Raw genomic sequence first — 56631 nt, forward strand, 5'->3', positions numbered from 1 at the left:
GGAGCCGCTATCAGGAGAGTTTTCGATGCGTTTTGCCCGTTTCGTTCTGCTTGCGCAGGCACTGGTCATGGCCTGTCTCAGTTTGGCGTACTGGCTGCGGCCACACGAGATGGCCAATCTCAACGGCATGCTGCTGATGGAAACCGCATCGGTCAGCCATATGCGCGTCTATTACGGGGGCCTGCAGCTGGGTCTGGCGCTGTTTCTGATCTGGGCTGCGCGTGCTCCGGAGCGAGCCCGTCCAGCCCTCATCATGCTGGTGGTGACCATGGCGGCGCTGGTGCTGGGAAGGCTCGTTTCGCTTTGGCTGGATGGCGGTGAGCTGGTCGGCTTCGACCTCGCGTCGATGCTCTATCGCGTGCTGGCTGTGGTGTTTGCTGGTCTCGCCTGGCGCACCATCCGCGAGCGTCAGGAGCCAGAGCCTGAGCGCCTCGAACCAGCCACCCATCGACTCGTCAGCGAATCCCCGATGCCCTTCAAGCTGGGAGACACGCCTCCGACCGCAGAGTCTGCGCCAGCTGAGGCCTCACCCCAGCCGTTTCGTCGAGGAGACCCAACCGCCTGACCGGCCAGCATGGCCCCTCTGTTCTGCAGCGCGTTGTTCAGCTTGTTCAACTAGGTTCGTTCAGCTTGGGCCATAGCCCACAAGATGCCGTGCAAGCCAGGCGCCCCGCTCAACCTTTTGCCTCGTTCTCCAGTACCCAGACTGCCGCTTCCACCCGCGAACGCAGGCCCAGCTTGTACAGCAAGTTCTTAACGTGGACCTTGACGGTGCCTTCGGTGATTCCGAGCTTGCGCGCGATCATTTTGTTGCTCTGGCCCTTGGCAATCTGGCGCAAAACCTCTTTTTCGCGCTTGGTCAGGCTGGAGAACGGTACCTGCCCGGTGGGTTTCGCGCGTACCCGGATCGCTTCGGCGAGCACCTGGGTCAGTTCGGGGCTCAAGGCCATACGGCCGGTCGCCGCAATGCGGATCTGCTCGATCAGTTGTTCGGCGTCCATGTCCTTGAGCAGATAGCCGTCAGCACCGTTGCGCAGGGCTTCGAGTACATGGCTTTGCTCATCGGAGACGGTAAACATGACGATGCGTGCGTCGATGTGCACGTCGCGCATGCGCCGGGTGGTTTCCAGTCCGTCGATGCCCGGCATGTTGAGGTCCATCAGGATAAGATCGGGCTCGGTCTGTTGCGCGAGCTTGATGGCGTCCTCGCCGTTGCTCGCCTCAGCGACTACCTCAAGGTCATCTTCCAGTTCCAGCAGGTCACGCACGCCCCGGCGCATCATGGGGTGGTCGTCGACCAGCAGGATTCGTGCAGTAGTCCATTCGTTCATGCGTGACACGTTCCTGTTTCGGGGGAAAGGCGGCGGTAGGCGGGCGGAAAGCTCAGATACACCAGCGTGCCTCCAGCAGGGCGCAGACCGATATTGATGGTGCCATTCAGGCTATTGGCGCGCTCGAGCAGGATGATCAGGCCGTAGTGGCCGGCACGCTGCTCCTCGGGGCGGATGCCGATGCCATCGTCCTCGATCTTGATATGGATGGTGCCGTTGTTGTCCTGCATCAGGCTCAGCCAGCAGTGCTCGGCCTCGGCATGCTTGACCACGTTGCTAAGCGCCTCGCGGACGATCTGCAGGCAGTGCACCTCTTCGTTGGGCGTGAGCGGGCAGTGATCGAGGTGGTAGTCACTCTCGACCTGCAGCCCCGAATTGGCGCTGAACTCCTTGATCGTCGCAAACAGCGCCGGTTTGAGCCCTGGCTCGTTGACCTTGATGCGAAAGGTGGTGAGCAATTCACGCAGCTGGCGATAAGCCGCGTTCAAGCCCTGGTCGATCTGCAGCACGCTGTCGTCCAGTTGTGCCTGGTCGCTTTGCTTCTGCATCAGCCGCTTGAGGCGTGCCAGTTGCAGCTTCTGCGCGGCGAGTGCCTGGGCCAGTGAGTCGTGCAGTTCACGGGCGATCACTGCCCGCTCTTCCATCAATGCCAGACGTGCCTGTTTCTGGCCAAGTTGAGCCAGGCTCAGCGATGCGGCGAACAGGTCGGCCAAGGTCGTCAACGGTAGCGTTTGCCAGGGCTGCAGTGGCTCGTCTGTGCGACTGGCCACCCGCAGCGAGCCCAGCTCGTCCGGCCCTGAGCGCAGCTCGAACGTCAGCAGTTTCTCGCCGGTCGGCAATCGGCCGGTTTGGTTAACCGGGCAGGCGCTGCATTGCGGCAGTTGGCAGTATTTCGGCGGCTGCAAGTCGTACGAGGTCATCGCCGTGTGGCTGCCCGCTTCGGCGGAACGGTTCAGGCACAGCGATATCGGGCCGGTGTCGAGGACCTGCTGCACCTTGTTGAGCTGCGCGCCCATCATCTGGCTGGGGTCATCAGGCGTGCTGTAGAGCATCCGGGCGCTATCGAACAGCAGCTGCAGAGTGGCGTTGCTGCGAGTCAGGGCAGCGGTCTTGTCGTCGACCTTGTTCTCCATGTCTGCGTACAGGCTGGCCAGTTCCTGGCTCATCTGGTTGAGCGTGCGTGCCAACAGGCTCAGCTCGGTATTGCCCGGCACCTGCACCTGGCCGCGAAAATCGCCACGCCCGATATCGCCGGCCATGCGAGTCAGGCTGCGCAGCGGCGTGGCCAGGTTGTTGTGCAGGCCATAAATCAGCACGAAGGCGACCAGCACGATGATGAACAGGGTCACCGCCTGCAAGGCTCGGATTACGCCGAGCTTGCTTTCCGAGGCCTCCTGCAGGGTACGCACTAACAGGTTCAGTTCGTTGACCAGGGCCGGGACTTTATCGCTGTATGCCTCCAGCCGCGGTGGTTGCGCATCGAGCAAGGGGCGCATGCTCGCTTGCCAATGCTCGCGCACGCTGGCGTGCAGGGCCGGCAGGCGCGTGCTGCCGTGGCGGAGCAAGGCCGAGCGCAGCGACGCCGAGTCGAGTGTCGCCTGCAGCGCTTCGAGACGCTCGCTGAGCAAAGCGGGCGTGCTCCGTGGGTCGGTTGAGGCCAGGCGATAGGCCTGCATGCGCAAGCTGCCGGCCTGGTTGATCGCCTCGGCGTCGCCAGCGAGGGCGTCGGCCAGGTAGAGGGTCGCGAGCATGCCGGCCAGTGAGAAGCCAATGATGATCACAAAGGCCACCAGCGTGTTGAACACGATGGAGTGGCGGGTGGAGAGCTGGTCGCTTTCAGCTGAAAACATGAGCGGCTCGTCGCGGTACGGGAGCCCGATTCTGCGCCCCGACGTCGCTGCTGACCATCGAAGAAAGTATACCCATCCTGCGCTTGTCGTGTCTGTCAAGCACCTTGTGTCGAAAATGTAAAAGTCATAACTAACTGATTTTCATAGTTTTTTATTGAAAATATCGGAGTACATCGAAAGAGGTACGGCGCGCGCCTGAGGCAAATCGCCGCCATGCACAGGTTGACCCTGGTCAACTTTGGATCGATCCCCCCCGCTTAGCGTGCCAGCCATTCCTGACCCCGCTGCGGTTGCAGTAAAGGGTCTTGGCGCCATGAGGATCGACCATGAGCAATATCGAAAAGTGGGACGTGGAAGACCAGATTTTCTGGGACACCACTGGCAAGCGGGTCGCCAATCGCAACCTGTGGATTTCAATCCCGAGTCTGCTGATGGGCTTTGCCATCTGGCTGATGTGGGGCATCGTCACGGTGCAAATGCTCAACCTCGGGTTTCCCTTCGCGCCCGCCGAGTTGTTCACCCTCACCGCCATTGCCGGCCTTACCGGCGCCACCTTGCGTATCCCCGCGTCGTTCATGATCCGTATCGCCGGCGGGCGCAACACCATTTTTGTGACCACCGCGCTGCTGATGATTCCCGCCGCTGGCGCGGGCATTGCGCTGCAGAGCCAGGACACGCCGCTGTGGGTCTTCCAGCTGCTGGCCTTCCTCTCCGGTATCGGCGGCGGCAACTTCGCCTGCTCAATGAGCAACATCAGCACCTTCTTCCCGAAGAACCAGCAGGGATTGGCCCTTGGCCTCAACGCCGGCCTCGGTAACTTTGGTGTCACCACTATGCAGATCCTGATCCCGCTGGTGATGACGGCCGGCGTGTTCGGGTTTATCGCCGGTGACCCGATGACCCTGGTCAAGGACAGCGGCACTTTGATTGGTGGCATCCCTGCCGGCACCGATACCTGGATCCAGAATGGTGGCTGGGTCTGGCTGCTGTTTCTGGTGCCCTTGGCCTTCGCCGGCTGGTTCGGCATGAACAACCTGCTGGTGATCTCGCCAACGCCGGGTTACCCGCTGAACGCCTTCGGCAAGATTCTCGGTCTCTACGCCGTGGCCTTTGTCGCCGCCGGTGTTGGCCTGTATCTCTACCTGCCTGCGCCGACCGGCCTCGGTGTACTGAACATGTGGGGCGTGATGCTGCTGACCATCGGCGCGACGCTCGGCATGCTGCGTCTGCTGCCGGGCAGCATCAGTCCGAACATCAAGCGCCAGTTCGCGATCTTCCGCGACAAGCACACGTGGTCGATGAGCGTTCTCTACATCCTGACCTTCGGCTCGTTCATCGGCTTCTCCATGGCGCTGCCGCTGTCGATTACGGTGATCTTCGGCTTCATGAACGAGGTCGGTGCCGACGGTGTGGTGACCCGCGTCGCCAACCCCAACGCACCGAGCGCGCTGACCTACGCCTGGATCGGCCCGTTCATCGGCGCCCTGATCCGTCCGCTGGGCGGCTGGATTTCCGACAAGGTCGGCGGTTCCATCGTCACCCAGGTGATCTCGGTGGTCATGGTTGGCGCCTCGGTCGCGGCCGGCTACGTGATGAAACAGGCCTACGGCTCGGCCCAGCCTGAAGAGTACTTCTTCCTGTTCCTGGTGCTGTTCCTGGTGCTGTTCGCCGCCAGCGGCATCGGCAACGGTTCCACCTTCCGCACCATCGGCGTCATCTACGACCGTGAAAAGGCCGGCCCGGTACTCGGCTGGACCTCCGCTGTCGCCGCCTACGGCTCCTTCGTCGCCCCGATCGTGATCGGCGAACAGGTCAAGGCCGGCACCCCGGAAGTGGCTATGTACGGCTTCGCGGTGTTCTACGCGCTGTGCCTGATCCTCAACTGGTGGTTCTACCTGCGCCCCAACGCCTACGTGAAGAACCCCTGAGTCCGGAGAGCCGCCATGCACATCATGCTTGCCTACGACAACTCGCGTAACGCTAGGAAAGCCCTGGACGCCACCCTCGAGATGTTCGGTCCGCTGAAGCCGCTGATCATGCTGATCGGCGTGGTGGAAGAGACCCGCGACACCAGCGATTCGGCGGTCGAGCTGTACGAGCGCGAGCGTCGCGAATTCCAGGCCTTCCTGCAGGAGGCGGCGGCCAAGGTCAGCGCCTTCGGCCTTGACGTCGACGTGATCCTCGCCGAAGGCGACGCCCGCAAGATGATTCTCAAGGCCGCCGAGCACAAGAAGCCCGACCTGCTGGTCATCGCGCGGCATTCCAACGAACCGGACGGCGGCTTCATCTCCCGCTCGCTGAATCTGCTGGTCGACGAGCTCGACTACATGACCTTCGGCAGCGTCAGCGCCTTCCTGGCCCGCCGGGCGCCTTGCCCGGTCCTGATCCAAGCCTGCCCCTGAGTGAGGAGCTCAACATGAGAGTTTCTACGCTGTTCGAATGGAAGCGCCCCGAGATCCGGGCCCTGCATCTGACCTGGATCGCCTTCTATATCTGCTTTTTCGTCTGGTTCGGCATGGCGCCGCTGGCCTCAAGCATGCTGAAAAGCGTGAACTGGCTGACGCCCGAAGACCTCAAGCTGTTCGCCATCGCCAACGTGGCGCTGACCATCCCGGCACGCATTCTCGTCGGCATGGCGCTCGACCACTGGGGGCCGCGCCGGGTGTTCTCGGTGCTGCTGGTGACGATGGCGGCGCCCGCGCTGTTCTTCGCCTTTGGTGATAGCCGCACCCAGCTATTGGTGTCGCGGCTAATCCTCGGCTCCATCGGCGCCAGCTTCGTGGTTGGCATCCATATGACGGCCATGTGGTTCAAGCCCAAGGACATCGGTTTCGCCGAAGGTTTCTACGCCGGCTGGGGCAACTTCGGTTCCGCAGCGGCGGCCATGAGCCTGCCGGCCATCGCCATCCACGCCTTCGGTGGCCCGGAAGGCTGGCGCTGGGCGATCGCCAGCTCGGCGATCGTCATGGCCGTCTACGGCGTGTACTACTGGTTCGCGCTCACCGACGGCCCGGCCGGCACCATCCACCGCAAGCCGCACAAGGCCAGCGCGCTGGAAGTCAGCACCTGGGCCGACATGATCAAACTGATCGTCTGGACCATCCCCATGGTCGGCGTGCTGGGCATCCTCGTCTGGCGCATCGAGGGGCTGGGTTACCTGGGTGCGACCGGCGCGGCGATCTGCTACGCGGTGATCGCGCTGGTGGTGATCTTCCAGGTGGTGCAGATCCTGCGGGTCAACATACCGATCCTGAAGAAAGGTGTGCCGGAAGACGACAAGTACCCCTTCAATACCGTGGCTGCGCTGAACTCCACCTACTTCGCCAACTTCGGTGCGGAGCTGGCCGTGGTGTCGATGCTGCCGATGTTCTTCGAGCTGACCTGGGGCCTGACTCCGACCACCGCGGGCATCATCGCTGCCTCGTTCGCCTTCGTGAACCTGGTGGCACGGCCCATGGGCGGGCTGGTCTCCGACCGCTTCGGCAACCGCCGCTTCGTCATGCTGACGTACATGCTCGGCATCGCCGTCGGATTCCTGCTAATGGGCCTGATGAACGCCGAGTGGCCCCTGATGGTGGCCGTCGCCATCACCGTGCTGTGCTCGATGTTCGTGCAGGGTGCCGAGGGCGCGACCTTCGGCATCATCCCCTCGATCAAGCGCCGGGTTACCGGGCAGATCTCCGGCATGGCCGGGGCCTACGGCAACGTCGGTGCCGTCTGCTACCTGACCCTCTACACCTTCGTGACCCCCTCGCAATTCTTCATGGTGATCGCCGCCGGTGCGTTCGTCAGCTACGGGCTCTGCCTGCTGTGGCTGAAGGAGCCCGAGGGGGCGTTCTCCGACGAGTACTACGTGTCCAGCGTCGACCGCGAACTGGAGGCCCGCCAGAAACTTGCGTCCTGACGTTGCACCGATAAATGCGCCAGCCACCTTGGCTGGCGCCAGCCGAGATTGATAAGCCGACCGGTCGGGCCAGTGGTTCGCAACCGGAGTGAGGAGAGAAACCAATGAGCCACTTGCTCGATCAACTGCGCTTCTTCAACAGGAAGCAAGGCGAGTTCGCCGACGGTCATGGCGAAACCCGCATCGAATCCCGCGACTGGGAGAACGTCTACCGCTCTCGTTGGCAATACGACAAGATCGTGCGCTCCACCCATGGGGTGAACTGCACCGGTTCGTGCTCCTGGAAAATCTACGTGAAGAATGGCCTGATCACCTGGGAAACCCAGCAGACCGACTACCCGCGCACCCGCAACGACCTGCCCAACCACGAGCCGCGCGGCTGCCCGCGTGGCGCCAGCTACAGCTGGTACATCTACAGCGCCAACCGCCTGAAGTACCCCAAGGTGCGCAAGCCGCTGCTGAAGCTGTGGCGTGAAGCCCGGCGCAGCATGAGCCCGGTGGAGGCCTGGGCCAGCATCGTCGAGGACAAGGCCAAGGCCGAGTCCTACAAGAGCAAGCGCGGCATGGGCGGCTTCATCCGCTCCAGCTGGGACGAAGTCAACGAGATCATCGCCGCCGCCAACGTCTATACCGTGAAGCAGTACGGCCCGGACCGTGTCATCGGTTTCTCGCCGATCCCGGCCATGTCCATGGTCAGCTACGCTGCCGGTAGCCGCTACCTGTCCCTGATCGGTGGCGTATGCCTGAGCTTCTACGACTGGTACTGCGACCTGCCGCCGGCCTCGCCACAGGTGTGGGGCGAGCAGACCGACGTGCCGGAATCGGCCGACTGGTACAACTCCAACTACATCATCGCCTGGGGCTCCAACGTCCCGCAGACCCGTACCCCGGACGCGCACTTCTTTACTGAAGTCCGCTACAAGGGCACCAAGACCGTTGCCATCACCCCGGACTACGCCGAGGTCGCCAAGCTCACCGACCTCTGGCTCAACCCCAAGCAGGGCACCGACGCCGCCCTGGCCCAGGCATTCGCCCACGTCATTTTCAAAGAGTTCCACCTCGAAACGCCGAGCGATTACTTCCGCGACTACGCCAAGCGCTACACCGACCTGCCGGTGCTGGTGCGCCTGAACGAAAAGGACGGCAGCTACATCGCCGACCGCTTCCTGCGCGCCTCGGATCTGGCCGACAACCTCGGCCAGGAGAACAACCCCGAGTGGAAGACCATCGCCGTCGACGGCACCACCGGCGAGCTGGTTTCGCCGCTGGGTTCGATCGGTTACCGCTGGGGCGAGAAGGGCAAGTGGAACATCGAAGCCCGCGAAGGCAAGGACGGCCGCGATGTCGACCTGAGCCTGACCCAGATCGATGGCGGCGAAACTGCCGAAGTTGCCTTTCCGTACTTCGGCGGCATCCTCCACGAGCACTTCCAGCACGCTGAAGGCGAAAGCATCCAGCTGCGCCGCGTGCCGGTCCGCAGCATCACCCTGGCCGACGGCAGCACCACCAAGGTTGCCACCGTGTTCGACCTGATGGCCGCCAACCTGGGTATCGACCGTGGTTTGGGTGGGGCCAACGTCGCTTCCAGCTACGACGACGCCAGCGTGCCGGGAACCCCGGCGTGGCAGGAAGTCATCACCGGCGTGGCGCGTGAGAAGGCGATCCAGATCGCCCGTGAATTCGCCGACAACGCCGACAAGACCCATGGCCGTTCCATGATCATCGTCGGTGCGGCGATGAACCACTGGTACCACATGGACATGAACTACCGCGGCCTGATCAACATGCTGATGTTGTGCGGTTGCGTGGGGCAGACCGGTGGTGGCTGGGCGCACTACGTCGGCCAGGAAAAGCTGCGTCCGCAGTGCGGCTGGCTGCCGCTGGCCTTCGGCCTCGACTGGAGCCGTCCGCCGCGCCAGATGAACGGCACCAGCTTCTTCTACAACCACAGTTCGCAATGGCGCCACGAGAAAATGAGCATTCACGAAGTGCTCTCGCCGCTGGCCGACAAGTCGCAGTTTCCCGAGCACATGCTCGACTACAACATCCGTGCCGAACGCGCCGGCTGGCTGCCGAGCGCGCCGCAGCTCAACCGTAACCCGCTGCAGATCTGCCGTGACGCCGAAGCGACCGGCATGTCGCCGGTCGACTACGTCACCCAGTCGCTCAAGGACGGCTCGCTGCGCTTCTCCTGCGAGCAGCCGGACAGCCCGGAAAACTTCCCGCGCAACATGTTCATCTGGCGCTCCAACCTGCTGGGCAGCTCGGGCAAGGGCCACGAGTACATGCTCAAGTACCTGTTGGGCACCAAGAACGGCGTGATGAACGAGGACCTCGGCAAGCGTGACGGCTTCAAGCCGCTCGAAGCCGAATGGCAGGACGACGGCGCCATCGGCAAGCTCGATCTGGTCACCACCCTCGACTTCCGCATGTCCTCGACCTGCGTGTACTCCGACATCGTCCTGCCGACCGCGACCTGGTACGAGAAGGACGACATGAACACCTCGGACATGCACCCCTTCATCCACCCGCTGTCCGCTGCCATCGACCCGGCCTGGGAAGCGCGTTCGGACTGGGAAATCTACAAGGGCATCGCCAAGTCTTTCTCGAAGATGGCCGAAGGTCATCTGGGCGTGGAGAAGGATCTGGTCACCGTGCCGCTGCTGCACGACAGCCCCGGCGAACTGGCCCAGCCGTTCGGCGGCACCGACTGGAAAACCGCTGGCGTCGATCCGCAGCCGGGCAAGAACTGCCCGAACATGACCGTGGTCGAGCGCGACTATCCGGCCACCTACAAGAAGTTCAGCTCCCTCGGTCCGCTACTCGACAAGCTCGGCAACGGCGGCAAGGGCATCAACTGGAACACCCAGGCTGAAGTCGATTTCCTCGGCGAGCTGAACTACAAGGTGCGCGAGGAGGGCGTCAGCCAAGGGCGTCCGCAGATCGAGTCGGCCATCGACGCGGCCGAGGTCATCCTCAGCCTGGCGCCGGAAACCAACGGTCACGTTGCGGTGAAGGCCTGGGCCGCGCTGTCGGAATTCACCGGCCGCGACCACAGCCACCTGGCGCTGCCCAAGGAGCACGAGGCGATCCGCTTCCGTGATATCCAGGCGCAACCGCGCAAGATCATCTCCAGCCCGACCTGGTCAGGCCTGGAAGACGAGCATGTGTCGTACAACGCCGGCTACACCAACGTCCACGAGTTCATCCCGTGGCGCACCATCACCGGCCGCCAGCAGTTCTTCCAGGATCACCCCTGGATGCAGGCCTTCGGTGAGCAGCTGATGAGCTACCGGCCGCCGATCAACACCCGCACCATCGATTACGTGAAGGGCAAGAAGAGCAACGGCAATACCGAGATCGTCCTGAACTGGATCACGCCGCACCAGAAGTGGGGTATCCACAGCACCTACTCGGACAACCTGATCATGCTCACCCTGAGCCGTGGCGGCCCGATCGTGTGGATGTCCGAAGTCGACGCCAAGAAGGGCGGCATCGAGGACAACGACTGGATCGAGTGCTTCAACGCCAACGGCGCCCTGACCGCCCGTGCGGTGGTCAGCCAGCGCGTGATGGAAGGCATGGTGATGATGTACCACGCCCAGGAACGCATCGTGAACGTGCCCGGCAGCGAGACCACCAAGACCCGCGGCGGCCACCACAACTCGGTGACCCGCGTGGTGCTCAAGCCCACCCACATGATCGGCGGCTACGCCCAGCAGGCGTACGGCTTCAACTACTACGGCACCGTGGGTTGCAACCGTGACGAGTTCGTCGTGGTACGCAAGATGGCCAAGGTCGACTGGCTCGACGGCACCAACGGTATCTCGGGCGGCAACGACCTGCCGCAACCCCTGCCGCAAGACATCTGAGGAATAGGCCATGAAGATTCGTTCACCCAAGGTGGCAGCGCATGGTCCCCGGACCATGCCCGCTCTGAAGATCAAGGCGGCGGTTGTGGAGGTTGCACAATGAAAATTCGTTCACAAGTGGGCATGGTCCTGAACCTGGACAAGTGCATCGGCTGCCACACCTGCTCGATCACCTGCAAGAACGTCTGGACCAGCCGCGAAGGCATGGAATACGCCTGGTTCAACAACGTCGAGACCAAGCCCGGCATCGGCTACCCGAAGGAATGGGAGAACCAGGACAAGTGGAAGGGCGGCTGGGTGCGCAATGGCGACGGCACCATCAACCCGCGCATCGGTGGCAAGTTCCGCGTGCTGGCGAACATCTTCGCCAACCCGGACCTGCCGACCATCGATGACTACTACGAGCCGTTCGACTTCGACTACCAGAACCTGCACACCGCGCCGATCTCCGATCACCAGCCGGTTGCTCGTCCGCGCTCGCTGATCTCCGGTCAGCGCATGGAGAAGATCGAGTGGGGCCCGAACTGGGAAGAGATTCTCGGTACCGAGTTCGCCAAGCGTCGCAAGGACAAGAACTTCGACAAGGTCCAGGCGGACATCTACGGGCAGTACGAAAACACCTTCATGATGTACCTGCCGCGCCTGTGCGAGCACTGCCTGAACCCGACCTGCGCCGCATCCTGCCCGAGCGGTGCGATCTACAAGCGCGAGGAGGACGGTATCGTCCTCATCGACCAGGAGAAGTGCCGCGGCTGGCGCATGTGCATCAGCGGCTGCCCGTACAAGAAGATCTACTTCAACTGGAAGAGCGGCAAATCCGAGAAGTGCATCTTCTGCTTCCCGCGCATCGAGGCCGGCATGCCGACCGTCTGCGCCGAGACCTGCGTGGGCCGCATCCGCTACCTCGGCGTGCTGCTGTACGACGCCGACCGCATCCATGAAGTGGCCAGCACCGTCAACGAGCAGGACCTGTACGCCAAGCAGCTGGAGATCTTCCTCGATCCGTTCGATCCGAAGGTCATCGAGCAGGCGCTCAACGACGGCGTACCGATGTCGGTGATCGAAGCCGCGCAGAAGTCGCCGGTCTACAAGATGGCGGTGGACTGGAAGCTGGCGCTGCCGCTGCACCCGGAATACCGCACGCTGCCGATGGTGTGGTACGTGCCGCCGCTGTCGCCGATCCAGAACGCCGCCAGCGCCGGTCACGTCAGCATGGACGGCGTACTGCCGGACGTCGACAGCCTGCGCATCCCGCTGCGTTACCTGGCCAACCTGCTCACTGCAGGCGACGAGGAGCCGGTCAAGCTGGCGCTCAAGCGCATGCTCGCCATGCGCGCCTACAAGCGCGCCGAGCAGGTCGATGGCGTGCAGGACCTCAAGGTGCTGGAGAGTGTCGGTCTGTCGGTGGCCCAGGTGGAGGACATGTACCGCTACTTGGCCATCGCCAACTACGAAGACCGCTACGTGATCCCGACCGCGCACCGTGAAGAGGCCATGAGCGACGCCTTCGCCGAGCGCTCCGGTTGCGGCTTCAGTTTCGGCAACGGCTGCTCGGGCGCCTCGGACACCAACATGTTCGGTGCCAAGAAGGCCAACCGCCGCGACATCATCAAGACCGTCCAGCTGTGGGAGGACTGAGCCATGCGCATCCTTAAAGTGATATCCCTGCTGCTGGACTACCCCGACCAGCATCTGCGCGACGGCCATGCCGAACTGGCTCAGGCCATCGGCGCGGCCCGCGAGATCAGCCCGGAGCAGCGCATCGCGCTGCGCCGCCTGCTCGACGAGCTGACCGAAGACGACCTGATGGACGTGCAGGAGCGCTACACGGACCTGTTCGACCGCGGTCGTTCACTGTCGCTGCTGTTGTTCGAACACGTGCATGGCGAGTCCCGCGACCGCGGCCAGGCCATGGTTGACCTGATGGCTCAGTACACCGAGGCCGGTTTCGACATCGGTGTACGCGAGCTGCCGGACTACATCCCGCTGTACCTCGAATATCTCGCCACCCGCGACGACCTCGAGGCCCGCGAGGGGCTGGCCGACGTGTCGCACCTGCTCGCCCTGCTGGCGGCGCGTCTGCAGGAGCGCGAAAGCCCGCATGCGGCGTGCTTCCGTGCACTGCTGCAGATCGCCGGCGAGCCGGTGCAGGAAGCCCTGGCCGGCCTGCAGGAGCAGGTCGCCGCCGAGGAACGCGACGACTCGCTGGAAGCGCTGGACAAGATCTGGGAGGAGGAACAGGTCAATTTCCTCCAGGCCGAGCAGCAGGATCGCTGCCCATCCATGCCGAGCGGTCCGGGCAAGGCTCGCGAGGAAAGCCCGGTGCCGCTGCACTGGACCGATTTCAAGCATGACGGGCAGGCCGCCGCGCTCGCTCAGGAGGTGCGCAATGTCTAACTTCAATTTCCTGCTGTTCGGGGTCTACCCCTACATCGCCCTGGCCATCTGCCTGATCGGCAGCTGGGCACGCTTCGATCTGTCGCAATACAGCTGGAAGGCTGGCTCCAGCCAGATGCTGTCGAACAACCGCATGCGCCTGGCGAGCAACCTGTTCCACATCGGCATCATCTTCATTCTGGCCGGACACTTCGTCGGCCTGCTGATGCCCGAGGCGCTGTATCACTCGTTCATCACCAGCGGTCAGAAGCAGATCGTGGCGATGGTGTCCGGCGGCTTCTTCGGCATCCTCTGCCTGATCGGCCTGGTGATGCTGATTCATCGTCGGATGACCGACGCGCGCGTGCGTGCCACCTCCAACACCAGCGACATCATGATCCTCTTCGTGCTGCTGGCGCAGCTGGTGCTCGGGCTGCTGACCATCGTCGCCTCCACCGGCCATCTGAACGGTTCGGTGATGGTGCTGCTGGGCACCTGGGCGCAGAGCCTGGTTACCCTGCAGCCGGTCAAGGCCGCAGGCGCCATCGAAACGGTCGGCATCATCTACAAGCTGCACGTGTTTCTCGGCGTGACCCTGTTCGTGCTGTTCCCCTTCACCCGTCTGGTGCACATCGTCAGCGCACCGGTGTGGTACCTGGGGCGGCGCTACCAGATTGTCCGTCAGAAGGGCGTCAAACCGACCATTCCGCGCCCGCAACGCCCGCGTACCTATGAAGCACCCGCCCGCGAAACATCCGCGCCGACGGCTGTGCCCGGTTACGCCACGGCTAAGAACAAGACGCCGGCGTGATGGCTCGGCGGCTGGCGCATTCTGCGTCAGCCGTCCTGGCTGAATCGACCAAACGTTCAAACGGCTTTATCGAGGTAATCATCATGGGTTGTGGATGTGGTGGAAGCACAGGCGGAGGCGGCTGCGGTGGCGGCGCGCGTCCGGAGATCGAAGTGCCGGTAGAGGCCCCGCTGTTCGAGGCGCTGGCAAATGAAGTTCATACCCATACTGCCGCTGAGCAGGCGTCCGGCGAACCCTCGCTGATCGCCAGCAGCGAACAGGAATGGCCGCGGGTGCGGGTCAATGGGGTGGCGATCGCCGCTCAGGCCATTGCTCAGGAACTGCAGTATCACCCGGCCGAAAGCCGCGATGAGGCCGTCTACCTGGCGACCCAGGCGCTGGTGCTGCGTGAGCTGTTGCAGCAGCGCATCGGCGAGCTGGGGCTGATGGTGCGAGCCGAGGCTGGCGAGAGCGAGGAGGAGGCGGCCACCCGCACCCTGATCGAGCAGGAAGTGCCGCTGCCGCTGGCGGACGAGGCGGCCTGCCGGCAGTACTACAGCGGCAATCAGCAGCGCTTCTTCAGCGCGCCGTTGCTGGCCGCGCGACACATTCTGCTGGCCTGCCCGGCGGATGATGCCGAGGCGCGCAGCCTGGCTCGCGAACAGGCGCTGCAGTTGATCGGCCAACTGCAGGCCGCCCCGCAACGCTTCGCCGAGCTGGCGCTGCAGCATTCGGCCTGCCCGTCGAAGGCGCAGGGCGGTGCGCTGGGCCAGATCAGCAAGGGTCAGACGGTGCCGGAGTTCGAGCGCCAGCTGTTCCGTCTGCCGGTAGGCCTGTGCCAGCAACCGCTGGAGAGCCGCTACGGCTACCACCTGGTGTTCGTCGACCAGCGCATCGAAGGCGAGCAGCTGCCCTACGAGGTGGTCGCCGGTTCGATTCGTGCCGAGCTCAACCAGCGCGTCTGGCAGATCGGCGTCAGCCAGTACCTGCAGAATCTGGTGGGTGCGGCGAACATCGAAGGCATCCTCATGCAGGGCGCGGAAACGCCACTGATGCAGTAACGGAGACGTAGGGTGGATGACGCTTCACCCATCCACCTTTGCGGGCTGGAGGTGGCTGGAAGCGGCGGCACTCGCACCACCCCACCGGGTCGCGCCACCGTGCGGGCCAATGGTGGATGAAAAAAGCGTCATCCACCCTACGAGGCTTCAGAGGTGTTACCGATGACTCAACTACGCGATGCCCACAACCGCCAGATCGACTACCTGCGCATGTCGGTGACCGACCGTTGCGACTTCCGCTGCGTCTACTGCATGGCCGAGGACATGACCTTCCTGCCGCGCCAGCAGGTGCTCGGTCTGGAGGAGTTGGAGCGCATCGCGCGCATTTTCGTCGGCCTGGGGGTGAAGAAGATTCGCCTCACCGGCGGCGAGCCGCTGGTACGCCAGGGCATCGTCGGTCTCTGCGAGCGCATCGCGGCCTTGCCCGGCCTGCGCGAACTGGTGATGACCACCAATGGCTCGCAGCTGGTCAAGCTTGCAGCACCCTTGGCGCGCGCCGGGGTCAAGCGGCTGAACATCAGCCTGGATAGCCTGGATGCCGCCAAATTCCACGCCATCACCCGCACCGGTCAGCTGCAGCAGGTGCTCGACGGCATCGAGGCGGCGCGCGATGCCGGCTTCGAGCGGATCAAGCTCAACGCCGTGGTGATGAAGGGCCGCAACGCCGAGGAAGTCGCCGACTTGGTGGACTTCGCCATCGCCAGCGGGCTGGACCTGAGCTTCATCGAGGAAATGCCGCTGGGCGACGTAGGTCGTTCGCGCGGCGAGAGCTTCTGCTCCAGCGACGAGGTGAAGGCGCTGATCGCCGAGCGGCACACGCTGATCGATTCGGCCGAGCAGAGCGGCGGCCCGGCGCGTTACGTGCGCCTGCCGGAGCATCCGCAGACGCGCATCGGCTTCATCTCGCCGCATTCGCACAACTTCTGCGCCACCTGCAACCGCGTGCGGCTGACGGTGGAAGGGCGCCTGCTGCTGTGCCTGGGCCACGAGAACTCCATCGACCTGCGTGCGTTGCTGCGCCGTCATCCGACCAGCGCCCAGCCGGTGATCGATGCGATTCACGCCGCGTTGCAGCGCAAGCCGTTGCGTCACGAATTCTCCAGTGGCGGTGAGGTCCAGGTATTGCGCTTCATGAACGCCAGCGGTGGTTGAGCCAATGCCCCATGGGCTACGAGTCGACCGCTTAATTCGCTACCATCGGCCGGTATTGCCGGCTTGACTCACATGCCAGGTGCCACAGTCGGGCCTTATCGCAGAAACCGCTCGTGACATCGCCTGCAACGCTCACGGCACCACTCAGCGCGCGCATACCTCCAAAGGGGAATGGGTTCGCATACGGCACGGTGCAGCCTGTGCACACATATTCAAAGGAGTTTCGAGCCATGGCTCATCTGTCCAACACCGATTTCCAGCCCCTGAGCATCGCGGTGCTTACGGTGAGCGACACCCGCAACATCGATTCCGATACCTCCGGCCAGGCGCTGATCGATGGGCTGCAGAGCGCCGGCCATACCTTGGCCGAGCGGGCCATCGTCAAGGACGATATCTGGCAGATCCGCGCCCGCGTCTGCAGCTGGATCGCCAGCGAGAACGTGCAGGTGGTGCTGATCACCGGCGGCACCGGTTTCACCGCCCGCGACAACACTCCGCAAGCGGTGCAGCCGCTGCTCGACAAAGATGTCGACGGCTTCGGCGAGCTGTTCCGCTACGTTTCACTGGGCGAGATCGGCACCTCCACCGTGCAGTCCCGCGCGCTGGCCGGCATGAGCAACGGCACGCTGGTCTGCTGTCTGCCCGGTTCGACCAATGCGTGCCGCACCGCCTGGAACAAGATCCTCGTCGAGCAGCTGGACAGCCGTACCAAGCCCTGCAATTTCGTGCCGCACCTCAAGGCTAGCGCGGTCGAATACTGCGGGCCACGCTCATGAGCGCCTGTGGCTGCGACACCAGTGGCCTGAAGCCGGTCGACGAGGCCATTGCCGAACTGCTGGCGCGGGTGCCCGCGCTGCCGCCGGTCGAACATGTGGCGCTGCCCGATGCCCTTGGTCGGGTGCTGGCCGAATCCCTCGATGCACCCTTCCCGGTGCCGGCCTGGGACAACAGCGCGATGGACGGCTACGCCCTGCGTGCCGCTGACCTACCCGCCGAAGGCGGCTGGCTGCCGCTGGCCGGGCGCATTGCCGCCGGTGATGCGGCCGACCAGCAACTGCCTGCCGGCCACGCCGTGCGCATCTTCACCGGCGCGCCGCTGCCGCCGGGCGCCGATACCGTGGTGGCGCAGGAGGATTGCCAGATCGAGGCCGATCGCGTGCATTTCCCCGGGGTGACCCCGGGCGCCCATGTGCGTCGGCAGGGCGAAGAAGTGAAGGCCGGTGAGGCCGTGCTGCAGGCCGGCAAGCGCTTGCGCCCGCAGGAAATCGGATTGCTGGCGAGCTTCGGCGTCGCCCGCGTGGCGGTCTATCGGCGGCTGCGCATCGGTCTGCTCTCCAGCGGTAACGAACTGCGTGAGCCCGGCGAGCCGTTGGCGCCGGGGCAGATCTACAACTCCAACCGTTACTGCCTGCTCAGCGTGCTGCGTAGCCTCGGGATGGAAGTGCACGATTACGAAATCCTGGTCGACGAACTGGCCGCCAGCCGTGACGCCCTGGCGCTGGCCGCTTCCGAATGGGACATGTTGCTCACCTCTGGTGGCGTCTCGGTCGGCGAGGAGGATCACCTCAAACAGGCCATTCGCGAACTCGGCGAGCTGCACATGTGGCGCCTGGCAATTCAGCCCGGCAAGCCGCTGGCCTTCGGCGAGGTCAATGGCAAGCCGTGGATCGGCCTACCGGGCAATCCAGCTGCGGCGCTGATCACCTCGCTGGTGGTGGCGCGGCCGTTCCTGCTCCGTGCCCAGGGCTGCACCGATGTGCTGCCCAAACCGCTGCGGCTGACCGCCGGCTTCGCCTGGCGCAAGCCGAACAACCGCCGCCAGTACCTGCGCGCACGGCTAGAGCAGGGCGATGGCGAGATGCGCGTGTGCCTGCACCCGCGCCAGGGCTCGGCGATGCTGACCTCAGCGAGCTGGGCCGAAGGCCTGGCCATCGTCGAGCGCAACCGCACGCTGGAAGAGGGTGAGACGGTGGAGTATCTGCCGTTCAGCGAACTGCTCGGCTGACCCATGAAAACGCCCGGTCGATGATGAGTCGACCGGGCGTTGTCGTGTCTGCGCCTCAGGCCTGGTGGCGCTGCGGCAGCATCCGTCGAAGGACGTCGTCGCGGCGAACGTAGTGGTGAAACAGCGCGGCTGCAGCATGTAGCCCGATCAGCCAGTAGCCGAGCACGGCCACGGTTTCGTGAACTTCCTTGATATCACCGGCGAAGGCCTTGTCCGGGCCCAGCAGAGCGGGTAATTCAAGACCGAAGAACGGAATGGGTTTGCCAGCGGCGCTCAGTGTCAGCCAGCCCAACAGCGGCAGCCCGATCATCAGCGCGTAGAGTGCCAGGTGCGCCAGCTTGGCTAGCCGTTGCTCCCAGGCTGCGCTGGCAATGGCGAGCGGCGCCGGGCGCAGCCATCTGGCCAGCAAACGCAGCCAGACCAGCATGAACACCGACAAGCCGAGCATGAAGTGCCACTGCTTGAGCAGTTCTCGCGGCTCGCTGCCCTTGGCGAAATTACCCTTTAGTTCAATCGTTGCGTAGACCGCTGCAATCAGCAGCACCATCAGCCAGTGCAAGCCAATGGACAGCCGTCCGTAGCGTACTGGCATCAGTTTCTCGTTCATTTCACCTACTCCGCATGTGGATACTTGCCGCCGAGTCTAGGCCTCGAAACTTAAGCGAAGCTTATCCGGGCAAGCGTCGCGACGATTCGACGCGGCGCCGCTGCCCTGCATGCGTAAAGACGGGCAGTGGCGGCGTTTACGGGTTGCGTCGATGGAATGTCGCGCGGCGCGTAGGGGCTGGCCTTGGTTTTGGGGCAGGCTCAGATACGGGGAATACGCACAACCGCGCGTAATCCACCCAGCGCCGAGTCGAGCAGTTCGACAGTCGCGCCGTGCAGCTCGGCGATGCGCGCGACAATCGACAGGCCGAGCCCCGCGCCCTGGCCATCACCGAGGCGAACGAAGCGTTCGAACAGTTGCGCACGCAGCTCGGGCGCAATGCCGGGCCCGCTGTCCGCAACCTCGAGGAACAAGTTCTCGGCGGTGCTGCGCAGCTGTACCTCGATGCGCCCGCCCGTGGGCGTGTAGGCCAGCGCGTTCCCGACCAGGTTCTGCAACAGGGTGGCCAGGCTCGCTGCATCGCCGGTCAGAGAGCAGTCACTATGCTCATCGACGTCCAGCGTGAGTTCCTGTTTGCGGGCGATGGCCAGTGGCGTCAACTCGGCGAGGGTGTCGCGTGTCAGCCGGCGCATGTCCAGCGGTGCCAGGCGCAGTTGCTGGGCGCTGGGTTCCAGTCGGGCGAGGGTCAGCAGCTGAGTGACGACGCGTGTTGTACGGTCGACGCCGGTGACGAGCTGCCTGAGGGCTTCGTCACGGTCTGCCTCGCTGCCGGCCTGTTGCGCGTTCTGGGCGTGAATGCGCAGCACTGCCAGCGGTGTGCGCAATTCATGGGCCGCATCGGCGATGAAGCGTTTTTCCCGCTCGACCAGTTGATTGACCTGCTGCAACAGTCGATTGAGCGAGGCGGCCACCGGCTCCAACTCCTGCGGCAGCGGCGCCAGCAGCAGCGGTGCGAGGTTATCCGGGGCGCGACTCTTCAGAAGCTGCGCCATGTGCGCCAGCGGCCGCAGACCCCAGCCCACCGCCAGCCAGATCAGCAGCGCCAGCAGCGGCAGGCCGATGAGGTCGGGCAGCAGGCTGCGCCGGGCGATCTTGCCGACCAGCTCGCCGCGTACGTCGCCGCGCTCGCTGAGCAGAATCCACAGATCGTCCTCGCGGTCGTGCAGCAGGAACAGCCGCCAGGCATGGCCGTCGAGCTGCACGTCGTGATAGCCGCCGCTCAGATGGCTGAAGGGTGACGCGGAGTCAGCGCCGGCCAGCCGCTGCAAGGCGCCGTGCGGCGCGCCGGCTGACTGCAGCAGGCTGCTGCCATCCGTGGCGTAGACCTGAAAGCCCAGCTTGGTTTCGTAGTCGTGCCCGGGCACGCCCTGATCGCGCCGCGCATTCACCGCGGCGTCCAGCGCCTGCTGCAGCGCATTGCGGGCCTGCGGGTTCATGTCGCGCATCACCAGCCCCTGCACCAGTCGAGCACTGTGCGCCAGTTGGGCGTCGAACAGCTCCTCGATTTCGTGGCGGGCATCGCGATAACTGCGCCAGGAGATCAGGCTCAGTGACAGCAGCAGAATGCCAAGCACCAGCACCAGGGTGCGGTTGCGGATCGAGCGCCTCAGCATTTGTCCACCAGATAGCCGACCCCACGCACGGTGCGGATCAGCTCGGGAAAGAACTTCTTGCGCAGGTGATGGATATGCACCTCCAGCGCGTTGCTCTCGACTTCCTCGTCCCAGCCGTAGAGCACCTGCTGCAGCCGATCGCGGGTCAGCACCCGACCAGGCTGGGCGATCAGCTCGTGGAGCAGGACGAATTCCTTGCGCGGCAGGTTGATCGGCGCGCCCTGGTAGCTGACCTGCTGGTTCACCGGGTCGAGCAGAATGCCGCGGTACTCCAGAGTCGGCTCCGGGCGATTGAAGCTGCGCCGGAGCAGAGCGCGCAGGCGGGCCTTGAGTTCGGCGACGTCGAACGGCTTGACCAGGTAGTCGTCGGCGCCTGCATCCAGCCCGGCGATGCGATCGCTGGTGGCATCGCGCGCGGTCAGTACCAGCACCGGGATCGGGTTGGCGCTGGCGCGCAGGCGCTTGAGTACTTCCAGACCGTCCATCCGCGGCAGACCGAGGTCGAGGATGGCCAGCTCGAAGCTCTCGTGGCTCAGCGCATGCAGCGCGCTGGCGCCGTCCTGCAGCCAGTCCACCGTGTAGCCCTCGGGTTTGAGTGCGGTGCGGATGCCCTCGCCGAGGGCGCGATCGTCTTCTACCAGCAGAATGCGCATGTCGTTCCTGTCGTCTTTGGTGCTCGCGGCGTTGTTGTGCATTCAACGCCGCCGCAACCGGTTATTCCAGCTTTTCCTTGACCTGCGCGAGCAGCGCCTGGGCTTCCTCGCGGCGGCCGGTGTCGGCGAGTTCGCGGCCGGGGCGTGCCGGCGCGGCGAGTGCTTTTTCCAGCGCCGTGCGCGCTTCGCCATAGCGCTTCTGGCGCAGCAGAAAGTCACCGTGGAAATAGTTCGGGTCGATGCCGTTCGGATTCAGCGCCAGTGCCTGCTGGAACAGCGCCTCGGCCTTGTCCTCGTCACCGAAGCCGATCGGCCAGCCGGGCACCTGGTAGTAGAGGCTGGCCAGACTGGTATAGGCCGAGCCGTCGAGTGCCTGCGCGTCGAACTCGATGGCTTTTTCCAGTTCCGTCTTGGCCTGCTTGACCAGGCCCAGCGCGCCGAGCCCGCCCTTGGCACCAGCCCAGGTGCTGAGCACGATGCCGTGCCAGATGTGTAACTCGGCGGCCTGCGGTTCGCCGACGACCGCGCTTTCGGCCTCCGAGGCAAGACGGGCGAAGGCCGCCTGGCGCTGTGCCGCCGGCAGCTGGTAGTTGATCTCCGCCCAGCGCGTCTGGATCTGGCGCAGCGACGATTCACCGGCCGGGCTGAGCGCGAAGGAGGGTTGACTGGCCAACGCCAGCAGGACGCTGCACAGAGCAAGCAGACGCTTCATGGGTGTTCTCCGGTAGAGGTGGTATGGGACGAGGGCGGCCGCGGCTGGTCGGCGCCGGCGAAGCGCTTGATCACCGGCAACTGCATTCGCAGAGCCTGGTCGACCAGCCGTGGCAGCAGGCCGTTGAGGCGCACGAAGAGTTTTTCCGGCCAGCCGAGGTAAAGCTCTTCGCGCTCGGTGGCAATGGCATGGACGATCTGTCGGGCGACTTCTTGCGGATCGTCCATCTCCACCTTCAGCGCGTCGTTCATGCCACCACGTCGGCACTGTTCATCGCCGTGCGGGTGGCGCGTGGCGCGATGTAGAGCACCTTGACGTGACTGTCGGCCAGCTCGCGGCGCAGCGCTTCGGAAAAGCCGCGCAGGGCGAACTTGCTGGCGCAATAAGCGGCAAAACCCGGGTAGCCGATGGAGCCGAAGGTCGAGCCAAGGTTGACCAGCAGCGCCTGCGGTTGCTGGCGCAGCAGCGGCAGCAGCAGGTGGGTCAGCGGTGACGTTGACGCCGATCAGCCGGGCGATGGCGTCCTCGTTCTGCTGTTCGAGCAGGCTGAACTGGTTGATCCCGGCGGCGTTGATCACGCAGTTGAGGCCGCCGAAACGCCGCGCTGCATCGAGTACCGTGTGCCGTCCGCTGCGCTGGCTGAGGTCGGCGAGGACCAGGCTGACTTGCTCCGGGTAGCGGCGGGCGAGGGCTTCCAGCGGGAGGCTGTCACGACCGACTAGCAGCAGTCGGGCACCGTCGGCGCAGAGCCGCTCGACCAGCCCCTGGCCAATGCCGCCGCTGGCGCCGGTCAGCAGGATGCGCGCGTCACGCAGTTGCATGGTCGTGCTCCGGCGCGCTCAGGCTGCGGAAGATGTCGCCGTAGAGGCGGTAGACGACGCGAGCGGTGTGCACCACGGCAGCCTTGTCGTCCTCGTCGTCGAGGCGGTTCATCAGCCTCTTGAAGAATTCGATGTGCTCCAGATCCAGGCTGCCGTGGGAGGTCAGGTAGCTGAACGCCTTGGCCGGCAGGCCGAGCTTGTCCTGCAGCACGCCGGCGGCCTGGGTCGCCAGGGCGATGCTGGTGCCCTCCAGCACGTTGACCATGCCGAAGAAAATCGCCGGATTGTGCCGCGCGATGCGGTCGTAGACGTAGGCGACCATCAGCTCAGTGGGCAGTGCCGGCTGGCCATGGCGCACCGCCTCGGCATCGCCGCCACAGGCGCGGATGTCGTTGAGGATCCATTCCTGATGGCCTATCTCTTCCTCGATGTACTCCGCGATGGCCTCGCGCAGCCATTCCAGCCGCTCCGGCAGGCGCGCGCCGCAGGCCATCAGCAGCGGTACCGTGTGCTTGACGTGGTGGTAGGCCTGAGTCAGGAAGGCGATGTACTGCGCGCGGGTCGCGGTGCCGGCGAGCGCTGCGTGGATGATCGGCGCGCCAAGCAGGTATTCGCGCTCGGCATTGGTCTGGTGTTGCAGCTGGTCGAAGAAATCCATGATGAACCTCGAAAGTCAGGACGGAAGGGCGTTGATCGCCGATTGGTAATGGTTGAAGAGGGCGTTGCGACGCAGCCGGCCGTTGGCGGTGGCCAGGCCGTTACCGGCGGTGAAGGGCTCGGCGGCGCGCAGCCAGTGGTGCACGCGGGCGTAGTCCGGCAAGCCGGCGTTGACCCGCTCGACTGCCGCCTGCAGCTCGGCATCGCTGCAATCGCCGCGTCTGGGCACCAGCACGGCGGCGTTCTGTGCCAGTGCCTCGCCATGCAGCCAGGCCTGGGCGATGGGGGCCTGCTGCACCAGCTCCGCCTCGACCCATTCCGGGTTGACATTGCGCCCGTAGGCGGTGACGAACTGGTGCTTCTTGCGCCCGTGCAGGATCAGGAAGCCGTCCTCGAAGTGGCCGAGGTCGCCGGTCGGCAGCCACTCGCCGACCTGCGGAGGTTCGCCGAGGTAGCCGAGCATATGCGGGCCGCGCACCAGTACCTCGCCATCGTCGGCCAAGCGCAGCTCGACGTGCGGCAGTGGCTGGCCGACCGTGCCGATGCGCCGTGCATCGGGTGTGTTCAGGCAGACCACCGAGGCGCACTCGGACAGGCCGTAGCCCTCGAACACCGGCAGGCCGAGCCGCTCGGCGCGCTCCAACAGCTGCGGCGCGACGCGACCGCCACCCACCGCGATAAAGCGCAGCGAATCCGGCAGCGGTACGCCCTGTTCAGCGGCGCTGACCAGCGCCAGCAACAGCTGCGGCAGCAGGATCAGGCTGTGCGGCTGGCTTGCCTGCAGCGTGGCGAGCAGGCGCGGCAGCTCGAAGCCCGCCGCGCCGCCGAAGCCGATCTCCGCCAGCGGGCGCAGCTCGACCCGCGCGCCCGCCAGCAGCGGCGCATAGAGCCCGGCGATGTTTTCCAGCAGGGTGGCCAGCGGCAGCACGCAGAGGTGCTGGCGAACATCACAGGGCCGGCTGGCCTGCCGCAGGCTCTCGGCCACCGCCAGCTGCGCTTCGGCATCCAGGCAGACGCCCTTGGGCTGGCCGGTGGTGCCGGAGGTGTAGGTGATCGTCAGCGTTCCGGCCGGTACCGACGCTGCGGCATCCGACGGGCGCTGCAGCAGGCCATTGGCGGTCTGCTGGAAGCCGCAGCGCTCGCTAAGCGCGCTCGGCCCGCCGATCAGGCAGTCGATGCCGGCGTGCTGCAGCACGTGCTCCTGCTGCGCCGGGGAAAAGAATCCCGGCAGCGGCACGCAGACCAGCCCGGCGCGCAGCAGGGCCAGATCCCACAATGCCCATTCCAGGCCGTTGTCCAGCGCCAGGGCGACGCGCTGCACGCCGAGCCGTTGCAGATGGCTGGCGCGCGCGGCCACCTCATGGCGCAGTTCGGCGTAGCTCAGTTGGCGCGGCCCTTCGCTCAGCGCGATGCCGGCGTGCTGGTCGAGTGTCGTCCAGAAGCGTTCAGCTGCAGGCTGCATGGGGCGCCTCCGTGGTGTCGAAAAGCGGCTGATAGCCGAGCCGCGCATACACGCCGAGCTGCTGCAAGCGCTGGTGGCCGGGCAGGATCTCGCCGGCCATCAGCTGCGGGCGGCTGGCGTAGTAGCTGCCCCAGTCGGCGAGCTCATCGCCCATGCGCGCCGGATCGGCCAGGCCCAGCGGCAGCGGATCGAGCGCGAGGCGCTGGAAGCTGTTAAGCAGTGCCGGCGTGCCGGTGAACACCACCCAGCGAAAACCCTGGGCGACCAGCAGATCGGTCAGCGCGACAATCAGCAGGCGCGCCGAGGCGTTGCCGAACGCAGCCAGGTTGCCGACCTCGACGATCTCCTCGCGCGGCACCGTACGCCCATGGCGCTGGCTCACGGCCTGCTCGATGGGGTCGTCCAGATAACGCTCGAGAAACAGCGGCCGACGCTGGGCGCTGCGCAGACCAACCGCGCCCTGCGCCTCGCCGTTCTCGTGGTGCAGACCGAGCAAGCAGGGCATGAAGTGCCGCACCCGTGCCTGATAGTGCTCGGCGAACCGTTGGTGGATGAAGCGTTCCAGTGCTGCGCGCCGCTCGCCTGCATCGGCCTGCGCCAGTTGCAGGGTCAGCGCCGGCTCACGGCCAATGCGTGCCAGTACGTCAGTTTGATCAACCCAGGGCAGTTCCATCGGGGAACCTCGGTTAGAAGCCTGGGGCGATTGTTGGGCGGCAAACTTAAGGCAGCCTTAAGCCGCACGGCGCTAAATGCGCGGCTGGTGAGGCGACGTTTTTTTCACATCGTCTCGGCTATGTTCTGCGCCGCGCGCAGGCGTAATAAGCAGCGTCTGCCGTTCCGAAACTTCTAGCGAGTACCCCAGCGATGCGCATCCTGGTCATCGAAGACAACCGTGACATTCTTGCCAACGTGCTGGATTACCTCGCGCTCAAGGGCTACGTGGTCGACTGCGCGCAGGATGGCCTCAGCGGTCTGCACCTCGCCGCCACGCAGGACTACGACCTGATCGTGCTGGACCTGATGCTGCCGGGCATCGACGGCCTGCAGGTGTGCAAGCGTTTGCGTGACGATGCTGGGCGCAACACGCCGATCATCATGCTCACCGCCCGCGATGCGCTGCCTGACCGCATCAAGGGGCTGCAGGCCGGTGCCGACGACTATCTGATCAAGCCCTTCGCGCTGTCCGAGCTGGTTGCCCGTATCGAGGCGATCCTGCGTCGCTGCCATGGATCGCGTCGCCGGCAGCTGCAGGTGGCCAATCTCTGCTACGACCTGGACACCCTGGAAGCCAGTCGTGGTGGCCAGCCGATTCGCCTCAACCCTATCGGCCACAAGCTGCTAGCGATCCTCATGCAGCGCAGCCCGGCGGTGGTGCGCCGCGAAGCGCTGGAAGATGCCGTCTGGGGTGATCACGTGCCGGACAGCGATGCGTTGCGCAGCCATATCCACCAGTTGCGCCAGGTGCTCGACAAGCCGTTCGCCAAGCCGTTGCTGCATACCGTGCACGGCCTTGGTTTCCGCCTGGCGGAGGACTGCGATGCTCGCTAAGCAGCCGCTGGCGCGGCGGATCGTCATCGCCTTCACGCTGATGACGCTGGTGGTGAGCGGTGCGTTCGCCCTCGGCATCGTCGGCGTCGTGCACTTCATCGAAGAGCAGCTGGTCACCGAGGAGCTGAGTCGCGACCTGGACATCGTGCTCAACGAGGACCTGCCAAAGGGACGGGCACCGCAGCTGGATACCAGCACCCACTTCTTCGCCTCGCATCTGCCCGAGCACCCGATGCCAAAGGCGTTTGCCGGGCTCGGCGAGGGGTTCACCGAGCTGGTTCGCGGTGACGATGCCTACTACGTCTATGTGCGTAATGTCGGCGCTGACCGCTACGTGCTGGTGCAGGAGCAGCACGAGTTCGAGGCCCGTGAAGATGCGCTGTTCAACGTCGTGCTGGCCGGCTTTCTGCTCAGCGTGCTCGGCGCCTGGGCGCTGGGGCGGCTGATGGCCAACCGGGTGTTGGCGCCGGTCAGTCGCCTGGCCAACCAGGTGCGCCACCGCGACCAGCTGCATCCGCTGGCGCCGCCGCTGGCCCTGCAGTATCCCGATGACGAGGTCGGCCATCTGGCCGCGGCGTTCGACAGCACCCTCGGCCAGCTGCGCCAGACCCTGGAGCGCGAGCGGCTATTCACCGCCGATGTCAGCCATGAACTGCGCACCCCGTTGATGGTGGTGCTCGGCGCCTGCGAGCTGCTCGAGCAGCAGGCCGAGCTGTCGCCAGCTGCGCAGCGACCGCTGGCGCGCATCCAGCGCGCCGCGCGGGAAATGCACGAGCTGGTGGAAACCTTCCTGATGCTGGCGCGGGCGCGTCCGCAACAGACGTCCTTGGCCGGCGACGCCAGCTTGCGGAGCGTGGCGACCGAGCAGAGCGAGCGCTGGGCACCGTTGCTGGCGGAGAAGGGCCTGGCCTTCGAGCTGCTGGAGGAGGGCGAGGACCGCGGCGTCTACAACCACACCCTGCTCGGCACGGTGATGTCTAACCTGCTGCGCAACGCACTGCATTACACCGACCGCGGCACGGTGCGGCTGGTCCTCGACGAAGGTGGCTTTCGCGTCGAGGACAGCGGCGTGGGCATTCCCCTGGCGGAGCAGGAGCGCATGTTCCAGCCGTTCGTGCGGGGTGCCGAGGGGCGCGGCGAAGGGCTGGGGCTGGGGTTGTCGCTGGTCAAGCGGATCTGCGCGCACCAGGGCTGGCAGGTAGGTGTGGTGCCGCGGCAACCGCAGGGCAGCTGTTTTCAGGTGCGCTTTCATGACGGCGCGGTTTGATGTTTTTTTCACATCCCGTTGACGTGCCCTTGATGTCTGCTTGGTTAGTTTGGCGTTCCGTTTCCAACCGGAATGCCCGCCATGACGACATCGAGCCCTATCGAACTGGAGTTCTCGCGCAAGTACGATCGCCAGCACGCCTACGAATACCTGCACAAGCATCAGGATGGCCTGGCCCGGCGGCTGTCGCACTGGCGTGACGAGCAGATGGCGCGCCGCGCACTGAAGATCGCCGGCGATCCTGATCTGGTGCTGGACCTGCCGTGCGGCGCCGGGCGCTTCTGGCCGCTGCTGGCCGAGCACCCAAGCCGGATGATCTTTGCCGCCGACAACTCCGCCGACATGCTGGCGATCGCCGAATCGGCGCATTCGCTGGAAGTGCTCAAGCGGGTCGAGACCTTTCAGACCTCCGCCTTCGCCATCGACATGGGTGACAACGCGGTAGACAACATCTTCTGCATGCGCCTACTGCACCACATCGCCGACCCTGAGCACCGGCTGGCGATGCTGCGTGAGTTCCACCGCGTCACCCGTGACACGCTGATCGTCTCGCTGTGGGTCGATGGCAACTACAAGGCCTGGAAGCGCAAGCGCCTGGAGCGCCGCCGGCCGGCGAAGGACAACCAGAACCGCTTCGTCGTCGCCCGTTCGGTGATCGAGGCGGAGTTCGCCGAGGCCGGCTTCGACATCCTCGACCGTAATGACTTTCTCCCGGGCTACGCCATGTGGCGGGTCTACGTGCTGCGCAAGCGGGGCTGAACATGAGCCGACCACTCGTACTGCCGGCCCGCGAAGCGCGTACCAGCACCTTCCAGCGCTGGTGGAACACCCAGGGCGAATGGGTCGAGGAACCTAACCAGCGCCGCGCCGGCGAAAGCGGTGTGCAACGGATACGGCTGCGCGATCCGCAGCAGCCGCTGCTGTACTGCAAACGGCAGATTGGCCACCTGTATCGCTCGCTGCTGCATCCGTTCGGCCGGCCCACGGTGCTGCGCGAATTGCAGGCGCTGCAAGCATTCGCCCGGCTCGGCGTGCAGGTGCCGGAACTGGTCTACTGCGGCACGCGACAACAGGCCGGCCAGTGGCAGGCGCTGCTGGTGACGGCGGAGCTGGAAGGCTTCGTCAGCCTGGAGGACTGGTATCAACAGGACTTGGGGGGGCGCTTCGGCCCGACGGTACAGGAGCGCATGCTAGCGGCGGTCGGGATCACCCTGGCGCGCATTCATCAGGCACGCTGGCAGCATGGCTGCTGCTACCCCAAGCACATCTTCATCAGGGTTCAGGGTGAAGGTGACGCGGCCAGCGTCGAAGTCGCGCTGCTCGATCTGGAAAAGAGTCGTCGCCGTTTGCGGCGCAGCGCCGCGGCACGGCATGACCTGCGCCAGCTCAAGCGTCATCGCCAGGCCATGCCGGAACAGGACTGGCAACGATTGCTGGCCGCCCACCGCACCTTCAGCGAGTTGCGCTGCGATGTCATCTGAGCCGACCTGCGCGGCTACCGATGCCGTGGCCAGCGTCGACGTGCCGGCCGACGGTGCGGCGCTGAAGGGGCGCAGCGGACTGGCGCGCATCTGGTACGCGTCCGGCTATTCGGCTGCAGGTCTCAAGGCCGCTTATAGAGGCGAAGCGGCGTTTCGCCAGCTGGTGCTGCTGAATCTGCTGCTGATTCCCTTGGCGTTTCTGTTCGACGTCAGCCGCGTCGAGCGCGCCGTGCTGATTGCCGTGGTGTTTCTCGGCCTGATCGTCGAACTGCTCAACTCGGCCATCGAGGCGACGGTCGACCGCATCTCTTTCGAACTGCATCCGCTCGCCAAACAGGCCAAGGACATGGGCAGCGCCGCGCAATTGCTGGCGCTGTGCCTGATCGGTCTGGTCTGGGCGGTGATCCTCATCCCCTGAAGGACGTACCCATGCTTTCCTCTTTGCGACGCCCTGCTCGAGAGCGCCCGGCGTCCGGCTTCAATTGCCTGGCCGCGCACCTGCGCTTCACGTTCGCCAGTGCGCTGGCCCTGCTGGCGCTGTTTGCGCTGCTGCGGCTGGGCTTGCTGCTGTTCAACCGCGAACTGATCGGCAGCACGCCGCTTGCCAGCTTCGTCGAGGCGTTCGGCAACGGCCTGCGCTTCGACCTGCGGGTAACGGTGTACATCCTGCTGCCACTGCTGCTCGGCGTGCTGAGCATGCGCATGATGGCCGCCCGGGGCCTGCTGCGGCTGTGGTTGAGTGTGTGTGCCAGCCTGACGATCCTGCTCGGGCTGATCGAGCTGAACTTCTATCGCGAGTTCCATCAGCGCCTGAACAGTCTGGTGTTCCAGTACCTGCAGGAAGACCCGGCGACGGTGCTGAGCATGCTCTGGCACGGCTTCCCGGTACTGCAACTGCTGGCGAGCTGGGGTGTGGCGAGCGCGGCGATGTACGCCCTGTTCGGCTGGCTGGAGCGGCTGACCCGTGGCGCGCCGGCTGTGCGCGAGACCGGCGCGCGCCGCCGCGGCTCGGCCTGGTATACCCGTGCGGCGGTATTCGGCGTGCTGATACTGGTCTGCGTGGTGGCTGCCCGCGGCACGCTGCGCCAGGGACCGCCGCTGCGTTGGGGCGATGCCTTTACTACCGAGTCGATGTTCGCCAATCACCTCGGCCTGAACGCGACACTGTCGCTGTATGACGCGGCGAAAAACCGCTTTTCCAGCCACCGCGACAACAGCTGGAAGGCGACGCTGCCGGCCGAGCAGGCGCAGGCGATCACCCGCGAGCTGCTACTGACCGGCAACGATCAACTGGTGGATGCCGAACTGGCGCCGGTACGCCGTGATTTCCGTCCGCCGGCGGACGGGCAGCTGCCGGTGCGCAACGTGGTGGTGATCCTGATGGAAAGCTTCGCCGGGCGCTTCGTCGGCGCGCTGGGCAGCGGGGAAGGCATCACGCCGAATTTTGACCGCCTGGCCGGCGAGGGGCTGCTGTTCGAGCGCTTCTTCGCCAACGGCACCCACACCCACCAGGGCATGTTCGCCAGCATGGCCTGCTTCCCCAACCTGCCGGGCTTCGAGTACCTGATGCAGACGCCGGAAGGCGGCAACCGCTTCTCCGGGTTGCCACAGTTGCTCAGCACACGGGCGTTCAACGACCTCTACGTCTACAACGGTGATTTCGCCTGGGACAACCAGGCCGGCTTCTTCAGCAATCAGGGCATGACCCGCTTTATCGGCCGCGGCGACTACGTCGACCCGGTCGTCGCCGACCCGACCTGGGGCGTTTCCGATCAGGACATGTTCACCCGCGCTGCCGAGGAGCTAGCGCAGCTGGACCGCAGCAAGCCGTTCTATGCGCTGTTGCAGACGCTGTCCAATCACACGCCCTATGCGCTGCCGGAGCAGTTGCCGATTGCCGCCGTCGAGGGGCATGGCGCGCTGGATCAGCACCTAACCGCGATGCGCTATTCGGATTGGGCGCTCGGCCAGTTCTTCGATCAGGTGCGTGACCAGCCCTGGTTCAAGCAGACGCTGTTCGTGGTAGTCGGTGATCACGGCTTCGGGGTGCCGGAGGAGGTGACCGAGATGGACCTGTTCCGCTTCAACGTACCGCTGCTGCTGATCGCGCCGGGTATCAGCGAGCGCTTCGGCAGCCGCCGTGATGTAGTGGGTACCCAGGTCGACGTGGTGCCGACGATCATGGGCCGCCTCGGCGGTGAGGTTCGACACCAGTGCTGGGGTCGCGATCTGCTCAGCCTGGCGGTGGATGATCCGGGCTTCGGCATCATCAAACCCTCGGGCAGCGACCAGACGGTGGCGATGATTCGCGGTGACCGCGTGCTGGTACAGCCCAAGGAGCAAGCGGCGCGCCTGTATCGCTATCGCCTGGGGGCCAACCCGCAGGGCGAACGCCTCGCGCCGGATGCCGAGGCAGCGCAGTTGCAGCGCCAGCTCGAAGCCTACCTGCAGACCGCGACTGCCAGCTTGCTGGCCAACCGCAGCGGTGCGCGTGAGAAAGAACCGCGCGCTGCCGCTGCGCCGCTTACTGTCGGCGTGGGCGCGTCGGCGCGCCCGGATAAGGGCTGAGCGTGGTGGGCGGTCAATGTTCCAGCGGCTTGAAGCCGTCGTCGACGAAGTAGGTGGCGTAATTGTCCAGCGCACCGACCACGGTCACCGCACCGTCGCGCTGGGCGCTCGCTTCGCTGCTCATGGCGTCGGCGCCGCTGAGCAGCTGGGCGATGATCAGGTGCAGCTGGGCATCGGCATCGGCGCTCAGCTCGCAGTTCTCCACCATGTAGGCGGCCTGGCTGCGCACCACCTCGGCCAGTTCGCCGTAGCGTGCGGCCGGCAGGCGGTTCTCGTGGATCGCCGGCAGCGCCTGGCGCATGTCGTCGTTGATAATGCCCATCGCCTGGCGCAGCGGCGCGTCGGTGGCCCAGCGTTTGCCGGCATCGAGCTGCAGCGCCTGCGCGCCTTCGCTGTGGCCGTGCTCATGGCCGGTGGCGGCGAGGGTGGCGCCGGCATGGCCCAGGGTGCTGACGAGAATGACGGCGAGGGAAAGGGCTTGGAATGTACGGCTCATGGCTAGAACTCCGTTAAGCGAGCCGCCGAAGTGCGGCTTCTGATGTTCTAACGCAGGCGCGACGGGTTTGTTCCATCGCGCCATGCAATCTGTCATTTGCGGTGCAGTTGCTCGATGCTGCCGGCGCCGAACGACTGCTGCGTGAGCACCTGGGCGAGCCGCGCGCGCTGCTGCGGTTCGAGGATCTCGCGTTCCAGCAGCAGCTGATCGATAAGCAGACGCTGCTGTTCGTTCTGCAGTTCGGCGATCTTCGCCTGCTCGGCGTTGATCACCGTGCGATCCACCTGCTCGGCGAAGATCGCTTCGATCAACCGATTACGGTGTTCGGCGAGGCTGGCGTTGGAGCTGTGTAGATAGGCCAGAAACGGCGCCTCGGCGTCGTGCCAGCGTTGCAGCTGGCTGGCGCTGAGTTGCAGCTCGCGGGAGAGTTCGGTCGGCGCGCCGGAGGGCATCGGTAGGCCGTCGTGGCTGAGTTTTTGCCAGCCAGCGGCGGCGAGCACGCCGACGTTGACCAGCACGGACAGGAACAGGGCATTGCGTAGGCTGGCTTGGCTCATTTCAGGTTGACCTTCAGGTAACAGAATTCGGGGCGCGCACAGAGTGCCCCGGGTGGGGCGTTGCCGAGGACGGCGAGCAGGTTGTGGCTGGGTGAGGCGCTCGACGGCTGGCCGGGTAGCGCGCTGCCGATCAGCAGGCCGAGCAGGATCGACGCCGCAGCGCCGACGGTCTGGGCCCAATGACGCGACCACCATGTACGTTCGGGCGGCTGCCGGAAGGGCCGCTGCAGACGTGCCTGCAGCTCGGCCGGCAGCGCCGGGCAGGCCAGCGCGCGCAAGTCCTGGCTGAGCTTGTCGAGGTCGGCCAGCGTGCCGCGGCATTGCGGGCAAACCGCCAGGTGGGCGCAAGCGTGGCTCTGGTCGGCGGCGGTGAGTTCATCGTCGAGGTAGGCAGACAGGGTCGCCATGTCCAGGTGCTCAGTCATCGAGGGTACCTCCGTTGGCCTGACGATAGCCGTGTAACAGTGCCTGGCGTGCACGCGCCAGGCGCGACTTGACGGTGCCGGTGTTGATTTGCAGCGTGGCGGCAAGTTCGTCGTAGGCCAGCCCTTCCACCTCGCGCAGCAGAAGAATCTCCCGCTGTTCATGGGGCAGGCGGGCCAGCAGTTGTTCCAGCAACGCCAGGTCACGCGCACTCTGCAGACGGCGCAGCGGCGACGGCGCGGGATCGACCGGCTCGGCCTGTTCGTCCGGCGCCAGGTCGACGTAGTGCCGCCGCTGGCGCAGCGTATCCAGCGCGGCATTGCGCGCGATCTGCAGTAGCCAGGTCTGGAAGCGTGCCTCCGGGCGCCACCTGGGCAGCGCCTGGTAGGCGCGGATGAAGGTTTCCTGCGTCAGATCGGCGGCCTCGTCGGCGCTGCCGAGCAGGCGCCGGATGAAGTGGAAGACGCGCGCCTGATGCGTGCGCACCAGCGCACCGAAGGCCTGGCGATCACCGCGCGCGGCTTGCTGGATGAAATCCTGTTCACTCTCGTTCATCGACCGCTCGATTGAGGTTGACCACAGACACGGCCGCGGGCCGTGTTGCTGCAGGGGTATAACGTAACGGATGACGAAATGTTCCCACCATTATCGTTCAGCGCGGAATCCTCACCCGGTCGTCATCGAAATCGCCGCGTTCAGCGTCGCGATGGCAGGCCACGCAGTTGGCGCGACCACCCACTGATTCCCGGGCGAACTTGGCTTCGCTGACCTCATCGTGCTTATGCTCGAACCAGCGAGTCTGGCTAATGCGCGGCGGCTCGCCGGCAGTCGGCGATGGTTCCACTGGCAGGCGGTTGACCGACGAGGCGCGCAGCAGGAAGTCGAGAATTTCACGCTCCTGCTCAGGGTCCAGGGTGGCGTTGCTGCCGTAGTGCTCGTCGAGGGTCTGCATCTGCTGACGCCAGGCATCGGCAGGCAGCAGGCCTGGCACGTAGAGCATGTGGCAGGCGGCGCATTCTTCCTTCCATACCAGTGGTGCGTCGCTCGGCGCTACTAGACGCTTGGGCCGCTTGTAGCGCTGGCGGTCGTGGTCGTCGTCATCGGCGAGACTGAGGCCGGTCAGGGCCAGGGCGGTGGTCAGCCCGGTAGCGGCAACGATGGATGCGATCTTCATGGCGGGCTCCTATTTGATGCTGTCGATCCAGCTGATGAAGTCGCCTTTTTCCTGCGCCGTGCATTCGCGTGCAAAGACGTCGTCGCAGTTGCGGCGGAACCACTTCTCGACTTTTTTCAGGTCGGTGAAGCGCTTCGGATTGGCTGCCGGCGCCAGCGGGTCAACGTTGCGGTGGGCCGGTGTCTTGCCCGGTTCGCGCGGGTCGGCGGTGTGACAGGTGGTGCAGCTCATGGTCTTGCCGTTGCGCTGTTCCTCGGCGAAGTACAGCGCCTTGCCGCGCTCGGCGGAAAAACCGGCGAAGCTCGCGTCCTGCTGGCGCGCCTGCGCAGCGTACCCGGCCAGCAGAGGGTGTTCGGTTTCGGCCAGCGCCGGCAGGCTCAGGCAACAGGCGAGGACGACAAGGTGGGCTTTCATGGTGCGCTCTCCAGGATGAATAAGCGCAGCCTAGGCCGGGAAGCCTTACGTGAAGCTGAATATGGCCAAGTGATCGCATTCAGCTTCGCTTCAGCTGAGGGGCTTACAAGGAAGGCATTCCATCCATCGAGGATCGCCACCGTGGCTGCCTTCAATCGCTTTCGCCTGTTTCACTGGCTGCTGGCCGGTTTCTTCCTTGGTGTTTATCTGAGCGGTGACGACGCTGAGCTGCTGCATATCTGGCTGGGCTATGGCCTGGTGATATTGCTGGTGTGGCGCCTGCTGATCGTGCCGCTGCGCCTGCGCGGTTTTCCAGCGCTGCTGCCGCCGAAGGGGCAGCGGCGCAAGCCGGGTCTGTCGGCAATCGGCAAGTGGCTGACCGCCGGTGCGCTGGCGAGCTTCGCGCTGGCCAGTCTGGTCGGTCTAGGCATGGTCGATAACGGCGATGTGCTGGCTGCCCTGCCGGGCGTTGGGCCAGCCGTGTTTGGCGCTGCCAGCGACATCGATTTCGTCGGCTGGATCGGCGATGCCGAAGAGGTGCACGAGTTGTTGGCCAACCTTGGGCTGTGGCTGATCGGTCTGCACATCGGCTACGTGCTGCTGTTCCGCCGCAAAATGGTATGGCCGATCCTGCGCGGCACGACTCCGGCAGGACCAGCTCGATGCCCGAACACGGCGTTGGCTGCACCCACGCCCGTCGCACCCGCACCCATCGCAGGCGAGTTCACCCGTCTGCGTATTGTTTCCCGGCAGGATGAAACCGCCGAAACCTGTTCGTTCAGCCTGCAGGTGCCGGCTGGCCAGCGCGCAGGCTTTGCCGCGCGGCCGGGGCAGTTCGTCACACTAAAGGTGCCCTGTGCCGAGCCGCCGCTGCTGCGCTGCTATTCGCTGTCGCAACCGCTGCGTGAGGACGGGCTGCTGCGCATCACCGTCAAGCGGGTCGCCGGGGGGCGCGCCTCGAACTGGTTGCTCGATCATCTGCAGGCCGGTGATGACATCGAGCTGCTGCGACCGGCCGGGCAGTTCTTCCCGGAAAGTCTGGATGCGGATGTCCTGCTGCTGGGTGCCGGTAGCGGTATCACGCCGCTGCGTTCGATCCTTGAGGCGGTGCTGTGTCAGGGCCGCGGGCGGGTCTTTCTGTTCTATGCAAGCCGCGATGCCGCTTCGCTGATCTTCGCCGAGGAACTGGCCGAGTTCTGTCAGCGCTACCCCGAGCGGCTGCAGCTGCGCATCTGGCTTGATGCGGAACAGGGCATACCGAGCAGTCAGGCCATTGGCGATAAGATCGCCGGCTGGCCCGCTGCCGAGTCCTTCGTCTGCGGACCGAAGCCGTTTATGGAAACCGTATCCGCCGCCCTTGGCGAGCATGGTGTCGACGCACCGCTGATCCATCTGGAACGCTTCTCTGCCGAGCCGCCGGTGGCGCCGCGCACGGCGCGCGGTAGCCGCCTGCACGTGACACTCGCAGGCCAGCGTCATGAGCTCGATGTGGCCGCAGGTGAAGTGTTGCTCGATGCAATGGAGCATGCCGGTCTGCAGCCGCCTAACGCTTGCCGCTCGGGCGTTTGCGCGGTCTGCAGGTGCCGGGTGGTGTCCGGCAGTGTGAGCATGCACAGCAACCAGGCGCTGAGCGAAGGGCAGGTCCGTCAGGGCTGGGTGCTTGCCTGTCAGGCTACGCCGAGTAGCGCCGAGTTACAGGTCGAGTATTAATGCGGTGACTGCCTTCGAAGCCCGTGGCGGTCAGACTGACTGAGACCCAGATGCAGCTGCAGAGGAGGCCCGTCAGCTGCGGTCATTCCCCGCAAGGCGCTCAGCCTAGGCTCAGCGCCGCACCAACAACACTCCGGATTCCATGTGGTGGGTGTAGGGGAACTGGTCGAACAGGGCGCAGCGCTCGATGCAATGGGTGTCGTGCAGCTGGGCGATGTTCGCCGCGAGAGTTTCCGGGTTGCAGGAAATGTAGAGGATGCGCTCGAAACGGCGGGTCAGCTCGCAGGTGTCCGGGTCCATGCCGGCGCGCGGCGGGTCGACGAAAACGCTGCCGAAGGCGTAACTCTTCAGATCGATGCCGGCCAGGCGGCGGAACGGGCGCACTTCGTTCAGTGCCTGGGTCAGCTCCTCGGCGGACAGGCGAACCAGGCTGACATTGTCGATGCCGTTGTCGGCCAGGTTGGCCAGCGCGGCATTGACCGAGGATTTACTGATCTCGGTTGCAAGCACCTTGGGCACACGGGTTGCCAACGGCAGGGTGAAGTTGCCGTTGCCGCAATAGAGTTCGAGTAGGTCGTCGGTGCGCTCGCCAAGCACGTCATACGCCCAGTTCAGCATCTTCTGGCACACCTCGCCGTTGGGCTGGGTGAAGGCACCTTCGGGTTGTCGGTAGCTGAAGGTGCGGCCGGCAACGGTCAGCTGCTCGGTCACGTAGTCGCGACCAATGACGATGCGCTTGCCTTTGGAACGGCCGACGATGCTTGCGCCCAGGGTCGCGGCAAGCGTTTCCGCCTCCTGCTGCCAGGCGTCGTCCAGCGGACGATGGTAGGCGAGGGTGATCAGCGCATCGCCGGAGAGCGTGGTCAGGAACTCGACCTGGAACAGCTTGAAGCTCAGGGTCTCGCTGGCCTTCCAGGCGGCCTTGAGCTGCGGCATCAGGTCGTTGATGCGGCGGCTGGCGATGGGGAATTCGTCGATCAGGATCGGCGTGTGCTTGTCGCCCTGCTCGAACATCGCGTAATGGCGCTGGCCGTCCTCGCGCCACAGGCGGAACTCGGTGCGAAGCCGGTAGTGTTCACGTGGCGAGTCGAAGACTTCTGGCGCGGGTGCGTCGAAGGGCGCCAGCAGTTCCACCAGCCGCGCGGCTTTCTCGGCGAGTTGGGCGTCGTAAGTGGCGGGGTCGAATTGCGGAGCGCTCATGAAGACTCTTGGAATGGTAGGTAGATCGTAGGGTGAATCGGGGCGCGCAGCTGGCGCTTCATCCATCCACCGTCGCCGTATGAAAGGTGGATGAAAAAGCGTCATCCACCCTACGCAACCGGAGGGCGCGGATTGTACGGCCGTCAGCTCGGGTTGTCAGGACCGCTCAGGTCCTGTTCCGGGCTGTTTTGGTGGGCTGTTTTGGTGGGCTGAAGCCCACCCTACGATGGTCCTGAACTCGGCGGAAGGGCCGGCAACGCTCCGTTTCGGTGCCGTAGGGTGGGCTTCAGCCCACCAACATCACCGGTACTTCAGCCAGCAAACCAGCCCAGTTTGATCACGAACAGGATCGACAGGACCCACATCGCCGGGCTCAGCTCACGCCAGCGACCGGCGAGCAGCTTGATCGCGGTCCAGGCAATGAAGCCGAAGGCGATGCCGTTGGCGATGGAGAAGGTCAGCGGCATGGCCAGCGCGGCGATGGCCACCGGTGCGGCGACCGTAAGGTCTTCCCAGTCGATATTGGCGAGGCTGCTCATCATCAGCACGGCGACGAACAGCAGCGCCGGTGCGGTGGCGTAGGCCGGCACGGCACCGGCCAGTGGGGCGAAGAACAGGCTGAGCAGGAACAGCAGGGCGACCACGCAAGCAGTCAGACCGGTGCGGCCACCGGCACTGATGCCGGCGGCGGATTCGATATAGCTGGTGGTGGTCGAGGTGCCGAGGGCGGCGCCGGCCATGGTCGCGGTGCTGTCGGCCAAGAGCGCGCGGCCCAGGCGTGGCATGCGACCGTCCTTGTCCAGCAGGTTGGCTTTCTGCGCCACGCCAATGAGGGTGCCGGAGGTGTCGAACAGGTCGACGAACAGGAAGGCGAAAATCACGCTGAGCAGGCCGATGTCCAGCGCACCCATGATGTCCAGCTGCATGAAGGTCGGCACCAGCGACGGCGGCATCGACACCACGCCGTTGAGCTCCGAGAGACCGAGGATGATCGACAGTACGGTGACGACGAGGATGCCGATCATCACCGCGCCGGTGATCTTGCGATAGGCCAACGCGGCGATCAGGAAAAAGCCGAGGCAGGCCAACAGCGGGCCGCCGGCGGTCAGGTCACCGAGGCCAACCAGCGTGGCCGGGTTGTCGACGACGATGCCGGCATTTTTCAGCGCGATGATCGCCAGGAACAGGCCGATACCCGCCGCAATGCCCGAACGCAGCGCCAGCGGGATGCTGTGAATGATCCACTCACGGATCTTGAAGATCGACAGCAGGAAGAAGATCGCACCCGACAGGAACACCGCACCCAGCGCGGTCTGCCAGGTGTAACCCATGGTCAGCACCACGGTATAGGTGAAGAAGGCGTTCAGGCCCATGCCCGGCGCGAGGGCGATCGGGTAGTTGGCAACCAGGCCCATGATCGCCGAGCCGATGGCAGCCGCCAGGCACGTGGCGACGAACACTGCACCGTGATCCATGCCCGTCTCGGCCAGGATGCTCGGGTTGACGAAAAGGATGTAGGCCATCGTCAGGAAGGTGGTGAGACCGGCGAGGACCTCGGTGCGCAGCGTGGTGTTGTGCGCTTTGAGTTGGAACAGCTTCTCCAGCATGGTGATTCCTCTTCTTGCCGGTCGATGATGCGTTGGGGTTGTCTCTCTGGACGACTTGCTCGTTACAGCAAAGCTTATCCGGGCGATGCCCGCAAAAGCGGCGCATCTTACACCGTCGTTCCAGCCGGTTGAATGTGATTAGAGTGACCCGCCGGTTCTGCTTCGTTGGGCTCTGCCACCTCTGCGGCTGGCGCCTGTCCAAAGAGCCATCGATGCGTCACGCGCATGTGTCTGTACACGGTTTTCGAGGATGCGATGTTCAATCGATCCAGCCGTGGCTTCGCCTGACAGGTCGGTGAGGCCACGGCTGAGGCGGGACCACCGCAAATGGAGTCTATTCATGCCTGAGCCAATCATGGGGCTGTGCACGCTGGTGCTGGCAGCCGGACAGGGCAGCCGCTACCGCGAGCTTGTCGATCAAGACAAATTGCTCGTACCCAGCCGTAATACGCCTGCTGCCCCCGGCGTGCTGGCAGCGACGCTGGAGTCGCTGACGGGTATCACCGAGCGACTGGTGGTGGTCGCCCGCGAAGACAATCTTGCGCTGTGCGCGTGGCTTGATCAGCGGGCCGGATCGTTCGGTGCCGAGGTGTTCACGGTGCGCAGCAACGGCCTGGGTCACAGTCTGGCGCAGGCCATTGCGCAGTATCCGGCCGAGCGGGGCTGGCTGGTCGCGCTTGGGGACATGCCCTATATCCGCCGCGAAACCTTCCGTCGCATTGCGGCTGAAATCGAGCAGGAGCGACTGGTATTGCCGCGCCATGCGGGGCAGCTCGGTCACCCGCGTGGCATCGGCAGCCGCTATCGTCGGCAGGTAATGGCACTCGACGGTGATCGTGGTGCGCAAGCGCTTTTCGCCGCGGGCGCTGTCATCGAAGTCGAGGTCGATGATCTCGGCGTGCTGCAGGACATCGACCGACCCGAGGACCGCCGAGACGCCTGAGACCGGCCTGCTGCCGTCACCGCTCGGTGGATTCAGGGTGGGGTAGATGGGCGAAGGCACACATTGCTCGGCGCTTTCCAGCTCGCCGGCTGAACGTTTTTTCCGCCCTGGCAGTCGTACCCGTAGGCGCACGGAAAGCGCATCAAATGCCTGAGCTTTTCGGCGATCCTGCACAGAACAGGCAGCCGAAGCCCCCAAACCGTGAGGCTGCCATGAGCGAAACGTCTACCGCTGCAGGTGGGATTGCCGCCTGTTCCATCACCCTTCAATTGAACGGCGAGCACCGTGAAGTCGAGGTCTATCCCTGGACGACGCTGCTTGATCTGCTGCGTGAACAACTGCACCTGACCGGCACGAAGAAGGGCTGCGACCACGGCCAGTGCGGCGCATGCACGGTGCTGCTCAACGGCAAGCGGATCAACAGCTGCCTGACGCTGGTGGTGATGCACGACGGCGCCACGTTGACCACCATCGAAGGATTGGCGAACGGCGGGGAGCTGCACCCGATGCAGGCTGCCTTCGTCAGCCACGATGCCTTTCAGTGCGGCTACTGCACGCCGGGACAGATCTGCTCGGCGGTGGGCCTGGTTAGCGAAGGCCACGCACAGACCCGCGACGAACTGCGCGAGCAGATGAGCGGCAATGTGTGCCGCTGCGGCGCCTACCCGAACATTCTCGCGGCGATAGAAGAAGCCATGCCGCAAACCCGCGATCGCCTCACTGCCGTGCGGGAGGTCAAGCCATGAATCCGTTCAGTTATGCACGCCCAAGCGGTATCGACGAAGCGATTGGTCTGTTCCGACCGAACAGCCGTTATATCGCCGGTGGCACCAACCTGCTCGATCTGATGAAGGAAAACGTCACACGTCCCGAGCAGCTGATCGATATCACCCGTCTGCCGATGTCCGATATCGAACAAACGCCTGACGGCGGGTTGCGCATCGGTGCGCTGGTGAGTAATTCCGATCTGGCCTGGCACCCGCTGGTGCAGCGGCGCTACCCCTTGCTGTCTCAGGCGATTCTTGCGGGCGCCTCGCCGCAGTTGCGCAACATGGCGAGCACCGGTGGCAACCTGCTCCAGCGTACGCGCTGCTATTACTTTTACGACAGCACCACACCTTGCAACAAACGCGAGCCAGGCAGTGGCTGCCCCGCACGTGACGGCCTGAACCGCATTCACGCCATCCTCGGCCACAGCGATGCCTGCATTGCTGTGCATCCGTCGGACATGTGCGTAGCGCTGGCGGCGCTGGAAGCCGTGGTACACGTGCAGGGGCCTCAGGGTGAGCGTCGCATTGATTTCGCTGACTTCCACCGGTTGCCTGGCGATACGCCCGAGCGTGACAACACGCTGAGCGACGGCGAGCTGATTACCGCGGTTGAGCTGCCCGCGCAGAATTTCTCCGCCCACAGCAGCTACCTCAAGCTGCGTGATCGCGCCTCGTATGCCTTCGCCCTGGTGTCTGTGGCGGCGGCGTTGGAAATGGATGGCGACCGCATCGCTAACGCCCGGATTGCGATGGGCGGCGTGGCGCACAAACCCTGGCGCACGCGCGAGGCAGAGGCGGTGCTGGTTGGCAAGACGGCTGACGAGGCCGCCTTCACCGCCGCGGCAGACAGCCTGCTTCATGGTGCCAGTGGCTTCGAACACAACACCTTCAAGATCGAACTGGGCCGGCGCGCCATCGTTCGTGCGCTGACCGACGCCGCCAAAGGAGCCGCCCAATGAAGCCCGTCTCTTCCCCGTTTGGCCAACCCCTCGACCGCGTCGACGGCCCCCTGAAAGTCACAGGCCAGGCGCATTACGCGGCTGAGTTCGACCTCCCCGGCCTGCTCTATGGCAGCGTGGTGAACAGCAGCATCGCGCGTGGTCGGATCGTGAACATCGATGCCAGCGCCGCCGAGGCGGTGCCGGGCGTAGCGCTGGTGCTGACTCACCAGAATCGCCCGCCCGTCGCCAGCTACGACGAGCCCTACGAGGACGACGATGCTGCCGATGGTTCGCCGTTCCGCCCGCTGTTCAACGACCGCATCCTCTACAGCGGCCAGCCCGTCGCACTGGTCGTCGCAGATAACCTTGAGCTGGCCCGGTACGCCGGGAGTCTGTTGAAGGTGGAGTATGCGGCTGAGCCCCATCGGACCGACCTGCTCAGCGAACTGGAAACCATGCACAAGGCACCGGCCGAGCTGCCGCCACCCCGTGGTGATGCGGATAGCGCGTTACACAGTGCTCCGGTCAAGCTCCATCTCGAGTACACCACACCCGTCGAACATCACAACCCGATGGAGCCTCACGCGTCGACGGTTCATTACTTGCCAGAAGGCAACCTGGAAATTTACGACAAGACCCAGGGTGTGCAGAACTGCATGCGCTACCTCGAAGAGGTGTTTGGCATGAAGGGCAAGATCCGCATCCTGTCGCCCTTCGTCGGCGGTGCTTTTGGCTCCGGCCTACGTCCGCAATACCAGCTGCCGCTGGCCGTGATGGCAGCACTTAAGCTCAAGCGCTCGGTTCGCGTTGCGCTCAAACGCCAGCAGATGTTCACCTTTGGCTACCGCCCACGCACCGTGCAGCGCCTCTCGATCGGCGCCGCATCCAATGGACAGTTGCAAGCGCTGACCCATCAGGCGATCGGTCAAACGTCGTCGTTCGAGGACTTTACCGAGCATGAAGTGGAATGGTCGGGGATGCTCTACCAGTGCCCGAACGTGACTCTGGATTACCAACTGGTGCCCCTGGACGTCTACACCCCACTCGACATGCGTGCGCCAGGCGCGACCATCGGCGTGTATGCGCTAGAATGCGCGATGGACGAATTAGCCTATGCGGCGAATGTCGATCCGCTGGCGCTGCGCCTGCTCAACTACTCCGAGCGCAACGAAAACGAGGACAAACCGTACTCAAGCAAAGCGCTGCGCGAATGCTACGAGCAGGGCGCCGAGCGCTTCGGTTGGTCTCGCCGTTCGATGGCGCCACGTTCCATGCGCGACGGTAATCAGCTGATTGGCTGGGGCATGGCCACGGGGGTGTGGGAAGCCATGCAGATGCCGGCCAGCGCCAAGGCGTGCATGGAGCCTGATGGCCGGTTGGTGGTGAGCAGCGCCACGGCCGATATCGGCACCGGCACCTACACGGTGATGACTCAGATTGCCGCCGCCGCCATGGGGCTGCCGATGGATCGCGTGGAGTTTCGCCTGGGTGATTCGAGCCTGTCCCAGGCGCCGTTAGAGGGCGGATCGGCGACCGTCTCTTCGGTGGGCAGCGCGGTACAGCAAGCGTGCGACGGGTTGCGTCAGAAAATCCTCGATGCGGCCCAGCAGTCGCCCGTGTCCCCATTCACGGGGGCAAAGCTCGACGATGTGGAGTTTGTGGACGGTCAGATGCGGCTGAAGGCCTCGCCCGCGCGCAGCGTGGATATCGAGGACGTGGTTGCCGTCAGCGGTGTGCTTGAGGCCGAGGTGAGCGTCAAACCTGGTGAAAAGCGCAACGATTATTCGACCGCCACGCATTCGGCCGTGTTCATCGAAGTACGCGTTGACGAAACCCTGGGCACGGTCAAAGTGAGCCGGGCAGTGAGCGCCGTGGCGGCTGGGCGGGTGGTCAATCCCAAGACGGCCGGTAATCAGATTGTCGGCGGCGTGGTGTGGGGCATCGGCCAGGCGCTGCATGAGGAGACCATGATCGACCACAACCTGGGTCGTTACATGAACCACAACCTGTCGGAATACCACGTCCCGGTGAACGCCGACATCGGCGAGATAGACGTCATCTTCGTGGAGGAGAAAGACGAGATCGTCAACGCGCTGGGCTCCAAGGGCGTTGGCGAGATCGGCATTGTCGGGGTGGGCGCGGCGGTGGCCAACGCTATCTTTCACGCAACCGGCAAGCGCGTACGCGACCTGCCGATCACCCTGGATAAGCTGTTGTAGGCGTTGGCGTTCCGTAGGGTGGGCTTCAGCCCACCTCTCTGGCGACACGGCGCTCTTGGGTTGGGCTAAAGCGGCCCACGCAACGGTCTGCGGTTCAGGTTGTGGCGTGGACCGGTAGGGTGAGTATGTAGGGTGGGCTTCAGCCCACTACACCCCGCCCTGAAACGGGGCGCGTGGGGATTACGTTACGCCGCCTCGTTTCAACGTTAATCCAGATCCCGATGCAACTGGTCCCGATTGGCCAACGTCGGAAACAGCCTCATCCAGACGCCGGTAACGATCAGCGTACCGACGCCGCCGATCACCACGGCCGGTACCGTGCCGAACCAGTGAGCCGTCAGGCCGGACTCGAATTCACCGAGCTGGTTGGACGCGCCAATGAACAAACCGTTGACTGCACTGACCCGGCCGCGCATTGCGTCCGGCGTCTCCAACTGCACGAAGGCGCCGCGAATCACCATGCTGATCATGTCCGCCGCGCCGAGCACTACCAGCACGGCCATGGACAGCCAGAACGATGTCGACAGGCCGAAGGCAATGGTCGCAACGCCAAACACCCCGACGGCCGCGAACATGACCCGCCCGACTCGCTTGTTGATCGGGTAACGCGCCAGCCACAGCGACATCAGCAGCGCACCCACCGCCGGCGCCGAGCGCAACAGCCCAAGGCCCCAGGGGCCGGTGAGCAGGATGTCCTTGGCGAACACCGGCAACAGCGCCGTGGCGCCGCCGAGAAGAACGGCAAACATGTCCAGGGAAATAGCGCCGAGGATGTCCGGTCGGCTGCGAATAAAGCGCATGCCAGCGAGCAGGTTGTCCATCGCCGGGCCGGTCTGCTTTGGCGGCGCCGGGCGTTTCGGCAGGCTCAGCATCAAACTGCAGGCCAGAGCGAAGAGCAGCGCAACCGGGCCATAGACCCATAAAGGGCCGATGGCGAACAACAGGCCACCGAGCGCGGGCGCGACGATGGTGGCTGTCTGCATCGCCGACGATGAAGCCGCGACCGCCGCGGGAAACAATTGGGCAGGCACCAGGCTCGGCAACAGCGCTTGGGTCGCCGGGCCCTCAAAGGCACGTGCTGTGCCGAGCAGAAACGCCAGCACGAAGATCATCTCCCGTGTCACGCCGAGTCCACCGACGCCAAGCACCAGCGCCAGGGCGATCAGCCCCTGCAAGCCCTGACACAGCGCGGCGACCCGTCTTCTGTCGAAGCGATCGGCGACGTGTCCGGTCCAGAGGATGAACAGCAGCCGGGGAAAGAATTCGGCCAGGCCCACCAGCCCGAGGTCGAGCACGCTGCCGGTCAGTTCGTACATGTGCCAGCCGATGGCAACCGCCAGCATCTGAAAGCCGCTGGCGGTGAACACGCGGGCGAACCAAAACTTGATGAAAGGGCGCTGGTGGCGGAGCAGGAGTTTGGCGTGTGTGGACATCAGGTCGAGGCGCAAGGTGGGCAGTGGGCCAGATTAGCATTCAGCCCCGGTGGCGCTGTGAGGCAATCTGCCCGCAGAAAGCCGAACGGATGGACGAGCGGCGTTTTTGCTTCGGCCCGCCAGCAGTCGAGACAGGGTGCTCTGGTGGGCTGAAGCCCACCCTACGTATCAGACCCCTGCGGTGTCTTGCCCTGTAGGGTGGGCTTTAGCCCACCGTGGACGCGTGTTGGTATCTGCCGTGGGCTGGATTCACCATGCGTACGCGATCAGGCGTCGGGCTCCATTCCTTGCAATAACCCGCGCTCGGCAAACACCGCCTTGGCGGTCGCCATACCGTTCAATGCTGCAGGAAAGCCGGCATAAACCGCCATCTGGATGATTATCTCGACGATCTGCTTTGGCGTGCAGCCGACGTTCAATGCGCCGTGGATATGCACCGCTAATTGCGGCTGGCAATGTCCCAGCGCCGTTAGCGCCGCGACTGTCGCAAGCTCACGCTGTGGCAGGTCGAGGCCAGGGCGCTGGTAGATATCGCCAAACGGAAACTCGATGACGTAACGGGCCAGATCCGGCGCAATGGCTTGCAGGCTGTCGATGACCTTTCGCCCAGCCTCACCGTCGATTTGCTCGAGTTTGGCCAGTCCTTCGGTATAGCGGGTGGATGCAGGCATGAAGCGTTCCTCTTGGTTGGATAGAGGAAGAGGCTGAGGGTTGGAGTCGACTCCAGGTCAAGCGATTGTTTGCTGCCGGTACCGCTCGATCTTCGCCTGCAGTGCGGTCAGATGCTCGCGGTCGCGCTCGAGGCGATCTTGCAACTTGGCGGCATGGGCTTCAAGCAGGGACTGGCGCGCCGCAAGAGTAGATTCGCCGCGTTCACGCAGATCGGCGTAGCGAATGATGTCGTCCAGCGCCATGCCGGTGTCCTTCAGGCGCAGGATAAAGCCGACCCATTCCAGATCACGCGGGCCATAGACCCGAAAGCCGCTCGCGTCCCGCGCGACGTGGCGCAACAGGCCGATCTTTTCGTAGTAGCGCAGGGTGTCGGCCGAGAGCCCGGTTCGCTGGGCGAACTGTTGGATGCTCAGCCGAACCGGCGCTTCGCTCACGGCTTGATCGCCCTCAGGATGACAAACTTGGGCGTCGCCGCGACCTGCTCGACCTTGCCGAACAGGCGCTTGAGCTTGAGGTGATAGCCCAGGTGGCGGTTACCGACGATCCACAGCTCGCCGCCCTTGGTGAGTGCCGTCTTGGCCTGGGTGAACATTCGCCAAGCGAGGAAATCACCAACCACCTGCTGCTGATGGAAGGGCGGGTTGCACAGCACCAGATCCAGCGAATCCATCGGCTGCTCGGCCAGCCCGTCCCCGGCACGGATATCGACCGGGCGGTCGCCATGGATCGCCTGCCAATTCTCCCGCGCCGACTGCACTGCCATGTAGCTCTCATCGACCAATGTCATCTGCGCCTGGGGGTTGCTTAGCGCATAAACGATACCGAGCACGCCGTTGCCGCAACCCAGGTCTGCCACACGCAGGTTGCCGAGCGCCTTGGGCAGATGCGGAAGAAAGGCGCGGGTGCCGATATCCAGGTCTTCCCGGCAGAATAGGTTGGCGTGGTTGATCAGCTCCAGGCCCGGCTGATCAAGGCGGTAGCGGGTCGGGTAGGGCGAAGTGGGCGCCGGCTTTTGCGCTGGCGTGGCGAACAGCAACCGTGCCTTTTTCACCGCCAGCGAGGCCTTCACCGGGCCGATGTATTTCTCCAGCAGATCACCCGCCGCGCGCGGCAGGTGCTTGATCATCGCGCCGGCGATCACCTGTGCGCCGGGTGCCAGCTGGCCATGCAAGCGAATCAGCTGTTCTTCCAGCAGGGCGAGGGTTTTGGGGACGCGAATCAGCACCCTGTCGAACGGGCCTTGCGCTACCTCGCTGGCGGGCACGAAGGCCACCGCGTCACCCGGCAGGGCGTTGCGCTGCAGGTTCTTTTCCAGCGCCACATGCGCCAGATGGGAGTCGCCGCTGCTGGTCACTTGCGCCTGCGCCGCCAGCGCACAGGTCAGGGCGCCAAAGCTGTCGTTGAGGATCAGGACTCGTGTTGATGCAGGCAAACCCTGCTCGTGAAGCTGCGCCAACAGGTATTCGTCCGCCGCATCGAATGCCTGCAAGGGTTCGTTGGGCTGCTCAGGCTGGCGGACCAGGTCGAGGCGGGCATAGGGCGTTTCAAGAATAGGCATAAGAACTGGCGGTGTTTATAGACGTCGGAAAGGAGTATCAAGGGGCCAGGCCACGGAAAATCACCTGCATCGGCAACACTGCATAGAAACAGCCTGAGCGAGTCGCTTGCGACTGGCGCGCATCAGGCAACCGGGAAGGCTCACACAATGAGCCATGCTCGTCTTGAACGCCGCCCAAGCTCGCACGCGAGCCCCGATTCGCTTCTTCAGCTGTTTTTGCCTTCCCTTGCCTGCCTTACCTAGGTTTTCCACGGCCCGGACACGCTCGGTGCCCAAAGATGTTCGGAAGGAGCGAAGTATGACCGTCAACGAAGAGAAGTTCACCCGTCAGCGTCTGCTGGATGTGCAGACCCTGACGCCCAACCTGTTCACCCTGCGCACCACCCGCGATCCCGGCTTTCGCTTTGCCGCTGGGCAGTTCGCCCGTCTTGGTGTCCGTAAGCCGAGCGGTAGCATCGTCTGGCGCGCCTACTCGATGGTGTCCGCACCGCACGATGAGTTTCTCGACTTCTTCTCCATCGTGGTGCCGGACGGCGAATTCACCAGCGAGCTGAGCCGCCTCGAACCCGGTGATGAGTTGTTGGTCGACAAGCAGTCGTTCGGCTTCCTGACCCTTGATCGGTTCATCGACGGCCGCGACCTGTGGCTGCTCGGCACCGGCACTGGCATTGCCCCGTTCCTCTCGATCCTGCAGGACTTCGAGGTCTGGCAACGCTTCGAGCGGATCGTGCTGGTGTATAGCGCGCGTACCGCATCGGAACTGGCGTATCAGCAGCTTATCCGCGAGCTCCCACAGCGTGACTACCTGGAGGGGCTTGGTTCGAAATTGACCTACCTGCCAGTCGTGACCCGCGAGCAGGTACCCGGAGCCCTGAACGGCCGTATCACCACACTCATCGAGAGCAGCGAGCTGGAGCGTGCTGCTGATCTGCAGTTGGAGCCTGAGCATTCGCGCATCATGCTCTGTGGCAACCCGCAGATGATTGAAGACACCCGGGCGCTGCTCAAGACCCGTGATATGAACCTGGCGATGACGCGTAGGCCGGGGCAGGTGGCGGTGGAGAATTATTGGTAGGGCGAGGATGGATCGCCGAAGCTGCCGCCACGCGCGTTCATGCCGCGGGGCTGGAGATCGCTTCGCGAGATTTGCACGCTAGAGGGTGGGTGTCATTGCGCCTCCAATAAAAAGCCCCCACCCGATGATTCCGATGGGGGCTTTTTCTTGCAGCTTGTGGCTTGAAGCGCGCCGCTGCTTAAACGACGCCCTGGGCCAGCATGGCATCGGCGACCTTGACGAAGCCGGCGATGTTGGCGCCCTTGACGTAGTTGATCCGGCCATTCTCCTCGCCGTGGGAGACGCAGGCATGGTGGATCGACTGCATGATGCTGTGCAGCTTGGTGTCGACCTCACCGGCGGTCCAGTGCAGGCGCATGGCGTTCTGGCTCATCTCCAGTCCGCTACAGGCCACACCACCGGCGTTGGATGCCTTGCCCGGGGCGTAGAGGATGCCGGCCTCGAGGAACAGGTCCACGGCCTCCAGGGTCGAGGGCATGTTGGCGCCTTCGGCCACGCAGATGCAGCCGTTCTTCAGCAGTACACGGGCGTCCTCGCCATCCAGTTCGTTCTGCGTGGCGCAAGGCAGGGCGATGTCGCACGGCAGGCTCCACGGGCGCTGATCAGCCAGGTAGGTAGCACCGAAGTGCGCGCCCATTTCTTCCAGGCGTCCGCGACGGACGTTCTTCAGATCCATCAGGTATTGCCACTGCTCTTCGGTCAGGCCGTCCGGGAAGTGCAGGGTGCCGCCCGAGTCGGACAGCGAGATGACCAGGCCACCCAGTTCCATGACCTTCTGCGCGGCGTACTGGGCCACGTTGCCGGAACCGGAGATCGAAACGCGCTTGCCTTCGAAGCTGCTGCGCACGCTCTTGAGCATTTCCTCGGCGAAGTACACGCAGCCGTATCCAGTGGCTTCGGGGCGAATCAGGCTACCGCCATAGGCCAGGCCCTTGCCGGTCAGGACCGAGGTGAACTGGTTCGACAGGCGCTTGTACTGGCCGAACAGAAAGCCGATTTCCCGGCCGCCGACGCCGATGTCACCGGCCGGCACGTCGAGGTCAGCGCCGATGTGGCGGTACAGCTCGGTCATGAACGACTGACAGAAGCGCATCACTTCGTTGTCGCTCTTGCCCTTCGGGTTGAAGTCCGAGCCGCCCTTGCCGCCGCCCATGGGCAGGGAGGTGAGGGAGTTCTTGAAGACCTGTTCGAAGGCAAGGAACTTGAGTACGCCGATGTTCACCGACGGGTGGAAACGCAGGCCACCCTTGTATGGGCCGATGGCGCTGTTCATCTGGATGCGGAAGCCGCGGTTGACCTGCACACGGCCCTGATCGTCGACCCAGGGTACGCGGAACATGATTGCGCGCTCCGGCTCGACCATGCGTTCGATGATGCCGGCCTGCATGTAATGCGGATGGGCTTCGAGGAATGGCCAGAGGCTACGAACCACTTCTTCCACCGCCTGGTGGAACTCGGGTTGGTGGGGGTCGCGTTGCTTCAACCGGGCGAGAAAGGCATCTACGGTTTCTATCATCAATGGGCCCTCGGCGACCGCGTTGTCGGCAGTCATTAATAATTATGGCTGGCGACTGTAGCAAACCTGATTTGCACCGCGGAAGTGCGACATGCGTCAAGCATGTCGCCAGAAGGTGCATTTGAGCTGGCATCAGCCACGATCAACGGCACAAAAAGGCGTAGAGCCGTGCCTGGCCTTACGGTGGGTTCTGTGGCCGACGATGCCGAGCGGACATGCGGCATCGTGAAGCACGATGTTGCGCCCGATATCAGGCCGCCGATGCCAGTCTGGCGGTCGATGTAGAGATGGCTGGGCGCGTTCGAACCGAGAGCGTGGTGCAGCGCCACCCGACGGTCAGTGCCTCCGGCAGCAGCTCCTCCCGTGGCGGTTGGTCATACATAAACGGAGCCTTTCGGCTCCGTTTTCTGCTGGCTGTTACTGGGCAAGCTTTTTGTATTTCACCCGATGCGGCTGGGAGGCTGCATCGCCGAGGCGCTTCTTGCGATCGGCTTCGTACTCGGTGTAGTTGCCTTCGAAGAACACGATGCTGCCGTCATCTTCGTAAGAGAGGATGTGTGTGGCGACACGGTCCAAGAACCAGCGATCGTGGGAAATCACGATGGCGGCGCCAGGGAAGTCCAGCAACGCTTCTTCCAGCGAACGCAGGGTTTCCACGTCGAGGTCGTTGGAGGGTTCGTCGAGCAGCAGCACGTTGGCGCCTTCTTTCAGCGTCAGGGCTAGGTGCAGACGGCCGCGCTCACCACCGGAAAGGTCCTTGACGAACTTCTGCTGGTCACCGCCCTTGAAGTTGAAGCGCCCCACGTAGGTGCGCGACGGCACTTCGTAGTTGCCGATACGGATCATGTCGGCACCGTCGGACACCGCTTCCCAGACGGACTTGCTGCCGTCGAGATCATCGCGGCTCTGGTCGACGCAAGCGACCTGCACGGTATCGCCGATCTCGATGCTGCCCGAATCCGGCTGCTCCTTGCCCATGATCATGCGGAACAGGGTCGACTTGCCCGCGCCGTTACCGCCGATCACGCCGACGATGGCGCCCTTGGGCATGCTGAACGAGAGATCATCGATCAGAACGCGGTCGCCGTAGCCCTTGGTCACATTCTTGAAGTCGATGACCTTGTCGCCCAGGCGCGGCCCGGCAGGGATGTAGATTTCGTTGGTTTCGCTGCGCTTCTGGAATTCCTGCGACTGCATTTCCTCGAAGCGCTGCAAGCGGGCCTTGGATTTGGACTGGCGCGCCTTGGCGCCCTTGCGCACCCACTCCAGCTCTTCCTTCATGGCCTTTTCATGCGCCGACTGCTGCTTGGATTCCTGCGCCAGGCGGTTGGATTTGGCTTCGAGCCAGCCGGAGTAGTTGCCCTCGTAAGGAATGCCCTGGCCGCGGTCGAGTTCGAGAATCCAGCCGGCCACGTTGTCGAGGAAGTAGCGGTCATGGGTGATCGCCACGACGGTGCCGGTGAAGTCGTGGAGGAAGTGTTCCAGCCAGGCCACCGAGTCGGCATCCAGGTGGTTGGTCGGCTCGTCCAGCAGCAGCATGTCGGGTGCCGAGAGCAACAGACGGCACAGTGCCACGCGGCGCTTCTCACCGCCGGACAGGTGCTCGACCTTGGCATCCCACGGCGGCAGACGCAGGGCGTCGGCGGCGACTTCCAGCTGGCGCTCAAGGTTGTGGCCATCGCTGGCCTGCAGGATCGCTTCGAGCTTGGCCTGCTCGGCGGCCAGTTTGTCGAAGTCCGCATCGGGCTCGGCGTAGGCGGCGTAGACCTCATCCAGGCGCGCCTGGGCATCCTTGATGCTGCTGACGGCTTCCTCGACGACTTCGCGAACCGTCTTGTTCGGGTCCAGCTCCGGCTCCTGCGGCAGGTAACCGACATTCAGCTCGGGCATCGCCCGCGCTTCACCGTCGAATTCCTTGTCGACCCCGGCCATGATCTTCAACAGGGTGGACTTGCCCGAGCCGTTGAGGCCGAGCACGCCGATCTTGGCGCCGGGGAAGAAGGACAGCGAAATGTTCTTGAGGATTTCACGCTTCGGCGGTACGACTTTGCCGAGTCGATGCATGGTGTAGACGTAAGAGCCTGTTTTTCCTGCTTTGTCACTTTTGGACATGGTTTTACTCGCCTTTAATCCTGTGTTTTCAATGCTTTATGGTAGCGACAAGCGATTAAATTCTGGAAAGCAAAACGTTAGGTTTTGCGTTGACCATATCTTGTTCCTGACTATACTTAAAAAAGTTATGTTTTATGAGGGGGCAATATGGGTTTCCAGGTCATAGAGCAGGTGGTGAATGGTGCTCGTAGAAAGCTGCTGGTGCAAGACTACATCCCGGTTTACTACCCCAACCTCTACATGACCATGGAGCACTCGGGCAGAGCCCTCGAAACAACCAAGAAGTACCTTGAGCATCTGGCTGTGTTAGAGGAGTTTTTGGCCTTTTCCTCCATTGATTTGATTTCTCACCTCGAACAGCGCCCTCACAGCCGGTACTTGACAGACAGTGAGCTTTCCAGGTTTGTGTCGGACGCGGGGTTTAGTAAGGAAACCTTGGCCATGAAGTATGCGGGGATGCGTTTGCATCCGACTGCCTACAAATCCGTTGGCAAAGTCCATGCGCAGCAGCGAATCGAGGCGGTACGCGACTATCTGGCCTTCCTTTATGACAAGTTGGGTGATCACTCAACACGATATGAGGCGATTGACGACCTGAAGGGGCGCATCAAACGCAAGATCAAAGCGGCCCGCCCTTCGTGGAAAGAAACGCGAATCGACGAAATGAAAGGGCTTACCAGCCAGGAGCGAACTCGATTGCTGGAAATCATGCATCCGGATAGCGCCGAGAACCCCTTTTCAGATGAAGCCATCAGGCTGCGTAACTACATCATTTTGCTGCTGGGTCTCGACATGGGGCTGCGACGCTCCGAGATGCTGCTGATCAAGACCAGCGATATTCGCTGGCACAGTCGTCAACTAGCTGTGGTCAACCTGGAGGATGAGAGCCTCGATCCACGAACGATGGCCCCGCAATTCAAAACCAACGAGCGCATGCTGGTGATGACCGATGACCTGTATGACGCAATCACTGAGTACGAATCGAAGTATCGCCACAGAAAACCCCGTAGCGGCACATCGCAAGCGAGAAAGCATCCGTTTTTGCTGGTGGCGCACAAGCGAAATGAGGGTGGCCCTCTGACCATCAAAGCAATCGATGGCGTTCTATCCAGGGTCCGAGAAATAGCACCGGAACTGGCTCATGTGCACCCGCATATTCTGAGGCATGACGCGGTCTACACGATGCTGGAAAGCATGCGTGAGGAACTGGCAGCGCTCACGCCGGAGGATCGCACCACGCAGGTTCAAAAAACCCTCACATGGATGTTCGGCTGGAGTCCCGGATCGGACATGCCTGGCCTCTACGGCGCGAAATTCTGGAAAGAAGTGGCGGACAAAGCGATACAGAAGCGGGCCGAGCGGTTTAAGGCCATGCGTCAAAAGGCCGAGACACAAGGCGGTTCAAAGTGAAAATCTCCGTCGAAGCACTTCAGGCACCCACGAAGGACAGCCTCGATGCATGGCTGAACACGCCTCGCCTGGCGAAATGTGGGGAGGTGTTCACACCGGCCGAACCGATGTGGAAACCAGACAGATCGGCTGGTAATTCACTTAACTGGGAAGCGGCTATTGCGTGCGTCTCACCGGAATGGAAACCCTGGTTGCACGCCGTCCTGGCGTACCGCATGGCCGATCAGGAAGCCGGCTCGGTTAATCTGGTCGCCAGCGTGTTGTCGCGGGCTGCTCAGGCCGGGATTGACCCGCTAAACGAGGGTCAACTGATAGATCTGCGAGAGCGCTTTAATGTTGTTGAGTTTTCTAGCATTGCTACGTTCATGGCGTTTTGGCACGACTGTGAATCACTCGAACAGCGCCCGCCGCAATCCCTGATCAATGCTTACAAGGAACTGCCCAGGAAAAAGAAATCCAGCACAGATGTGATCCTCAGCCTGGACCCCGAACGCGGCCCGCTCACGCAGGTGGAACAGGACGCGCTGTATCAATGGATACATGAGCAGTTTTGTCACGGGAAGTTAAATTTTGAGCAATATCTTTACCTGCGCCTGTTGATAATTTACGGGCAGCGTGGCGTTCAGATGCGAATGCTGGTTTTTGGTGATTTCACGAAGAGCAATCAGGGCTGCAAGATCAGGTTTCATTGGGCAAAGCAAAAAGACGACGAAGCGGGTTGGCGAGTAAAGTCCGAAATATTCAGTCTGGATGAGGACCTCTACAACACCGTGCATGCCTACAAGGCAATGGTACTGGCGCAACTCTGGCAAACGTATCCAGACGGTACCGATTGGAATGCAGCCATTGAGAATGTGCCCCTATTTCGTAAGAAGCTAGAACATGATGAAGCAGGAGTTCAGGAGCGGCTGACCCCCCCTGTTTTGCTCAACAGCCCCCTTCAAAAGAGCCTCGAAGACGCGCCGCACCCGATTTTTCATGCCGGATCAAGCACGATCAAAGGTTGGCTTGCGTGCATTGAGCGGATGCAGGGCTTTCCGATTTCGCCTCGCACCCATCAGCCGCTGAAAGTGACGCGGGGGCACAGGTTCAGGCACACACTCGGCACTGACCTTTCCAATGCGGGGCATGATGAGTGGACGATGGCTCGTGCATTGATGCACACAAATACTATGACAGTGCGAAAGTACCGCGCCGTTTCGCCGGAGTTGCTGGCGTTGATCGACGCGAAGATGAGCGACCATCTGGCCTTGGTTGTGAATGCGTTCACCGGAATCATCGTTACGGATCGCACCTCAGCGAAAAACGGGGATCGAGCGGATCGACAAATCGAGGATTTGGCTGTATGCGGTGCCACGGCCGCCTGCCATCTCGATGCACCGTACACCTGTTACGCATGCGGAAAATTCCAACCTCTTCTACACGCAGATCACCACGCGGTCCTTGAGCGATTAGAGCGTCGCCGGGAGCAAACCATTGCCACGGATAAAACGACCGGTGTGCTCTGGGATCGGGCAATTCTGGCTTGCCGCAAGGTGATACTGGATTGTGAAGTCATGCTCCGATCGGAAAGGAAAGGTGAATGACCGACGCGTTTTATTCTGTACCGACGAACAACATTGTCGATTATAAACCCAGGGACCAACTGGCCGCGGAGGCTCAGCTCGCGGCGTTTATCGAATGGGCAAAACAGACCCTGCCCAAAGGCATTCCCAATCAAGTGCACTCGAGCATTTGCTGGGAAGACGGCAGTTGGCACCAACACGGCTTCTATGCTTGTAGCTTCAGGGCGCTCGGATCGACCAACGTTGCCCCAAAGGCGATGCAGATACCCTTCACGGACTTTGCCAAAGCCATACTGGTGTACCGAAGGGTGTATTCGCAGAAAAAGGTGATGACAATCTGGCTGAGAGCCTTGGCCGGGATGGGAGCCGCCCTGTTCGAGTTGACCGGCACGCAGGATGTGACGCGGGTGTCCGCCGCTATCTGTAACAAGGCGTGCGAGGACATGGACCGTCGCTGGACAAAAGGCAACACCGCATACCAGCACGGCAAGGCACTTGAGGCCATCATCACCCTTATGCGGGCCAAAAAATTGCTCAAGTCAGACTTCCAGTGGACTACTCACCTGACGCTCAGGCCGCGTGGCACGCTCAAGCAGCAAAAAGCGGATCGGGAACAGAAGCTGCCCAACCCTGACGCGATCAGAGTCCTCGGGGAAGTGTTCTCAAACGAACTGACGAACCCCCTCGATATCGTTGTGACGTCCGCCTGTGCGCTGTTACTGAGTGCTCCGAGTCGCGTGGGTGAATTGGCGGATGTTGAATTGGATTGCCGGGTATTCAAAGAGGATACCCAGGGCAATCGGCGCATGTTCCTGCGCTGGTACGCGGAAAAGATAAACCAGGTGATGCTGAAGCCCGTCGTTAGGCCTGAGATGGAGCCGGTCGTCGAGCGGGTCATCACGTTACTGAGACCGATCACCGACGAGGCGCGGACTTACGCCGCCTGGCTGGAAGACCATCCCGATGAGTTTCCACTCCATGAAGGGCTGCCACCCAGAGGGCTTGATGAACCGCTCACGTACGCCGAAGCCTGTGCCGCGCTAAAACTCACCGTTTCTAACGTCTGCGGCTCGCGAAGCGTATTCAATGCCAATTTCCTCAAACCC

50 protein-coding genes and 1 pseudogene (1 of these 51 running past the window's edge) are annotated in these 56631 nt (G+C 63.7%); 27 read left to right on the top strand and 24 right to left on the bottom strand.

Features of this window, described 5'->3' with window-relative positions; genetic code table 11:
* The first annotated feature begins 25 nt into the window (after positions 1–25).
* A complete protein-coding gene (locus BUE09_RS11285) occupies positions 26–565 on the top strand; it encodes a DUF4345 domain-containing protein (RefSeq protein ID WP_073301075.1) in 540 nt (179 codons plus the stop codon).
* Between the two features lie 109 nt (positions 566–674).
* Here BUE09_RS11285 and narL read toward each other — a convergent pair whose 3' ends face one another.
* Entirely contained in the window at positions 675–1283 is a 609-nt protein-coding gene (gene narL, locus BUE09_RS11290) for a two-component system response regulator NarL (RefSeq protein ID WP_231975589.1), read from the bottom strand.
* Positions 1261–3239: pseudogene (locus BUE09_RS11295) on the bottom strand (histidine kinase). The gene narL and the pseudogene BUE09_RS11295 overlap by 23 nt, the downstream one beginning before the upstream one ends.
* Before the next feature lie 268 nt (positions 3240–3507).
* Here BUE09_RS11295 and BUE09_RS11300 point away from each other — a divergent pair.
* The 11 genes from BUE09_RS11300 (at position 3508) to BUE09_RS11350 (ending at position 18341) form a co-directional block, all read left to right on the top strand.
* Positions 3508–5109 (top strand): MFS transporter, encoded by a 1602-nt coding sequence (locus tag BUE09_RS11300; RefSeq protein ID WP_073301077.1) that lies wholly within the window; start codon positions 3508–3510, stop codon positions 5107–5109.
* Positions 5110–5124: 15 nt separating this feature from the next.
* Positions 5125–5583: a universal stress protein gene (locus tag BUE09_RS11305; protein ID WP_073301078.1), complete on the top strand. Its 459-nt coding sequence runs from the start codon at positions 5125–5127 to the stop codon at positions 5581–5583.
* A 14-nt stretch (positions 5584–5597) separates the two neighbouring features.
* Positions 5598–7085 carry an MFS transporter gene (locus BUE09_RS11310; protein WP_073301079.1) on the top strand — a complete coding sequence of 496 codons (1488 nt, stop codon included), beginning with the start codon at positions 5598–5600 and terminating at the stop codon, positions 7083–7085.
* 104 nt (positions 7086–7189) lie between these two features.
* The gene (locus BUE09_RS11315) at positions 7190–10957 is read left to right on the top strand and encodes a nitrate reductase subunit alpha (protein ID WP_073301080.1); all 3768 of its coding nucleotides are present in this window, start codon (positions 7190–7192) and stop codon (positions 10955–10957) included.
* Positions 10958–11056: 99 nt separating this feature from the next.
* On the top strand, positions 11057–12595 hold the full coding sequence (gene narH, locus BUE09_RS11320; RefSeq protein WP_073301081.1) for a nitrate reductase subunit beta: 1539 nt from the start codon (positions 11057–11059) through the stop codon (positions 12593–12595).
* A gap of 3 nt (positions 12596–12598) precedes the next feature.
* Entirely contained in the window at positions 12599–13354 is a 756-nt protein-coding gene (gene narJ / locus BUE09_RS11325; protein ID WP_073301082.1) for a nitrate reductase molybdenum cofactor assembly chaperone, read from the top strand.
* On the top strand, positions 13347–14144 hold the full coding sequence (gene narI / locus BUE09_RS11330; protein WP_073301083.1) for a respiratory nitrate reductase subunit gamma: 798 nt from the start codon (positions 13347–13349) through the stop codon (positions 14142–14144). Before narJ ends, narI begins: the two co-directional genes overlap by 8 nt.
* 83 nt (positions 14145–14227) lie before the next feature.
* On the top strand, positions 14228–15184 hold the full coding sequence (locus tag BUE09_RS11335) for a peptidylprolyl isomerase (protein ID WP_073301429.1): 957 nt from the start codon (positions 14228–14230) through the stop codon (positions 15182–15184).
* A 162-nt stretch (positions 15185–15346) separates the two neighbouring features.
* A complete protein-coding gene (gene moaA / locus BUE09_RS11340) occupies positions 15347–16336 on the top strand; it encodes a GTP 3',8-cyclase MoaA (protein ID WP_073301084.1) in 990 nt (329 codons plus the stop codon).
* Positions 16337–16566: 230 nt separating this feature from the next.
* Positions 16567–17112 carry a molybdenum cofactor biosynthesis protein B gene (gene moaB, locus BUE09_RS11345; protein WP_073301085.1) on the top strand — a complete coding sequence of 182 codons (546 nt, stop codon included), beginning with the start codon at positions 16567–16569 and terminating at the stop codon, positions 17110–17112.
* Positions 17109–18341 carry a molybdopterin molybdotransferase MoeA gene (locus BUE09_RS11350; protein ID WP_073301086.1) on the top strand — a complete coding sequence of 411 codons (1233 nt, stop codon included), beginning with the start codon at positions 17109–17111 and terminating at the stop codon, positions 18339–18341. Before moaB ends, BUE09_RS11350 begins: the two co-directional genes overlap by 4 nt.
* A 55-nt stretch (positions 18342–18396) precedes the next feature.
* Here the strand turns inward: BUE09_RS11350 and BUE09_RS11355 are convergent, their stop codons facing one another.
* From BUE09_RS11355 to BUE09_RS11390, 8 genes are all read right to left on the bottom strand, one after another.
* Positions 18397–18948, bottom strand: a complete 552-nt coding sequence (locus BUE09_RS11355) for a cytochrome b (protein ID WP_073301087.1) — start codon at positions 18946–18948, stop codon at positions 18397–18399.
* Positions 18949–19148: 200 nt separating this feature from the next.
* Positions 19149–20561, bottom strand: a complete 1413-nt coding sequence (locus BUE09_RS11360; protein WP_073301088.1) for an ATP-binding protein — start codon at positions 20559–20561, stop codon at positions 19149–19151.
* On the bottom strand, positions 20555–21214 hold the full coding sequence (locus BUE09_RS11365; protein ID WP_073301430.1) for a response regulator: 660 nt from the start codon (positions 21212–21214) through the stop codon (positions 20555–20557). The genes BUE09_RS11360 and BUE09_RS11365 overlap by 7 nt, the downstream gene beginning before the upstream one ends.
* Positions 21215–21275: 61 nt before the next feature.
* Positions 21276–21926, bottom strand: coding sequence for a tetratricopeptide repeat protein (locus BUE09_RS11370; RefSeq protein WP_073301089.1), 651 nt, complete (start codon positions 21924–21926; stop codon positions 21276–21278).
* Positions 21923–22747 carry an SDR family NAD(P)-dependent oxidoreductase gene (locus tag BUE09_RS20855; protein ID WP_425274900.1) on the bottom strand — a complete coding sequence of 275 codons (825 nt, stop codon included), beginning with the start codon at positions 22745–22747 and terminating at the stop codon, positions 21923–21925. The genes BUE09_RS11370 and BUE09_RS20855 overlap by 4 nt, the downstream gene beginning before the upstream one ends.
* The gene (locus BUE09_RS11380; RefSeq protein WP_073301090.1) at positions 22734–23405 is read right to left on the bottom strand and encodes an iron-containing redox enzyme family protein; all 672 of its coding nucleotides are present in this window, start codon (positions 23403–23405) and stop codon (positions 22734–22736) included. The genes BUE09_RS20855 and BUE09_RS11380 overlap by 14 nt, the downstream gene beginning before the upstream one ends.
* Before the next feature lie 15 nt (positions 23406–23420).
* Complete coding sequence (locus tag BUE09_RS11385; RefSeq protein ID WP_073301091.1) at positions 23421–24866, bottom strand: AMP-binding protein; 1446 nt, start codon at positions 24864–24866, stop codon at positions 23421–23423.
* On the bottom strand, positions 24850–25539 hold the full coding sequence (locus BUE09_RS11390; protein ID WP_073301092.1) for a thermostable hemolysin: 690 nt from the start codon (positions 25537–25539) through the stop codon (positions 24850–24852). Before BUE09_RS11390 ends, BUE09_RS11385 begins: the two co-directional genes overlap by 17 nt.
* A gap of 191 nt (positions 25540–25730) precedes the next feature.
* Between BUE09_RS11390 and BUE09_RS11395 the strand changes: the two genes are divergently transcribed.
* The 6 genes from BUE09_RS11395 (at position 25731) to BUE09_RS11420 (ending at position 31730) form a co-directional block, all read left to right on the top strand.
* Positions 25731–26414: a response regulator transcription factor gene (locus BUE09_RS11395; RefSeq protein ID WP_073301093.1), complete on the top strand. Its 684-nt coding sequence runs from the start codon at positions 25731–25733 to the stop codon at positions 26412–26414.
* Positions 26404–27681 (top strand): sensor histidine kinase, encoded by a 1278-nt coding sequence (locus tag BUE09_RS11400; protein WP_073301094.1) that lies wholly within the window; start codon positions 26404–26406, stop codon positions 27679–27681. The genes BUE09_RS11395 and BUE09_RS11400 overlap by 11 nt, the downstream gene beginning before the upstream one ends.
* 81 nt (positions 27682–27762) lie before the next feature.
* Complete coding sequence (locus BUE09_RS11405; RefSeq protein ID WP_073301095.1) at positions 27763–28440, top strand: class I SAM-dependent methyltransferase; 678 nt, start codon at positions 27763–27765, stop codon at positions 28438–28440.
* A 2-nt stretch (positions 28441–28442) separates the two neighbouring features.
* Positions 28443–29162, top strand: coding sequence for a lipopolysaccharide kinase InaA family protein (locus BUE09_RS11410; RefSeq protein WP_003302060.1), 720 nt, complete (start codon positions 28443–28445; stop codon positions 29160–29162).
* Positions 29152–29580, top strand: coding sequence for a diacylglycerol kinase (locus BUE09_RS11415; RefSeq protein WP_046617841.1), 429 nt, complete (start codon positions 29152–29154; stop codon positions 29578–29580). The genes BUE09_RS11410 and BUE09_RS11415 overlap by 11 nt, the downstream gene beginning before the upstream one ends.
* Before the next feature lie 11 nt (positions 29581–29591).
* Positions 29592–31730 carry an LTA synthase family protein gene (locus tag BUE09_RS11420; RefSeq protein ID WP_073301096.1) on the top strand — a complete coding sequence of 713 codons (2139 nt, stop codon included), beginning with the start codon at positions 29592–29594 and terminating at the stop codon, positions 31728–31730.
* A gap of 13 nt (positions 31731–31743) precedes the next feature.
* Here the strand turns inward: BUE09_RS11420 and BUE09_RS11425 are convergent, their stop codons facing one another.
* The 6 genes from BUE09_RS11425 to BUE09_RS11450 form a co-directional block, all read right to left on the bottom strand.
* Positions 31744–32226, bottom strand: a complete 483-nt coding sequence (locus tag BUE09_RS11425; RefSeq protein WP_073301097.1) for a hypothetical protein — start codon at positions 32224–32226, stop codon at positions 31744–31746.
* Between the two features lie 92 nt (positions 32227–32318).
* The gene (locus BUE09_RS11430; protein WP_073301098.1) at positions 32319–32783 is read right to left on the bottom strand and encodes a periplasmic heavy metal sensor; all 465 of its coding nucleotides are present in this window, start codon (positions 32781–32783) and stop codon (positions 32319–32321) included.
* A complete protein-coding gene (locus BUE09_RS11435) occupies positions 32780–33208 on the bottom strand; it encodes an anti-sigma factor family protein (RefSeq protein WP_073301099.1) in 429 nt (142 codons plus the stop codon). Before BUE09_RS11435 ends, BUE09_RS11430 begins: the two co-directional genes overlap by 4 nt.
* Complete coding sequence (locus BUE09_RS11440; protein ID WP_073301100.1) at positions 33201–33761, bottom strand: RNA polymerase sigma factor; 561 nt, start codon at positions 33759–33761, stop codon at positions 33201–33203. The genes BUE09_RS11435 and BUE09_RS11440 overlap by 8 nt, the downstream gene beginning before the upstream one ends.
* Before the next feature lie 97 nt (positions 33762–33858).
* Complete coding sequence (locus tag BUE09_RS11445) at positions 33859–34380, bottom strand: diheme cytochrome c (protein WP_073301101.1); 522 nt, start codon at positions 34378–34380, stop codon at positions 33859–33861.
* 9 nt (positions 34381–34389) lie between these two features.
* A complete protein-coding gene (locus BUE09_RS11450) occupies positions 34390–34794 on the bottom strand; it encodes a DUF1924 domain-containing protein (RefSeq protein WP_073301102.1) in 405 nt (134 codons plus the stop codon).
* 141 nt (positions 34795–34935) lie between these two features.
* Between BUE09_RS11450 and BUE09_RS11455 the strand changes: the two genes are divergently transcribed.
* The gene (locus BUE09_RS11455) at positions 34936–36504 is read left to right on the top strand and encodes a 2Fe-2S iron-sulfur cluster-binding protein (RefSeq protein ID WP_073301103.1); all 1569 of its coding nucleotides are present in this window, start codon (positions 34936–34938) and stop codon (positions 36502–36504) included.
* A 111-nt stretch (positions 36505–36615) separates the two neighbouring features.
* On the opposite strand, the gene trmA is transcribed toward BUE09_RS11455, so the two are convergent.
* Positions 36616–37704: a tRNA (uridine(54)-C5)-methyltransferase TrmA gene (gene trmA, locus BUE09_RS11460; protein WP_073301104.1), complete on the bottom strand. Its 1089-nt coding sequence runs from the start codon at positions 37702–37704 to the stop codon at positions 36616–36618.
* A 311-nt stretch (positions 37705–38015) separates the two neighbouring features.
* The gene (locus tag BUE09_RS11465) at positions 38016–39311 is read right to left on the bottom strand and encodes an NCS2 family permease (protein ID WP_073301105.1); all 1296 of its coding nucleotides are present in this window, start codon (positions 39309–39311) and stop codon (positions 38016–38018) included.
* A gap of 340 nt (positions 39312–39651) precedes the next feature.
* On the opposite strand from BUE09_RS11465, the gene BUE09_RS11470 reads away from it, so the two are divergent.
* From BUE09_RS11470 to BUE09_RS11485, 4 genes are all read left to right on the top strand, one after another.
* Positions 39652–40254, top strand: coding sequence for a nucleotidyltransferase family protein (locus tag BUE09_RS11470; RefSeq protein WP_073301106.1), 603 nt, complete (start codon positions 39652–39654; stop codon positions 40252–40254).
* Positions 40255–40466: 212 nt separating this feature from the next.
* Positions 40467–41000, top strand: a complete 534-nt coding sequence (locus BUE09_RS11475) for a (2Fe-2S)-binding protein (protein WP_073301431.1) — start codon at positions 40467–40469, stop codon at positions 40998–41000.
* Positions 40997–41983, top strand: a complete 987-nt coding sequence (locus BUE09_RS11480) for an FAD binding domain-containing protein (RefSeq protein WP_073301107.1) — start codon at positions 40997–40999, stop codon at positions 41981–41983. The genes BUE09_RS11475 and BUE09_RS11480 overlap by 4 nt, the downstream gene beginning before the upstream one ends.
* Positions 41980–44184 (top strand): xanthine dehydrogenase family protein molybdopterin-binding subunit, encoded by a 2205-nt coding sequence (locus BUE09_RS11485; protein WP_073301108.1) that lies wholly within the window; start codon positions 41980–41982, stop codon positions 44182–44184. The genes BUE09_RS11480 and BUE09_RS11485 overlap by 4 nt, the downstream gene beginning before the upstream one ends.
* 206 nt (positions 44185–44390) lie before the next feature.
* On the opposite strand, the gene BUE09_RS11490 is transcribed toward BUE09_RS11485, so the two are convergent.
* The 4 genes from BUE09_RS11490 to BUE09_RS11505 all read right to left on the bottom strand — a co-directional run bounded on the left by BUE09_RS11490 (position 44391) and on the right by BUE09_RS11505 (position 47847).
* The gene (locus tag BUE09_RS11490) at positions 44391–45617 is read right to left on the bottom strand and encodes an MFS transporter (protein ID WP_073301109.1); all 1227 of its coding nucleotides are present in this window, start codon (positions 45615–45617) and stop codon (positions 44391–44393) included.
* Positions 45618–45883: 266 nt separating this feature from the next.
* Positions 45884–46288: a carboxymuconolactone decarboxylase family protein gene (locus tag BUE09_RS11495; protein ID WP_073301110.1), complete on the bottom strand. Its 405-nt coding sequence runs from the start codon at positions 46286–46288 to the stop codon at positions 45884–45886.
* Between the two features lie 57 nt (positions 46289–46345).
* A complete protein-coding gene (locus BUE09_RS11500; protein ID WP_083380652.1) occupies positions 46346–46723 on the bottom strand; it encodes a MerR family transcriptional regulator in 378 nt (125 codons plus the stop codon).
* On the bottom strand, positions 46720–47847 hold the full coding sequence (locus BUE09_RS11505; RefSeq protein WP_073301111.1) for a methyltransferase: 1128 nt from the start codon (positions 47845–47847) through the stop codon (positions 46720–46722). The genes BUE09_RS11500 and BUE09_RS11505 overlap by 4 nt, the downstream gene beginning before the upstream one ends.
* Positions 47848–48145: 298 nt before the next feature.
* On the opposite strand from BUE09_RS11505, the gene BUE09_RS11510 reads away from it, so the two are divergent.
* Positions 48146–48922: a ferredoxin--NADP reductase gene (locus BUE09_RS11510; RefSeq protein ID WP_073301112.1), complete on the top strand. Its 777-nt coding sequence runs from the start codon at positions 48146–48148 to the stop codon at positions 48920–48922.
* Positions 48923–49100: 178 nt separating this feature from the next.
* Here BUE09_RS11510 and gdhA read toward each other — a convergent pair whose 3' ends face one another.
* Together gdhA and ettA are read right to left on the bottom strand one after the other, a co-directional pair.
* Positions 49101–50438 carry an NADP-specific glutamate dehydrogenase gene (gdhA, locus tag BUE09_RS11515; protein WP_073301433.1) on the bottom strand — a complete coding sequence of 446 codons (1338 nt, stop codon included), beginning with the start codon at positions 50436–50438 and terminating at the stop codon, positions 49101–49103.
* Between the two features lie 417 nt (positions 50439–50855).
* Positions 50856–52550, bottom strand: coding sequence for an energy-dependent translational throttle protein EttA (gene ettA / locus BUE09_RS11520; protein ID WP_143164656.1), 1695 nt, complete (start codon positions 52548–52550; stop codon positions 50856–50858).
* Positions 52551–52697: 147 nt separating this feature from the next.
* Between ettA and BUE09_RS11525 the strand changes: the two genes are divergently transcribed.
* The 3 genes in view from BUE09_RS11525 to BUE09_RS11535 are tightly spaced (each overlapping or abutting the next) and all read left to right on the top strand, a layout consistent with a single transcriptional unit that may run on beyond the window.
* Positions 52698–53960, top strand: coding sequence for a site-specific integrase (locus BUE09_RS11525; protein WP_073301114.1), 1263 nt, complete (start codon positions 52698–52700; stop codon positions 53958–53960).
* Positions 53957–55546 carry a site-specific integrase gene (locus tag BUE09_RS11530; protein WP_073301115.1) on the top strand — a complete coding sequence of 530 codons (1590 nt, stop codon included), beginning with the start codon at positions 53957–53959 and terminating at the stop codon, positions 55544–55546. The genes BUE09_RS11525 and BUE09_RS11530 overlap by 4 nt, the downstream gene beginning before the upstream one ends.
* Positions 55543–56631, top strand: the 5' portion of a protein-coding gene (locus BUE09_RS11535; protein WP_073301116.1) for a hypothetical protein. It continues 1143 nt past the right edge of the window; 1089 of the gene's 2232 nt are visible here — the first part of the coding sequence; it begins with the start codon at positions 55543–55545; the stop codon falls past the right edge of the window. Before BUE09_RS11530 ends, BUE09_RS11535 begins: the two co-directional genes overlap by 4 nt.

Origin of the sequence: Stutzerimonas xanthomarina DSM 18231, assembly GCF_900129835.1 — a bacterium.
GTDB classification, from domain to species: Bacteria; Pseudomonadota; Gammaproteobacteria; order Pseudomonadales; family Pseudomonadaceae; genus Stutzerimonas; species Stutzerimonas xanthomarina.

Excerpts from the sequence above, each read along its gene's own strand:
- BUE09_RS11285 (WP_073301075.1), top strand. The coding sequence starts at position 26 with ATGCGTTTTGCCCGTTTCGTTCTGCTTGCGCAGGCACTGGTCATGGCC.
- narL (WP_231975589.1), bottom strand. The coding sequence starts at position 1,283 with ATGATGCGCCGGGGCGTGCGTGACCTGCTGGAACTGGAAGATGACCTT.
- BUE09_RS11300 (WP_073301077.1), top strand. The coding sequence starts at position 3,508 with ATGAGCAATATCGAAAAGTGGGACGTGGAAGACCAGATTTTCTGGGAC.
- BUE09_RS11305 (WP_073301078.1), top strand. The coding sequence starts at position 5,125 with ATGCACATCATGCTTGCCTACGACAACTCGCGTAACGCTAGGAAAGCC.
- BUE09_RS11310 (WP_073301079.1), top strand. The coding sequence starts at position 5,598 with ATGAGAGTTTCTACGCTGTTCGAATGGAAGCGCCCCGAGATCCGGGCC.
- BUE09_RS11315 (WP_073301080.1), top strand. The coding sequence starts at position 7,190 with ATGAGCCACTTGCTCGATCAACTGCGCTTCTTCAACAGGAAGCAAGGC.
- narH (WP_073301081.1), top strand. The coding sequence starts at position 11,057 with ATGAAAATTCGTTCACAAGTGGGCATGGTCCTGAACCTGGACAAGTGC.
- narJ (WP_073301082.1), top strand. The coding sequence starts at position 12,599 with ATGCGCATCCTTAAAGTGATATCCCTGCTGCTGGACTACCCCGACCAG.
- narI (WP_073301083.1), top strand. The coding sequence starts at position 13,347 with ATGTCTAACTTCAATTTCCTGCTGTTCGGGGTCTACCCCTACATCGCC.
- BUE09_RS11335 (WP_073301429.1), top strand. The coding sequence starts at position 14,228 with ATGGGTTGTGGATGTGGTGGAAGCACAGGCGGAGGCGGCTGCGGTGGC.
- moaA (WP_073301084.1), top strand. The coding sequence starts at position 15,347 with ATGACTCAACTACGCGATGCCCACAACCGCCAGATCGACTACCTGCGC.
- moaB (WP_073301085.1), top strand. The coding sequence starts at position 16,567 with ATGGCTCATCTGTCCAACACCGATTTCCAGCCCCTGAGCATCGCGGTG.
- BUE09_RS11350 (WP_073301086.1), top strand. The coding sequence starts at position 17,109 with ATGAGCGCCTGTGGCTGCGACACCAGTGGCCTGAAGCCGGTCGACGAG.
- BUE09_RS11355 (WP_073301087.1), bottom strand. The coding sequence starts at position 18,948 with ATGAACGAGAAACTGATGCCAGTACGCTACGGACGGCTGTCCATTGGC.
- BUE09_RS11360 (WP_073301088.1), bottom strand. The coding sequence starts at position 20,561 with ATGCTGAGGCGCTCGATCCGCAACCGCACCCTGGTGCTGGTGCTTGGC.
- BUE09_RS11365 (WP_073301430.1), bottom strand. The coding sequence starts at position 21,214 with ATGCGCATTCTGCTGGTAGAAGACGATCGCGCCCTCGGCGAGGGCATC.
- BUE09_RS11370 (WP_073301089.1), bottom strand. The coding sequence starts at position 21,926 with ATGAAGCGTCTGCTTGCTCTGTGCAGCGTCCTGCTGGCGTTGGCCAGT.
- BUE09_RS20855 (WP_425274900.1), bottom strand. The coding sequence starts at position 22,747 with ATGCAACTGCGTGACGCGCGCATCCTGCTGACCGGCGCCAGCGGCGGC.
- BUE09_RS11380 (WP_073301090.1), bottom strand. The coding sequence starts at position 23,405 with ATGGATTTCTTCGACCAGCTGCAACACCAGACCAATGCCGAGCGCGAA.
- BUE09_RS11385 (WP_073301091.1), bottom strand. The coding sequence starts at position 24,866 with ATGCAGCCTGCAGCTGAACGCTTCTGGACGACACTCGACCAGCACGCC.
- BUE09_RS11390 (WP_073301092.1), bottom strand. The coding sequence starts at position 25,539 with ATGGAACTGCCCTGGGTTGATCAAACTGACGTACTGGCACGCATTGGC.
- BUE09_RS11395 (WP_073301093.1), top strand. The coding sequence starts at position 25,731 with ATGCGCATCCTGGTCATCGAAGACAACCGTGACATTCTTGCCAACGTG.
- BUE09_RS11400 (WP_073301094.1), top strand. The coding sequence starts at position 26,404 with ATGCTCGCTAAGCAGCCGCTGGCGCGGCGGATCGTCATCGCCTTCACG.
- BUE09_RS11405 (WP_073301095.1), top strand. The coding sequence starts at position 27,763 with ATGACGACATCGAGCCCTATCGAACTGGAGTTCTCGCGCAAGTACGAT.
- BUE09_RS11410 (WP_003302060.1), top strand. The coding sequence starts at position 28,443 with ATGAGCCGACCACTCGTACTGCCGGCCCGCGAAGCGCGTACCAGCACC.
- BUE09_RS11415 (WP_046617841.1), top strand. The coding sequence starts at position 29,152 with ATGTCATCTGAGCCGACCTGCGCGGCTACCGATGCCGTGGCCAGCGTC.
- BUE09_RS11420 (WP_073301096.1), top strand. The coding sequence starts at position 29,592 with ATGCTTTCCTCTTTGCGACGCCCTGCTCGAGAGCGCCCGGCGTCCGGC.
- BUE09_RS11425 (WP_073301097.1), bottom strand. The coding sequence starts at position 32,226 with ATGAGCCGTACATTCCAAGCCCTTTCCCTCGCCGTCATTCTCGTCAGC.
- BUE09_RS11430 (WP_073301098.1), bottom strand. The coding sequence starts at position 32,783 with ATGAGCCAAGCCAGCCTACGCAATGCCCTGTTCCTGTCCGTGCTGGTC.
- BUE09_RS11435 (WP_073301099.1), bottom strand. The coding sequence starts at position 33,208 with ATGACTGAGCACCTGGACATGGCGACCCTGTCTGCCTACCTCGACGAT.
- BUE09_RS11440 (WP_073301100.1), bottom strand. The coding sequence starts at position 33,761 with ATGAACGAGAGTGAACAGGATTTCATCCAGCAAGCCGCGCGCGGTGAT.
- BUE09_RS11445 (WP_073301101.1), bottom strand. The coding sequence starts at position 34,380 with ATGAAGATCGCATCCATCGTTGCCGCTACCGGGCTGACCACCGCCCTG.
- BUE09_RS11450 (WP_073301102.1), bottom strand. The coding sequence starts at position 34,794 with ATGAAAGCCCACCTTGTCGTCCTCGCCTGTTGCCTGAGCCTGCCGGCG.
- trmA (WP_073301104.1), bottom strand. The coding sequence starts at position 37,704 with ATGAGCGCTCCGCAATTCGACCCCGCCACTTACGACGCCCAACTCGCC.
- BUE09_RS11465 (WP_073301105.1), bottom strand. The coding sequence starts at position 39,311 with ATGCTGGAGAAGCTGTTCCAACTCAAAGCGCACAACACCACGCTGCGC.
- BUE09_RS11470 (WP_073301106.1), top strand. The coding sequence starts at position 39,652 with ATGCCTGAGCCAATCATGGGGCTGTGCACGCTGGTGCTGGCAGCCGGA.
- BUE09_RS11475 (WP_073301431.1), top strand. The coding sequence starts at position 40,467 with ATGAGCGAAACGTCTACCGCTGCAGGTGGGATTGCCGCCTGTTCCATC.
- BUE09_RS11480 (WP_073301107.1), top strand. The coding sequence starts at position 40,997 with ATGAATCCGTTCAGTTATGCACGCCCAAGCGGTATCGACGAAGCGATT.
- BUE09_RS11485 (WP_073301108.1), top strand. The coding sequence starts at position 41,980 with ATGAAGCCCGTCTCTTCCCCGTTTGGCCAACCCCTCGACCGCGTCGAC.
- BUE09_RS11490 (WP_073301109.1), bottom strand. The coding sequence starts at position 45,617 with ATGTCCACACACGCCAAACTCCTGCTCCGCCACCAGCGCCCTTTCATC.
- BUE09_RS11495 (WP_073301110.1), bottom strand. The coding sequence starts at position 46,288 with ATGCCTGCATCCACCCGCTATACCGAAGGACTGGCCAAACTCGAGCAA.
- BUE09_RS11505 (WP_073301111.1), bottom strand. The coding sequence starts at position 47,847 with ATGCCTATTCTTGAAACGCCCTATGCCCGCCTCGACCTGGTCCGCCAG.
- BUE09_RS11510 (WP_073301112.1), top strand. The coding sequence starts at position 48,146 with ATGACCGTCAACGAAGAGAAGTTCACCCGTCAGCGTCTGCTGGATGTG.
- gdhA (WP_073301433.1), bottom strand. The coding sequence starts at position 50,438 with ATGATAGAAACCGTAGATGCCTTTCTCGCCCGGTTGAAGCAACGCGAC.
- ettA (WP_143164656.1), bottom strand. The coding sequence starts at position 52,550 with ATGTCCAAAAGTGACAAAGCAGGAAAAACAGGCTCTTACGTCTACACC.
- BUE09_RS11525 (WP_073301114.1), top strand. The coding sequence starts at position 52,698 with ATGGGTTTCCAGGTCATAGAGCAGGTGGTGAATGGTGCTCGTAGAAAG.